Source organism: Roseateles aquatilis (assembly GCF_002205645.1).
Lineage (GTDB): Bacteria > Pseudomonadota > Gammaproteobacteria > Burkholderiales > Burkholderiaceae_C > Roseateles > Roseateles aquatilis.
In genome coordinates this window covers 1-56,827 of the sequence record NZ_NIOF01000006.1, presented here as the reverse complement: position 1 = coordinate 56,827, position 56,827 = coordinate 1, and the positions used below count along the sequence as shown (strand labels likewise).

48 protein-coding genes and 2 tRNA genes (1 of these 50 cut by a window edge) are annotated in these 56,827 nt (G+C 69.6%); 14 read left to right on the top strand and 36 right to left on the bottom strand.

Translation table 11 applies throughout. The features are described 5' to 3' along the window. The 3 genes in view from CDN99_RS14610 to CDN99_RS14600 are tightly spaced (at most 23 nt apart) and all read right to left on the bottom strand, a layout consistent with a single transcriptional unit that may run on beyond the window. Positions 1-597, bottom strand: partial view of a putative 2-aminoethylphosphonate ABC transporter permease subunit gene (locus CDN99_RS14610; protein ID WP_088385846.1) — the 5' portion only. The gene continues 1,086 nt to the left of window position 1, outside the view; only the first 597 of its 1,683 coding nucleotides appear in the window; it begins with the start codon at positions 595-597; the stop codon falls past the left edge of the window. A gap of 23 nt (positions 598-620) precedes the next feature. Next, the gene (locus tag CDN99_RS14605; protein ID WP_088385603.1) at positions 621-1,679 is read right to left on the bottom strand and encodes an ABC transporter ATP-binding protein; all 1,059 of its coding nucleotides are present in this window, start codon (positions 1,677-1,679) and stop codon (positions 621-623) included. A 13-nt stretch (positions 1,680-1,692) separates the two neighbouring features. After that, a complete protein-coding gene (locus CDN99_RS14600) occupies positions 1,693-2,751 on the bottom strand; it encodes a putative 2-aminoethylphosphonate ABC transporter substrate-binding protein (RefSeq protein ID WP_088385602.1) in 1,059 nt (352 codons plus the stop codon). Between the two features lie 219 nt (positions 2,752-2,970). Between CDN99_RS14600 and CDN99_RS14595 the strand changes: the two genes are divergently transcribed. After that, positions 2,971-3,846, top strand: a complete 876-nt coding sequence (locus CDN99_RS14595) for a LysR substrate-binding domain-containing protein (protein ID WP_088385601.1) — start codon at positions 2,971-2,973, stop codon at positions 3,844-3,846. On the opposite strand, the gene CDN99_RS14590 is transcribed toward CDN99_RS14595, so the two are convergent. The 17 genes from CDN99_RS14590 to CDN99_RS14505 all read right to left on the bottom strand — a co-directional run bounded on the left by CDN99_RS14590 (position 3,833) and on the right by CDN99_RS14505 (position 21,605). Then, on the bottom strand, positions 3,833-4,810 hold the full coding sequence (locus CDN99_RS14590) for a tripartite tricarboxylate transporter substrate binding protein (RefSeq protein WP_088385600.1): 978 nt from the start codon (positions 4,808-4,810) through the stop codon (positions 3,833-3,835). The two genes, CDN99_RS14595 and CDN99_RS14590, sit on opposite strands and share 14 nt — an antisense overlap. Positions 4,811-4,855: 45 nt before the next feature. Then, positions 4,856-5,800, bottom strand: a complete 945-nt coding sequence (locus CDN99_RS14585; RefSeq protein WP_141100787.1) for a hypothetical protein — start codon at positions 5,798-5,800, stop codon at positions 4,856-4,858. A gap of 161 nt (positions 5,801-5,961) precedes the next feature. Beyond that, positions 5,962-6,732 carry a class II aldolase/adducin family protein gene (locus CDN99_RS14580; protein ID WP_088385598.1) on the bottom strand — a complete coding sequence of 257 codons (771 nt, stop codon included), beginning with the start codon at positions 6,730-6,732 and terminating at the stop codon, positions 5,962-5,964. Between the two features lie 218 nt (positions 6,733-6,950). Further along, positions 6,951-8,144 (bottom strand): acyl-CoA dehydrogenase, encoded by a 1,194-nt coding sequence (locus CDN99_RS14575; protein WP_088385597.1) that lies wholly within the window; start codon positions 8,142-8,144, stop codon positions 6,951-6,953. 93 nt (positions 8,145-8,237) lie between these two features. After that, positions 8,238-8,699 carry a RidA family protein gene (locus CDN99_RS14570; RefSeq protein ID WP_088385845.1) on the bottom strand — a complete coding sequence of 154 codons (462 nt, stop codon included), beginning with the start codon at positions 8,697-8,699 and terminating at the stop codon, positions 8,238-8,240. A gap of 12 nt (positions 8,700-8,711) precedes the next feature. Continuing rightward, the gene (locus CDN99_RS14565; protein ID WP_088385596.1) at positions 8,712-9,146 is read right to left on the bottom strand and encodes an acyl-CoA thioesterase; all 435 of its coding nucleotides are present in this window, start codon (positions 9,144-9,146) and stop codon (positions 8,712-8,714) included. A gap of 33 nt (positions 9,147-9,179) precedes the next feature. Further along, positions 9,180-9,893, bottom strand: a complete 714-nt coding sequence (locus CDN99_RS14560; protein WP_088385595.1) for an ABC transporter ATP-binding protein — start codon at positions 9,891-9,893, stop codon at positions 9,180-9,182. Then, a complete protein-coding gene (locus tag CDN99_RS14555; RefSeq protein WP_088385844.1) occupies positions 9,890-10,666 on the bottom strand; it encodes an ABC transporter ATP-binding protein in 777 nt (258 codons plus the stop codon). The genes CDN99_RS14560 and CDN99_RS14555 overlap by 4 nt, the downstream gene beginning before the upstream one ends. A gap of 37 nt (positions 10,667-10,703) precedes the next feature. After that, on the bottom strand, positions 10,704-11,762 hold the full coding sequence (locus CDN99_RS14550; protein WP_088385594.1) for a branched-chain amino acid ABC transporter permease: 1,059 nt from the start codon (positions 11,760-11,762) through the stop codon (positions 10,704-10,706). A gap of 7 nt (positions 11,763-11,769) precedes the next feature. Further along, positions 11,770-12,690, bottom strand: a complete 921-nt coding sequence (locus tag CDN99_RS14545; protein WP_088385593.1) for a branched-chain amino acid ABC transporter permease — start codon at positions 12,688-12,690, stop codon at positions 11,770-11,772. A gap of 16 nt (positions 12,691-12,706) precedes the next feature. Beyond that, the gene (locus CDN99_RS14540; protein ID WP_088385843.1) at positions 12,707-13,831 is read right to left on the bottom strand and encodes an ABC transporter substrate-binding protein; all 1,125 of its coding nucleotides are present in this window, start codon (positions 13,829-13,831) and stop codon (positions 12,707-12,709) included. A 211-nt stretch (positions 13,832-14,042) separates the two neighbouring features. Then, a complete protein-coding gene (locus CDN99_RS14535) occupies positions 14,043-15,674 on the bottom strand; it encodes a benzoate-CoA ligase family protein (RefSeq protein ID WP_088385592.1) in 1,632 nt (543 codons plus the stop codon). Between the two features lie 68 nt (positions 15,675-15,742). After that, a complete protein-coding gene (locus tag CDN99_RS14530) occupies positions 15,743-16,894 on the bottom strand; it encodes an acyl-CoA dehydrogenase family protein (protein ID WP_088385591.1) in 1,152 nt (383 codons plus the stop codon). An 8-nt stretch (positions 16,895-16,902) separates the two neighbouring features. After that, positions 16,903-17,742 (bottom strand): enoyl-CoA hydratase family protein, encoded by an 840-nt coding sequence (locus CDN99_RS14525; protein ID WP_088385590.1) that lies wholly within the window; start codon positions 17,740-17,742, stop codon positions 16,903-16,905. A gap of 137 nt (positions 17,743-17,879) precedes the next feature. Then, positions 17,880-18,383, bottom strand: a complete 504-nt coding sequence (locus CDN99_RS14515) for a MarR family winged helix-turn-helix transcriptional regulator (protein WP_088385588.1) — start codon at positions 18,381-18,383, stop codon at positions 17,880-17,882. Then, positions 18,383-19,171 (bottom strand): SDR family NAD(P)-dependent oxidoreductase, encoded by a 789-nt coding sequence (locus CDN99_RS14510; RefSeq protein WP_088385587.1) that lies wholly within the window; start codon positions 19,169-19,171, stop codon positions 18,383-18,385. The genes CDN99_RS14515 and CDN99_RS14510 overlap by 1 nt, the downstream gene beginning before the upstream one ends. 1 nt (position 19,172) lies before the next feature. Beyond that, positions 19,173-21,605 (bottom strand): bifunctional salicylyl-CoA 5-hydroxylase/oxidoreductase, encoded by a 2,433-nt coding sequence (locus tag CDN99_RS14505; RefSeq protein WP_088385586.1) that lies wholly within the window; start codon positions 21,603-21,605, stop codon positions 19,173-19,175. Positions 21,606-21,814: 209 nt separating this feature from the next. On the opposite strand from CDN99_RS14505, the gene kynB reads away from it, so the two are divergent. The 5 genes from kynB (at position 21,815) to CDN99_RS14480 (ending at position 27,415) form a co-directional block, all read left to right on the top strand. Beyond that, a complete protein-coding gene (gene kynB, locus CDN99_RS14500) occupies positions 21,815-22,441 on the top strand; it encodes an arylformamidase (RefSeq protein WP_088385842.1) in 627 nt (208 codons plus the stop codon). 74 nt (positions 22,442-22,515) lie between these two features. Then, positions 22,516-23,820 carry a kynureninase gene (kynU, locus tag CDN99_RS14495; protein WP_088385585.1) on the top strand — a complete coding sequence of 435 codons (1,305 nt, stop codon included), beginning with the start codon at positions 22,516-22,518 and terminating at the stop codon, positions 23,818-23,820. After that, positions 23,817-24,734 carry a tryptophan 2,3-dioxygenase gene (gene kynA, locus CDN99_RS14490; protein WP_193531718.1) on the top strand — a complete coding sequence of 306 codons (918 nt, stop codon included), beginning with the start codon at positions 23,817-23,819 and terminating at the stop codon, positions 24,732-24,734. Before kynU ends, kynA begins: the two co-directional genes overlap by 4 nt. A gap of 292 nt (positions 24,735-25,026) precedes the next feature. Further along, complete coding sequence (locus CDN99_RS14485) at positions 25,027-26,844, top strand: aminopeptidase P family protein (protein ID WP_088385584.1); 1,818 nt, start codon at positions 25,027-25,029, stop codon at positions 26,842-26,844. Between the two features lie 259 nt (positions 26,845-27,103). Beyond that, entirely contained in the window at positions 27,104-27,415 is a 312-nt protein-coding gene (locus tag CDN99_RS14480) for a hypothetical protein (RefSeq protein WP_141100786.1), read from the top strand. A gap of 60 nt (positions 27,416-27,475) precedes the next feature. Here CDN99_RS14480 and CDN99_RS14475 read toward each other — a convergent pair whose 3' ends face one another. From CDN99_RS14475 to CDN99_RS14460, 4 genes are all read right to left on the bottom strand, one after another. Next, the gene (locus CDN99_RS14475; protein WP_088385582.1) at positions 27,476-28,357 is read right to left on the bottom strand and encodes a LytR/AlgR family response regulator transcription factor; all 882 of its coding nucleotides are present in this window, start codon (positions 28,355-28,357) and stop codon (positions 27,476-27,478) included. 13 nt (positions 28,358-28,370) lie between these two features. After that, positions 28,371-29,465 (bottom strand): sensor histidine kinase, encoded by a 1,095-nt coding sequence (locus tag CDN99_RS14470; protein WP_088385581.1) that lies wholly within the window; start codon positions 29,463-29,465, stop codon positions 28,371-28,373. A gap of 82 nt (positions 29,466-29,547) precedes the next feature. Then, the gene (locus tag CDN99_RS14465; RefSeq protein ID WP_088385580.1) at positions 29,548-29,802 is read right to left on the bottom strand and encodes a hypothetical protein; all 255 of its coding nucleotides are present in this window, start codon (positions 29,800-29,802) and stop codon (positions 29,548-29,550) included. Positions 29,803-29,954: 152 nt separating this feature from the next. Continuing rightward, positions 29,955-30,539, bottom strand: coding sequence for a hypothetical protein (locus tag CDN99_RS14460; RefSeq protein ID WP_088385579.1), 585 nt, complete (start codon positions 30,537-30,539; stop codon positions 29,955-29,957). A 259-nt stretch (positions 30,540-30,798) separates the two neighbouring features. On the opposite strand from CDN99_RS14460, the gene CDN99_RS14455 reads away from it, so the two are divergent. Further along, positions 30,799-33,063, top strand: coding sequence for a RelA/SpoT family protein (locus tag CDN99_RS14455; protein WP_088385578.1), 2,265 nt, complete (start codon positions 30,799-30,801; stop codon positions 33,061-33,063). A 33-nt stretch (positions 33,064-33,096) separates the two neighbouring features. Here the strand turns inward: CDN99_RS14455 and greB are convergent, their stop codons facing one another. Then, positions 33,097-33,666 carry a transcription elongation factor GreB gene (gene greB / locus CDN99_RS14450; RefSeq protein WP_088385577.1) on the bottom strand — a complete coding sequence of 190 codons (570 nt, stop codon included), beginning with the start codon at positions 33,664-33,666 and terminating at the stop codon, positions 33,097-33,099. A gap of 66 nt (positions 33,667-33,732) precedes the next feature. Further along, positions 33,733-34,059 carry a hypothetical protein gene (locus tag CDN99_RS28870; protein ID WP_162296489.1) on the bottom strand — a complete coding sequence of 109 codons (327 nt, stop codon included), beginning with the start codon at positions 34,057-34,059 and terminating at the stop codon, positions 33,733-33,735. A 685-nt stretch (positions 34,060-34,744) separates the two neighbouring features. On the opposite strand from CDN99_RS28870, the gene CDN99_RS14440 reads away from it, so the two are divergent. Then, entirely contained in the window at positions 34,745-35,860 is a 1,116-nt protein-coding gene (locus CDN99_RS14440) for a CaiB/BaiF CoA transferase family protein (protein ID WP_088385575.1), read from the top strand. 151 nt (positions 35,861-36,011) lie between these two features. Here CDN99_RS14440 and CDN99_RS14435 read toward each other — a convergent pair. From CDN99_RS14435 to hemC, 6 genes are all read right to left on the bottom strand, one after another. After that, positions 36,012-36,088 (bottom strand) — tRNA-Arg (locus CDN99_RS14435). Between the two features lie 120 nt (positions 36,089-36,208). Next, a tRNA-Arg gene (locus tag CDN99_RS14430) sits at positions 36,209-36,285 on the bottom strand. Positions 36,286-36,347: 62 nt separating this feature from the next. Beyond that, positions 36,348-37,595, bottom strand: coding sequence for a heme biosynthesis HemY N-terminal domain-containing protein (locus CDN99_RS14425; RefSeq protein WP_088385574.1), 1,248 nt, complete (start codon positions 37,593-37,595; stop codon positions 36,348-36,350). Positions 37,596-37,605: 10 nt separating this feature from the next. Next, the gene (locus tag CDN99_RS14420; RefSeq protein ID WP_238139529.1) at positions 37,606-38,760 is read right to left on the bottom strand and encodes a uroporphyrinogen-III C-methyltransferase; all 1,155 of its coding nucleotides are present in this window, start codon (positions 38,758-38,760) and stop codon (positions 37,606-37,608) included. Beyond that, on the bottom strand, positions 38,757-39,623 hold the full coding sequence (locus CDN99_RS14415) for a uroporphyrinogen-III synthase (RefSeq protein ID WP_088385573.1): 867 nt from the start codon (positions 39,621-39,623) through the stop codon (positions 38,757-38,759). Before CDN99_RS14415 ends, CDN99_RS14420 begins: the two co-directional genes overlap by 4 nt. Continuing rightward, entirely contained in the window at positions 39,623-40,555 is a 933-nt protein-coding gene (gene hemC, locus CDN99_RS14410) for a hydroxymethylbilane synthase (RefSeq protein WP_088385572.1), read from the bottom strand. Before hemC ends, CDN99_RS14415 begins: the two co-directional genes overlap by 1 nt. Before the next feature lie 286 nt (positions 40,556-40,841). Between hemC and ppc the strand changes: the two genes are divergently transcribed. Beyond that, entirely contained in the window at positions 40,842-43,736 is a 2,895-nt protein-coding gene (gene ppc, locus CDN99_RS14405; RefSeq protein WP_088385571.1) for a phosphoenolpyruvate carboxylase, read from the top strand. Between the two features lie 139 nt (positions 43,737-43,875). Here ppc and CDN99_RS14400 read toward each other — a convergent pair whose 3' ends face one another. Both CDN99_RS14400 and CDN99_RS14395 read right to left on the bottom strand, forming a co-directional pair. Further along, the gene (locus CDN99_RS14400; protein ID WP_088385570.1) at positions 43,876-44,688 is read right to left on the bottom strand and encodes a LytR/AlgR family response regulator transcription factor; all 813 of its coding nucleotides are present in this window, start codon (positions 44,686-44,688) and stop codon (positions 43,876-43,878) included. 32 nt (positions 44,689-44,720) lie between these two features. Next, entirely contained in the window at positions 44,721-45,836 is a 1,116-nt protein-coding gene (locus CDN99_RS14395) for a sensor histidine kinase (protein WP_238139528.1), read from the bottom strand. A 238-nt stretch (positions 45,837-46,074) separates the two neighbouring features. Here CDN99_RS14395 and argH point away from each other — a divergent pair, with 238 nt between their 5' ends. The 3 genes from argH to dinB all read left to right on the top strand — a co-directional run bounded on the left by argH (position 46,075) and on the right by dinB (position 49,355). After that, the gene (gene argH / locus CDN99_RS14390; protein ID WP_088385569.1) at positions 46,075-47,520 is read left to right on the top strand and encodes an argininosuccinate lyase; all 1,446 of its coding nucleotides are present in this window, start codon (positions 46,075-46,077) and stop codon (positions 47,518-47,520) included. 2 nt (positions 47,521-47,522) lie between these two features. Next, positions 47,523-48,038: a hemerythrin domain-containing protein gene (locus CDN99_RS14385; protein WP_088385568.1), complete on the top strand. Its 516-nt coding sequence runs from the start codon at positions 47,523-47,525 to the stop codon at positions 48,036-48,038. Positions 48,039-48,107: 69 nt separating this feature from the next. After that, entirely contained in the window at positions 48,108-49,355 is a 1,248-nt protein-coding gene (gene dinB / locus CDN99_RS14380; RefSeq protein WP_088385567.1) for a DNA polymerase IV, read from the top strand. 216 nt (positions 49,356-49,571) lie between these two features. Here the strand turns inward: dinB and CDN99_RS14375 are convergent, their stop codons facing one another. Beyond that, complete coding sequence (locus CDN99_RS14375; protein WP_088385566.1) at positions 49,572-50,018, bottom strand: YbaN family protein; 447 nt, start codon at positions 50,016-50,018, stop codon at positions 49,572-49,574. A gap of 98 nt (positions 50,019-50,116) precedes the next feature. On the opposite strand from CDN99_RS14375, the gene CDN99_RS14370 reads away from it, so the two are divergent. Continuing rightward, positions 50,117-51,001: a LysR family transcriptional regulator gene (locus CDN99_RS14370; protein WP_088385565.1), complete on the top strand. Its 885-nt coding sequence runs from the start codon at positions 50,117-50,119 to the stop codon at positions 50,999-51,001. A 147-nt stretch (positions 51,002-51,148) separates the two neighbouring features. After that, on the top strand, positions 51,149-52,303 hold the full coding sequence (locus CDN99_RS14365) for an alpha-hydroxy acid oxidase (RefSeq protein ID WP_088385564.1): 1,155 nt from the start codon (positions 51,149-51,151) through the stop codon (positions 52,301-52,303). A gap of 15 nt (positions 52,304-52,318) precedes the next feature. On the opposite strand, the gene CDN99_RS14360 is transcribed toward CDN99_RS14365, so the two are convergent. After that, complete coding sequence (locus tag CDN99_RS14360) at positions 52,319-56,662, bottom strand: Ig-like domain-containing protein (protein ID WP_238139527.1); 4,344 nt, start codon at positions 56,660-56,662, stop codon at positions 52,319-52,321. Positions 56,663-56,827: the final 165 nt, after the last annotated feature.

Sequence of the window (56,827 nt, the reverse complement as noted above, 5' to 3'; positions counted from 1 at the left end):
GGCCGGCAGCGTCACCGTGCGGAACACCCGTCCGCCGCTGGCGCCCAGGCAGCGGGCAGCCTCGATCAACCGCGCGTCGCTGCTGGACAGCGTGGTGTGCAGGATCAGCATCGCGTGCGGGAAGGTCCACAGCACCGAGCCGGCCACGATGCCGGCCGGCCCGTAGATGCTGTCGATGCCCACGGCCCGCATCGCCGCCGTCAGCAGGCCCTGGTTGCCGAAGGCATAGACCAGCCCGATGGCGGCCAGCAGCGACGGCGCCAGCAGCGGCAGCAGGGCCAGCCCGCGCCACATGCCCTTGGCCGGCAGCGCGGTGTGCGTCAACGCCCAGGCGTAGCCATAGGCCAGCGCCACGCAGATCGCGGCCGACAGCGCCGACAGCGCCACGCTGTTGCCCATCGCGCGCCAGCGGCCGGCGGCGAAGTAGGCGCTGAAGTGCGTGGCGCCGACGAAGCGCCCCTGCCCGTCCAGCACGCTCTGCGCCAGCAGCGACACCAGCGGCAGCAGGATGATGACGGTCAGCGCCAGCAGCCCCGCGGCCAGCAGGCCGCGCAGCACCCAGGCCTCGACATCGCGGCCGCGACGCGGCGGCAGCATCGGCGCCTGATCGAGCACCAGGCTCACGCGGCCCTCCGCATCGACAGCGGCGCGTCGAAGAGCTGCACCGCGGCCGCCGGCAGGCGCAGGCCGCGGACCTCGCCCTCGGTCAGGCCCGCGGCCTCGCCGCTGGGCAGTTCCAGCGACAGCGTCGCGCCCAGCGCGTCGCAGCGCAACTGCACCTGCGTCACGGCGCCGTGGAACTGCAGCGCGTCGACGCGGGCGCGGATCATCGCGCCCTCCCCGTCCAGCAGCCGGATCGCCTCGGGGCGCACGCCCACGCGCACCACGCTGCCGGTCTTGTAGACGCGGGTGTCGGCATCGAGCATCGTGGTGCCCACCCGGACCCGGCCCTCGGCGATCACCTGCCCGTCCATCCAGTTCATGCGGCCGACGAAACCCGCCACCAGCGCATTGGCCGGCTGCTGGTAGAGCTGGCGCGGCGCGCCCTGCTGCGCGATCTGGCCCTTGGCCAGCAGCACGACGCGGTCGGACATCGCCAGCGCCTCGTCCTGGTCATGCGTGACCATCAGCGTGGTGATGCCCAGGCGCTGCTGCAGCGCGCGAATCTCGGCGCGCAGTTCCTGGCGCACCTGCGCGTCGAGCGCCGACAGCGGCTCGTCCAACAGGAGCAGCCTGGGCTTGGGCGCCAGCGCCCGGGCCAGCGCGACGCGCTGCTGCTGGCCGCCCGACAACTGCGCCGGAAACTTGCCGGCCTGGTCGAGCAGGCCGACCAGCGCGAGCATCTCGGCGGCGCGCTCGGCCGCTTCGCGGCGGGGCAGCGCGCTCAGGCCGTAGCAGACGTTCTGCAGCGCCGTCATGTTGGGGAACAACGCATAGGACTGGAACACCACGCCGAAGCGCCGCTGCGACGCGGGCCAGGCCGTGATGTCCTGGCCCTGCATCAGCACCTGCCCCAGGTCGGCCGACTCGATGCCGCAGACGATGCGCAGCAGCGTCGTCTTGCCGCAGCCCGACGGGCCCAGCAGCGACACGAACTCGCCCGGCCCCAGATCGAGGTCGATGCCTTGCAGCACCGTCTGCGGACCGAAGCGCTTGGTGATCTGGCGCAGATGCAGCATGGACGTCCGTCCCTTACTTCTTCTCGGCCTTGGCCTCGTAGCGGCGCGACCATTCGGCGAGGATGCGGTCGCGGTTGGCGGCGGCCCAGGTGAAGTCGTTCTTGGCCAGCAGCTTGTCGAGGTCGGACGGGACGAATTCGAGCTGCTCCTGCACCGACGGCAGCGCCAGCACGGCGAAGTTCTTGGCGTACAGCTCGTTGGCCTTGCGGGTCACGGACCAGTCGGCCAGCGCGCGGGCGGCCTCGGGCTTCTTCGTGTTCTTCATGATGGCGGTGGCCTCGACGTCCCAGCCCAGCCCTTCCTTGGGGAAGACGATGTCGATCGGCGCGCCTTCCTTCTTGGTCTTGTTGGCGCGGTACTCGAAGGACAGGCCGACCGGGAACTCGCCGGCGCCGGCCTGGCGGCAGGGCTTGGAGCCGCTGTGCGTGTAGACGCCCATGTTCTGGTGCAGCGCGTCCATGAAGGCCCAGCCCTTGGCCTCGCCCATCATCTGCAGCCAGGCGGAGACCATCAGGTAGCCGGTGCCGCTGGAGGCCGGATGCGGCATCGTCAGCAGGCCCTTGTAGACCGGCTGGGTGAGGTCGTTCCACGAGGTCGGCTTGGGCAGGCTGCGCTTGGCGGCCTCGGCGGTGTTGAAGCAGACGGCGGAGGACCACAGGTCCATGCCCACCCAGGTCGGCTGCGGCCGCGGATCGCGCATGTTGGCGCGGACCTGGTCGAGGCCCTTGGGCGCGTAGGCGGCCAGCATGCCTTCCTTGTCCAGCAGCATCAGCGAGGTGGCGGCCAAGCCCCAGACGACGTCGGCCTGCGGGTTGGCCTTCTCGGCCAGCAACCGGGCGGTGACGATGCCGGTGGACTCGCGCACGAACTTGAGCTCGATGCCGGGGTGGTCCTGCTCGAAGGCGGTCTTGTACGCCTTGATCTGGTCGGCCTCCAGGGCGCTGTAGACCAGCAGCTCGGTCTTGCCCTGGGCATGCGCCTCGGGGCTGGTCAGCGCCGTGACGACGGCCAGCGTCGCGAAGGCGGCGGTGTGGATCAGGGACTTGAAGGAGAGAAAGGACTTGAGACGCATGCGGCGCTCCATCGAGGGGTCTGCGGGAACGTGACCCGCCAGGCGCGGTCACGAGGAACTGCAATCGATGGGAGACACTGTAGGAATGGCATATGTCATCCACGCGTCAAAGACACAAAGTTCCCGAAAGCCGGTATTGGTGGATTTGGGTCCGCCGCGCCGGCCCGGCGCGCGGCGCGACGAGCGCCCCGACGCGCGCCAGCGGGCGGAGGCGTCGCCGTGCTGGTGAATCAGCTCAAAGCCTTCTTCGCCGTCGCGCGGCTGGGCTCGATCACGCTGGCGGCCAAGCAGCTGGGGCTGTCCCAGCCGACGGTGACGACGCAGATCCGGGCGCTGGAGGAGCAATACGGCGTGGAGCTGTTCCACCGCGGTGGCGGCCGGCTGACGCCGAGCGACGCCGGCCGCCGGCTGCTGCCGCAGGTCGATGCGTTGCTGCAGCAGGAGCTGGACGTCGAATTCGCGCTCAGGAACTCGGCCGAGCTGCAGGGCGGCACGTTGCGGCTGGGCGCGACGGCGCCGTACTACACGCTGACGCTGGTGCAACGTTTCCGGTCCCGGCATCCGCGGGTGGAGTTGAGCATCGCGGCCGGCAATTCGCGGCAGATGGTGGACGCGCTGCTGGCCTACCAGGTCGACCTGGCCACCTCCAGCCATCGCGAGGAGGACCCGCGCCTGCACCGCGTCGAGCTGGGCAGCGATCCGCTCGTGCTGCTGCTGCCGCGCGGGCATGCGCTGGCGCGGCGCCAGGCGGTGCCGCTGGGGACGCTCGCGCAGGAGACGTTGCTGGTGCGGGAGCGCGGCTCGATGACGCGCACGCTGAGCGAGCAGGCGCTGGACGCGGCGGGCGTGCGGCCCCGATCGCAGATGGAGATCGCCAGCCGCGAGGCGCTGCGCGAGGCGGTGGTGCGCGGGCTCGGCGTCAGCGTCTTCGCCGCGCACGAGACCGGCAGGCATCCCGACCTCGTCGCCCTGCCCTTCGAGCAGGACATGCCGCTGGTGCGGGAGTACCTCTATTGCCTGCAGGAGCGCAAGGCGGCGCGGTTGATCGAGGCGATGCTGGGATGCGTGGGGGAGGAGCGCCTCAATCCGCCGTGATCCCGCGCTCCTTCACCAGCCGGGCCCACTGCGGCAACTCCTTCTCCAGACGGGCGCGCGCCTGGGCCGGCGTGGACGGCGTCGCGTCGAAGCCCTCCTTGGCCATGCGCTCCTTCACGGCCTGGGCCGCGAGCGTCGCGTTGAGCGTGGCGTTGAGCTTGTCGATGACGGGCTTGGGCGTCCCCGCCGGCGCGAAGACCATGAACCAGGTCTCGAACGAATAACCCGGCAGCCCCGCCTCGGCGATGGTCGGCACGCTGGGCATCAGCGCCGAGCGCTTCGCTCCGGTCACGCCCAGCGCGCGCAGCTTGCCCGCCTGCACATGCCCTTGCGCCGCCGACAGCACCGGGAAGGCCATCTCGACCTGGCCGCCGATGGTGTCGCTCAGCGCCGGACCGCCGCCGCGATAGGGGATGTGGACGATGCTGATGCCCGCGACCGCCTTGAACAGCTCGGCCGACATGTGGAAGGTGCTGCCGGTGCCCGCCGACGCATAGGACAGCTTGCCGGGCCGGCTCTTCGCCAGCGCGATCAGTTCCTTGACGCTCCTTGCCGGCACCTGCTCGTTGACGACCAGCACGTGCTGCGAGCTCGCGACCATGCCGATCGGCGCCAGGTCCTTCAGCGTGTCGTAGGGCATCCGGGGCGTCAGCGCCGGATTGATCGCCAGGGACACGGTCTGCAGTCCGACCGTGTAGCCGTCGCCAGCGGACTTGGCCACCTCGGCCACGCCGAGATTGCCGCCCGCGCCGGCCTTGTTCTCCACGACCAGCGGCTTGCCCAGCGCCTTGCCCCACTCGTCGGAGATCAGGCGCGCGGCGATGTCCGCGCTGCCGCCCGGCGCATACGGAACGATCAGGCGCACGGGGCGGTCCGGGTAGGACTGCGCGAGGGCTGGCATGGCCGCCGACAGCGTGGTCATCGCCACGGCGGCGCAGGCGCCGAAGAGGGATCTGCGATTCATCTTGTCTCCAGTGAAGCCCCGATCGTTCGCCGGGGTCGCCGGATGCTAGGCGCGAGACCATCGTCCGGAATGTCGGTCCGGATCATTCTTTCGTTCCTGGAGGTTAAGGATCGACGAGGCCGCGTGTTTCGCCCGCTCCTGCGCGAAGAACGCGCGGATCTCGGGCTCCTTCATCGACTCGTAGAACTTGATCGAGTGGACGATCTTCTTGCCACGCGCCAGCAGGTTGCGCGGCGAGTCCGGCAATCCGCGCCACCGCACGCCCATCGGCAGGTCGCCGGTGACGAAGTCCTCCAGCATGTAGCCGTGCCGCACCGTCAGCAGGCTGAAGATGTGGTCCTCGCTGAGGCCGCTGTCATGGAACTCGTCGACGTTCAGATCGCCGGCGGCGTGCATCGCCCGCAGCGCCTCCACCCGCAGATAGATCGCCGCGCCCAGGATGTGCTCGCCGGGCTCGTAGCCGAGCGCGCTCGCGGCGCTCAGCCAGGCCTTCAGCCGACGCCGCCGGGAGAAGCGGCGCAGCCCATGCCAGCCGGTCTCGTGCCGGAGCATGTCGGCCACGACCCCGAAATCCCGCCTGCCGCCGTCGTAGCCCACCCGGTACGGACCGAGCATGCCCGCCTTGGGCTTGCCGGCGAAGAGCGCGAGCGCGTCTTCCTCCGGCGCCGGACCGGTGATCAACGCATCGGTGTCGATGCGCAGCAGCACGTCGAAGTCGTAGTGCGCGAGCGCGTACTGATACGCCCGCGCCAGGCTGCACAGCAACCCGCCGCGGATGCCGGGATACCCCGCCGAGGGCAGCCGGATCACGCGCGGGTCGCAGGTCTCCAGGAAATGCCGGGTCTCGAGCAGCTTGCTGTCGTCCACCGCCAGCACGATCAGCGACGACGTGCAGTAGGTGAAGAGGCTCTGGATCGTTTCCGCCCCGTCGTTGTCGGGGCCCACCGGCAGGACGACCATCAATCGGCAGTGGGGCTTGTCCGCATCCATCGTTCATCTCCCCGGCAGGGCGCCGGAAGCCGCCCGACGCAGATCGGGTCGCCGGATGATGAGGGAGGCATGCCCGCGCATCTACCCCGGGAAAACGGGGCATCGCGCGGCCGTTCCCGCGTGTACCGGGCGCGCCGCTTGCCCGCCGCGCGCCGGCCAGTTCAGGCGTCGAAGCCCGGACACTGCCGCCGCGCCTGCCGCAACAGCGCCGGCCACACGAAGGCGCCTCCCAGCCCCCCGGTCTGCACGCGCATCGATTCCGCGGTGCCCCGGATGATGGCGTCGTCGACGGGCGTCAGCTCGGCCCCGCCCGCCTGCGCGGCGATCTGGATCTGGCAGGCGCTCTCGAAGGTGTACATGGCCAGGAAGGCATCGGCGATGGTCTTGCCGACGGTCAGCAACCCATGGTTGCGCAGGCAATAGAAGACCTTGTCGCCCAGGTCGTTCTGCAGCCGAGGCTGCTCGTCGGGACGGATCGCGACGCCCTCGTAGTCGTGGTACGCCAGCGACGCCAGCACGAAGGTCGACTGCTGCGAGATCGGCAGCACCCCGCCCTTCTGCGCCGACACCGCGACGCCCGCCCGCGTATGCGTGTGCAGCACGCAACCCACGTCCGGCCGCGCCGCGTGGATCGCCGAATGGATGATGAAACCGGCCTGGTTGACCGGGAACGGCGTGTCCTGCAGCTTGTTGCCCTGCGCGTCGACCTTGATCAGGCTGGACGCGGTGATCTCGTCGAACATCAACCCATAGGGATTGATCAGGAACTCGTGGCTGTCGCCGGGCAATCGCGCGCTGATGTGGGTGAAGATCAGGTCGCTCCAGCCGTAACGCGCCACCAGCCGGTAGCAGGCGGCCAGGTCCACGCGGAGTTGCCACTCGGCCTCGCTGACGTGGCCTTTGAGAGAGGGAATCTGAGCGGTGATGTCCATGCGAGCGTCTCCTGTCGCGCCGGGCCGTCGAGCGGCCCGGTCGTCGCGAATCGTGCGCTTGGACCTCGATCCAGGTTGTCGCGTTCAGGACAACGGGGCCATGGCCCCGTTGCATCCCCTCCAACCTCAGGCCGGCCTTTCGACAACGATCGTTCGAGTGCCTCGTTCGCGGCTCTGAAGATGACATCGCGGTTGGGCCCCATGGGCGCCCTCCCCCGTCAAAACGCCGCGATCCCCGTCTGCGCCCGTCCCAGGATCAGCGCATGGATGTCATGCGTGCCCTCGTAGGTGTTGACCACCTCCAGGTTGACCAGATGGCGCGCGATGCCGAACTCGTCGCTGATGCCGTTGCCGCCCAGCATGTCCCGCGCGGTGCGCGCGATGTCCAGCGACTTGCCGCAGCTGTTGCGCTTCATGATCGAGGTGATCTCCACCGCCGCCGTGCCCTCGTCCTTCATGCGGCCCAGGCGCAGGCAGCCTTGCAGGCCCAGCACGATCTCGGTCTGCATGTCGGCCAGCTTCTTCTGTACCAGCTGGTTGGCCGCCAGCGGCTTGCCGAATTGCTTGCGGTCCATCGTGTACTGGCGCGCGGTGTGCCAGCAGAATTCGGCCGCGCCCAGCGCCCCCCAGGCGATGCCGTAGCGGGCGCTGTTCAGGCACGTGAACGGGCCCTTCAGGCCGCGCACGTCGGGGAAGGCGTTCTCCTCGGGGCAGAAGACCTCGTCCATGACGATCTCGCCGGTGATGGACGCGCGCAGCCCCACCTTGCCATGGATCGCCGGCGCGCTCAGGCCCTTCCAGCCCTTCTCCAGCACGAAGCCGCGGATCTGGCCGCCGTCGTCCTTGGCCCAGACGACGAAGACATCGGCAATCGGGCTGTTGGTGATCCACATCTTGCTGCCGGTCAACGCATAGCCGCCGTCGACCTTGCGCGCCCGCGTCACCATCGAGCCGGGGTCGGAGCCGTGGTCGGGCTCGGTCAGGCCGAAGCAGCCGATCCACTCGCCGCTGGCCAGCTTGGGCAGGTACTTGCGCTTGGTCGCCTCGTTGCCGAATTCGTTGATCGGCACCATCACCAGCGAGCTCTGCACGCTCATCATCGAGCGATACCCGCTGTCGACGCGCTCCACCTCGCGGGCGACCAGTCCGTAGCAGACGTAGTTGAGGCCGGCGCCGCCGTATTCCTCCGGGATGGTCGGACCGAGCAGCCCCAGCTCGCCCATCTCGCGGAAGATGGCCACGTCGGTCTGTTCATGCCGGAAGGCCTCCAGCACGCGCGGCGCCAGGCGGTCCTGGCAATAGGCCCGCGCGGCGTCGCGCACGGCCCGTTCGTCGTCGGTCAGCTGTTGGTCCAGCAGCAGCGGATCGTCCCAGTGGAAAGCGGCCTTGGCGGCCTTGGAAGCGTGGCTCATGGTGTCTCTCTCTGTCGTCTCTCTGTGCGTCGGTGGATCGCGCGCCGGGCCCGCGGGGGCGCCGGCACGCGTCGTCATGGGGCCATCCTAGTCTCAGGCAGGCACCACGGCGGTCACCTCGATTTCAAGCTTCGCACGGTCCTCGATCAGACCGGCGACCTGAACGGCGCTCATGGCGATGCCGTACTCGCTGCCCAGCACCTCGCGGTACGCCTGCCCGACCTCGCGGCCGCGGGCGATGTATTCGCGCTTGTCGATCAGGTACCAGGTCATCCGGACAATATGCCCCGGCTCCGCCCCCGCCTCGGCCAGGACGGCCTTGATGTTGATCAATGCCTGGCGAGTTTGCTGGATGAAGTCGTCGCTCTCGAATTCGCATCGACCGTTCCAGCCGATCTGGCCGGCCACGAACACCTGCCGGCCGACGGCGCTCACGCCGTTGGCATAGCCGCGCGGCGCGGTCCAGCCCTCGGGCTGCAGGATGCGCTTGTCGATCGAGGTCGGGGGCGGGGTCGGGGTCGGGGTCGGGGTCGGGGTCTGTTGCTTGTCGTTCATCGTCATACTCCTCTACTGCTCGGACGATCGTTGTTGCTGGACGGCCCGCACCAGCGCGGCGCGGACGTCCTCGGGAAAGGCTTGCGCCAGGTGCGTGTCCAGCGAGGTGCACACCAGCACCTGGCCGAAGCTCACGCGCGTGCCGTCGGGACCGTCGAAGGCGACCCGCAGCGTGACCGAGCTGCGGCCGACGCGCTCGATCCACAACCGCTGCGTCAACCGGTCGCCCAGGCGGCTGATGCGCTCGAAGCTGGTCTGCAGCTGCACCGTCGGCAACCCGACGCGGCGCGGCCCCAGCAACGCCGCGTACGAAACGTCGAGCCCCTCGTTGAACCAGTCCTCGACGAAGGCGTTCAGCAGCTCGTAGTACCGCGGAAAGAAGACGATGCCGGCGGGATCGCAGTGGCCGAAGCGGACCAGCGTCTCGCGTTCGAAGGCAGCGTTCATGTCGTCGCACTCCTGGCAGAAATGTCGCTCATCTCACAGCCCCAGATGGCGGTGCCACACGCCGTGGTCCGCCGCCAGCGCGGCCGAATCGCCGCGCCACACCACCTGCCCGCGCTCGACGATGCTGTGCTGGTCGGCCAGGCGGATCAGGCGCTTCACGTACTTGTCCACGACCAGGAGGGTCTGGCCGGACTGCCGCAGCGTGTCCAGACAGCGCCAGATGTCCTCGCGGATCAGCGGCGCGAGCCCCTCGGTGGCCTCGTCCAGCACCAGCAGCCGCGGGTTGGTGACCAGCGCGCGGCCGATGGCCAGCATCTGCTGCTCGCCGCCCGAGAGCTGCTGGCCCAGGTGACCCGCGCGCTCCTTCAATCGCGGGAACAGCGCGAAGACGCGGTCCGCCGTCCACGGCTCGGCCGCGCCGCAGCGATTGGCGGCGAAGGCCCGCAAGTGCTCCAGCACGCTCAGGTTGGGGAACACCTGCCGCCCCTCCGGCACGATCGCCAGGCCGAGCCGCGCGATCCGGTCGGCGCGCCAGCCGGTGACGTCCTCGCCCGCGAACCGGATGCGGCCACCGCTGGGCGCCATCCAGCCGGTCAGGCAACGCAGCGTCGTGCTCTTGCCCATGCCGTTGCGGCCCAGCAGCGTCGCCACCTCGCCCGGCGCGACGCGCAGGTCCAGCCCGAACAGCACCTGGCTGCCGCCGTAACCAGCACGCAGGCCGTCGATCTCGAGCAGCGCGTCGCTCATGTCCCTGCCTCGTCGCCCAGGTAGGCGCGCCGCACGGCCGCGTCCGCCCGCACCTCGTCCGGGGTGCCGGTCGCAATGACCCGTCCGTTGACCAGCACCGACACCCGGTCCGCCAGTTGGAAGACCGCGTCCATGTCGTGCTCCACCAGCAGCAGGGTCAGGTGTTGCGCCTTCAGCGCCCGCAGCAGCTCGACCATGCGCGCGGATTCGTCCGGCCCCATGCCGGCCATCGGCTCGTCGAGCAACAACAACCTTGGCCGCGCCGCCAGCGCCAGGCCCAGCTCCAGCTGGCGTTGCTCGCCATGCGCCAGGTCACCCGCGACGCGATCCGCCATCGCGCTCATGCCGACCAGCGCCAGCATCGCCTCCGCGTCCGCGTAGGCGGCGGCATCGGCACGCGCCCGGCGCCACCACGACGGCGCGCCCGGCCGTCGCGCCAGCACCGCCAGCACCAGGTTGTCCAGCACGGTGAAGCGGCGGTAGATGCTGGTGATCTGGAACGATCGCACCAGGCCCTCGCGCACGCGCCGCGGCATTGGCAGCGCGGTCACGTCCTCGCCGTCGAAGAACAGGCCGCCCTCGTCCGGCGCCAGCATCCCCGAGATCTGATGGATCAGTGTCGTTTTGCCGGCGCCGTTGGGGCCGATCAGCGCATGCGTCTCGCCGGCGCGCACGTCGAAGCTGGCTTCGTCCGTCGCGGTCAGCGCGCCGAAGCGCTTCACCAGCCGGTGCACCTGCAGCAGCGACAGCCCGGGCAACGACGACGGCGGCATCAGCGGCATCAGTGGCGCCCGCGACGACAGCGACGGCTCAACCATGGCCGCCCTCCCGACCCTCGCGACCCGGACGCATCCGGCCGCCATGGCGGCCACCACGGTCCTCCTGGGCCTGTCGACCACGACGGCCGCCACGCCCGACCGGCGCGAAACGATCGACAAGTCCCACCAGCCCGCGCGGCGCGAACAGCACCACCAGCAGCAGGATCGCGCCGAGCGCGAACTGCCAATGCAGCGTCACGCCCGACAGCACTTCCTCCAGCAGCAGGAACACCAGCGCGCCGATCGGGCCGCCCCACGGCGCGCCCGCGCCGCCGATGATGACCATCACCATCAATTGCCCCGACTGCGACCAGTGCATCAGGTGCGGCGACACCATGCCGTTGAGATTGGCCAGCAGCGCGCCGGCCAGTCCCGCGATCGCGCCGGCGACGATGAAGGCCGACCACTGCACCGCGAAGACGCGGCCGCCGGTGGCGGCGACGCGGGTCTCGTTGTCCTTGGCCGCCTGCAGCAACCAGCCCAGCGGCGAGTTGACCAACACCCGCAGCGCGCCGAAGACGAGCGCGAACAACGCCAGCACCACCCAGTAGAACGAAGCGTCGTCGGCGAGGTTCACCGGCAGCGTCGAGCGCGCCGGCAGCGCCAGGCCGTCGTCCCCGCCATAGGCCTTCAGCGACACGGCGAGGTAATAGAACATCTGCGCGAAGGCCAGCGTGATCATGATGAAGTAGACGCCGCGCGTGCGCAGGCACACGGCGCCGATCGCCGCCGCCGCGAGGCCGGACACCGCCATCGCCGCCGGCCACGCGATCCAGGCGGACGCGACGCCCGCGTCCATCAGCACGCCGACGGTGTACCCGCCCAGTCCGACGTAGGCCGCGTGCCCGAAGCTCACCAGGCCGCCGAAACCCAGGATCAGGTTGAGGCTGGCCGCCGCCATCGCGAAGATCAGCACACGCGTCGCGACGACCGTGTAGAACTCCAGCCCCGACGCCTGCAGCAGCGGCGGCAGCGCCGCGAGCGCCGCCAGCAGCGCCCAGGCCCACGGGCCTCCGGCACGGTGATGCAGCAAGGTGTGATGGGCGGTCATTCGCGTCTCAGCCTCGCGCCGGGAAAAGACCGCGCGGCTTCCAGAACAGCACCGCCGCCATCAGCACGTAGATCAGGATGGACGCCAGCGCCGGCCCCAGGCTGGACGCCACCTCCGGCGACGCCAGCCGGCGCAGCAGCGCCGGCAGCAAGGTCCGCGAGCCGGTGTCCACCAGCCCCACCAGCAGCGCCCCGACCAGCGCGCCGCGGATCGAGCCGATGCCGCCGATGACGATCACGACGAAGGCCAGGATCAGGATGCTCTCCCCCATGCCGACCTGCACCGCCAGCAGCGGCCCCAGCAGCGATCCGGCCAGCGCGCACAAGGCCGCGCCGAAACCGAAGACGGCGGTGAACAGGCGATCCGCCGGCACGCCCATCGCCGAGGCCATCGCGCGGTTGGACGCGCCCGCGCGCACCCACATGCCCCAGCGCGTGCGCGTCACCAGCAGGTACAGCAGCACCGCCACCGCCAGGCCCACGCCGATGATCAGCAGCCGATAGGCCGGATACATCAGCCCCGGCAACAGCTCCACCGGACCGGACAGCGCGGCCGGCGTGCCCAGCATCAAGGGCTGCTCGCCCCAGATCATGCGCACGCTCTCGTTGAGCATCAGGATCAGCGCGAAGGTCGCCAGCACCTGGCTGAGGTGATCGCGCTGGTACAGGCGCCGCAGCAACGTCACCTCCAGCGCCATGCCCAGCAGCGCCGTGCCCGCGACGGCCGCGATCACCGCCACCATGAACGACGCGCCCGCCGCCATCGCCGCCGCCGCGAGGTAGGCGCCGACCATGTACAGCGAGCCGTGCGCGAGGTTGATCATGTCCATGATGCCGAACACCAGCGTCAGGCCGGCCGCCAGCAGGAACAGCATCAGCCCGAACTGCAGGCCGTTGAGGGCCTGCTCGGCGATCAGGATCAGGTCCACGACGGCGCTTCCGGCGTCACTTCATCTTGCACTGCGGCGCATAGGCGTCCGCGTGCTGCGTGAAGATCGTGCCCAGCGTCCGGTTGGTGACGCGACCCTGGCCGTCCTTGGTGATGACGCGCAGGTAGTAGTCCTGGACCGGGTACTGGTTGTTGTTGAAGCGGAACGGGCCGCGCACGGACTCGAACCTGGCCGCCTTCAGCGCCTTCAGCAACGCCGGCTTGTCCTCGACGCGGCCCTTCACGTCGCGCACCGCCGCGCCGATCAGCAGCGCCGCGTCGTAGCCCTGGCTCGCGTACAGCGAGGGCAGCCGGCCGTACTCCTTGACGAAGTCGGCGACGAATCGCTTGTTGGCCGGGTTGTCCAGGTCGTGCGCCCAGTGCGAGCTGTTGAACATGCCCAGCATCGGCTCGCCGACCGCCTTGATCACGTCCTCGTCGGCCGAGAAGCCCGGCCCGAACAGCGTGATGTCCTTGGACAGGCCGGCACCGACGAACTGCTTGATGAAGTTGATGCCCATGCCGCCCGGCAGGAAGATGTACATCGCGTCGGGCTTGGCCGCGCGCGCCTGAGCCAACTCCGCGGCGTAGTCGAGCTGGCCGAGCTTGGTGTAGATCTCGTCGGCGACGACACCCTTGTAATAACGGCGGAAGCCCGCCACCGCGTCCTTGCCGGCCGGGTAGTTGGGCGCCAGCACGACGACCTTCTTGAAGCCCTTGTCCATCACCGTCTTGCCGATCGCCTCGTGCAGGTTGTCGTTCTGCCAGGCGACGTTGAAGAAATACGGATTGCACTGCTCCCCCGCGTACTGCGACGGGCCGGCATTGGCGCTGACGTACGGCACCTGCGCCGCGAAGACACTGGGCCCGACGGCCAGCATCACGTTGGAGAACACGATGCCGGTCATGACGTCGACCTTGTCGCGCTTGAGCAGCCGCTCCGCGGTCTGCCTGGCGACCTCGGGGTTCTGCTGGTCGTCGGCGGTGACGACGTCCACCGGCAAGCCGCCGAGCTTGCCGCCGCCCTGCTTGACCGCGAGCGCGAAGCCGTCGCGGATGTCCACCCCCAGGCCGGCGCCCGCGCCGGACAACGTGCTCAGCATGCCGACCTTGAGCTTGTCGGCGGCCTGCGCGGTAGGCATCGCGCCCACGCCGACGACGGCGAGCAGCCAGGCCAGGGACCGCGACCGCCACCAGGACTTCGATCGCGACTGCGACTGCGACTGCGACTTCTGCGGGGGTCTCGACGTCGGCAGGGCATTCCAGGCGGACATCGGCATCGACTGCGGCGGCATCTTCATCGGCATCTCCTGAGGGAGCGGTTCGGAGGAACGGACGGTCGGAAGACTGCGGTTACTGCTCACGCAGGCGGAAGCGCTGCAACTTGCCGGTTTCGGTCCTGGGCAGGCTGGCGCGGAACTCTATCGCACGGGGGTACTTGTACGGCGCGATCGTCGCCTTGACGAAGTCCTGCAGCGACTTGACCAGCGCGTCGTCGCCGGACCGGCCCGGCCTGAGCACGACGAAGGCCTTGACCAGTTGGCCGCGCTCCTCGTCGGGCACGCCGATGACGGCGCACTCCGCCACCGCCGCGTGCGCCAGCAACGCGGACTCCACCTCGGGGCCGGCGATGTTGTAGCCGCCGGAGATGATCATGTCGTCGGTCCGCGCCTGGTAGACGAAGTAGCCGTCCGCGTCGACGAGGTAGGCGTCGCCGGTCAGGTTCCAGCCGTCCTGCACGTACTTCAGCTGGCGCTCGTCGGCCAGGTAACGGCAGCCGGTCGGCCCCTGCACCGCGAGCTTGCCGACGCTGCCGCGCGGCAACTCGCGCCCCTGGTCGTCGACGACGCGGGCGCGGTAGCCCGGCACCGGCACGCCGGTCGCGCCGGCCTTGGCGGTGGCCTCGGTGTGCGAGATGAAGATGTGCAGCATCTCGGTCGCGCCGATGCCGTCGATCATCTCCAGGCCGGTGGTGTCCTTCCACAGCTGGCGGGTCGCCGCGGGCAGCGCCTCGCCGGCGCTGACGCACTTGCGCAGCGCGCTCAGGTCGTGCGCCTTGGCCTGCGCCGCCATCGCGCGGTAGGACGTCGGCGCGGTGAAGCAGACGGTGGCGCGATGCTTCGCGATCGCCGGCAACAGCGCCTCCGGGGACGCCTTCTCCAGCAACACGGCCGTGGCGCCGACGCTCAGCGGGAACAGCAGCAGCCCGCCCAGCCCGAAGGTGAAGGCCAGCGGCGGGCTGCCGACGAAGACATCGTCGGCGGTGGCCTTCAGGCAATGCCGCGGCCAGCAGCGGCAGATCGCGAGCACGTCGCGGTGGAAGTGCATCGTGCCCTTGGGCTGGCCGGTGGTGCCCGAGGTGAAGGCGATCAGCGCGCAGTCGTCGGACGCGGTGTCGACGTTCTCGAAAACGGCCGGCCGGCGCTCGGCCCGTGCCTCCAGGCCGTCGGCGGCCTGGCTGCGGAACAGGCACACGCGCGTCAGCACCGGGTGGCTGGCCCGCGCACGTTCCAGCTCCTCGGCGAGCGCGGCGTCGCACAGCGCGTGCGTGACCTCGGCCTTGTCGATGACCTGCCCCAGCTCCTTGGCGCGCAGCAGCGGCATCGTCGCCACGGCGATCGCGCCGACCTTCATCACCGCGAACCAGCAGGCCGCCATCTGCGGCGTGTTGGCGCCGCGCAGCAACACGCGGTTGCCGGACACCACGCCCAGGTCCTCGACCAGCACATGGGCGATGCGGTTGGCCTGCGCCTGCAGCTCGGCATAGGTCCAGCGGATCTCGGCGCCCCCGTCGCTCCCGCCGCCGCCGATCACGCAGGGATGCGCGCCGTGCCCCTCCCGCACCCAGCGATCCAGCAGCTCGTCGGCGCAATTCAGGCGCTCCGGGAACTGCAGCTCGGGCAGCTCGAAAAGCAGCGTCGGCCATTGCTCCGGCGGTGGCAGGTGGTCTCGGGCGAAGGTATCCAGATGGGCGGTGCGGTGCATGGGGATCGTCCTTGTCGAGTCTGGGCCCGGCCGCGGCCGGCCGCGCGCCGGCTCGGGACGGGTGTCGTTCAACCGTGCTTCAGGAGGTCGCGGCCGATGATCAGTTGCTGGACCTCGCTGGCGCCTTCGTAGATGCGCAGCGCGCGGATCTCGCGGTAGAGCGATTCGACGATCTCGCCGCGCCGCACGCCGCGCCCGCCGTGCAGTTGCACCGCCGCGTCGATGACGCGCTGCGCGCCCTCGGTGGCCATCAGCTTGGCCATCGCCGCCTCGCGCGTGATCGTGCGGCCCTGATCGCGCTCCCAGGCGGCGCGATAGACCAGCAGCGCGCTGCTGTCCACCGTGCAGGCCATGTCCGCCAGCTTGGCCTGCGTGAGCGGCAGATCCGCCAGCGTGGCGCCGAACATGGCGCGCTCCCTGGCCTGCGCCAGCCCCTCGTGCAGCGCGCGCCGCGCGAAGCCCAGCGCCGCCGCGGCGACCGAGGTGCGGAACACGTCCAGCGTGCGCATCGCCACCTTGAATCCTTCGCCGGGCGCGCCGACCATCGCCGACCTGGGTACGCGGCAGCCGCTGAAACGCAGCCGTGCCAGCGGATGCGGCGCGATCACGTCGATGCGCTCGGCGATCTCGAAACCCGGCAGGTCGGCATCGACGATGAACGCGCTGATGCCGCGCGCGCCGGGGGCCTCGCCGGTGCGGGCGAAGACGACGTAGAAGTCGGCGATGCCGCCGTTGGAGATCCAGGTCTTCTCGCCGTCGAGCACATAGTCGTCGCCGTCTTCACGGGCGGCGCAGCGCATCGCCGCGACATCGGACCCGGCCTCGGGCTCCGACAGCGCGAAGGCGGCCAGCGCCTCGCCGCGCGCCACGCGCGGCAGGTAGGTCTGGCGCTGCGCCGGCGTACCCATCAGCGAGATCGCGCCCGACCCCAGCCCCTGCATCGCGAAGGCGAAGTCGGCCAGGCCGTCGTACCGTGCCAATGTCTCGCGCAGCAGGCAGATCGCGCGGGTGTCGATGGCCTCGCCCGGACCCGCGACCGCGTGGTTCAACCACCCGCCCGCGCCCAGCGCCTTCACCAGCGCCTTGCAGGACGCGTCCACGTCCTCGTGGTCGACGGCGCCGTGCGCCAGATGCCGTGCGCACCAGGCGTCCAGGTCGCGCGCCAGCGCGCGGTGCCGGTCGTCGAAGAACGGCCAGTCCAGATGTTTCAGGTGATCCATGGTCGTCCTCAATCGCCCTTGAATTCGGGACGCTGCTTCGCGACGAACGCGTGATACGCGCGGTGGAAATCCTGCGTCATCATGCAGATCGCCTGCGCCTGCGCCTCGGCCTCGATGGCCTCGTCGACGCCCATGGCCCACTCCTGATGCAGCATCCGCTTGGTCATCGCGTGCGCGAAATTCGGGCCGGCGGCGATCTCCGCGGCCCACGCCACGGCCTGGTCGCTCAACGCGTCGGGCTCGGCCAGGCGGTTCAGGAACCCCCACTGGAGCGCTTCCTCGCCGCCCAGGCTGCGGCCGGTGTAGAGCAGATCCGACGCGCGGCCCTGGCCGACGATGCGCGGCAGCAGCGCGCAGGCGCCCATGTCGCAACCGGCCAGGCCGACGCGGGAGAACAGAAACGCGGTCTTGCTACGCGCGGTGCCCACGCGCAGGTCCGAGGCCATCGCCATGATCGCGCCGGCGCCGGCGCAGACGCCGTCGATCGCCGCCACGACGGGCTGCGGGCAGGCGCGCATCGCTTTGACCAGGTCGCCGGTCATGCGCGTGAACGCCAGCAGGTCCGGCATCGGCATGCGCGTCAGCGGGCCGATGATCTCGTGCACGTCGCCGCCGGAGCAGAAATTGCCGCCGGCGCCCTGCACGACGATCGCGCCGACCTCGTCGACCTGGCTCAGCGTGCGGAACAGGTCGCGCAGCTCGGCGTAAGACTCGAAGGTCAGCGGGTTCTTGCGCTCGGGACGGTTCAGCGTGACCACGCCGACGGCGCCCTCCTGGCGCCAGCTGAAGTGCGTCGGCGCGAAGCCCGCGAGGCTGCGGCGGTTGCCGGTGATGAGGTGACTGTCCATGGGGAATCTCTCGTTGATCGCGTGGATCCGGTTGATCTGGTTGATCTGGTTGATCTGGTTGATCTGGTTGATCTGGTTGATCTGGTTGATCTGGTTGATCTGATCGGTCGGGTTGATCGGTTGGCCGGGTCGACGCCCTACTTGCGCGCGGCGTCGAGTTGCGCGAGGTGGCCCTTCAGGCCGGCGAGCAGGTCGTACACCTGCGTCTTCTGATCGGGCGTCCAGCCGGCCAGCAGCTCGACGATCCAGCCCTCGTGCGTGGCGGCCATGCGCTTGAATTGCCGCCGGCCCGCCGGCGTGAGCCGCACCGTGACGCTGCGCCGGTCCGACGGATGCGGCTCGCGGACCACCAGGCCCTCGGTCTCGAGCTGGTCGGTGATGCCGGTGATGTTGCCGCCGGTGACCATCAACCGCTGCGACAGCTCGCGCATGCTCAGGCCATCGGGGTGGCGCTCCAGTTGCGCGAGCAGGTCGAAGCGCGGCAGCGTGGTGGCGAAGTCCTGGCGCAACCGCTGACGGATCTGGTCCTCGATGCGGGTGGTGCAGGCCAGCAGGCGCAGCCACAGGCGCAGGGCCTGATGGTCGCCGTCGTGCACGCGCGATTCGAGGTCGGGACCGAGGTCCTGGTCGGCGTCGAGCATCACATCACCTCCCCGCCGGCCACCGCGATCGCCTGGCCGGTGATGGCACCGCTGTCACGCCGCGCGAGCCACGCGACCGCCGCGGCCACCTCGGCCGGATCGACGAGTCGGCCCTGCGGATTCACCGACGCCAGCTCGGCGAGCGCCGCCTCGGCGCTGCGGCCGGTCTTGGCGACGATGGTGTCGATGGCGCTGGCGACGATGTCGGTCTCGGTGTAGCCCGGGCAGACCGCGTTGACCGTCACGCCCTTGCGCGCCGTCTCCAGCGCCAGCGCGCGGGTCAGGCCCAGCACGCCGTGCTTGGCCGCGCAGTACGCGGCGACGTAGGCGTAGCCCTTCAGCGCGGCGGTGCTGGCGACGTTGACGATGCGGCCGAAGCGGCGCTCCGTCATGCCCGGCAGCACCTCGCGGCTGCACAGGAAGGTGCCGGTCAGGTTGACGTCGAGCAGGCGGCGCCAGGTCTGCAGCGAGGTCCTGGCCAGCGGCGCGGTCTCGACCTGGCCAGCGTTGTTGACCAGCAGGTCGATCGGGCCGGACGCGGCGACCGCCGCGGCGAAGGCGGCCACCACGCTGGCCTCGTCGCCGACATCGCAGACGCGCAGCGCCACGGCCGGCCCGCCGTCCACGGTCAGGCGGTCGCGCTGCGCCTCCAGGCGCTCGAGCGTGCGGCCCATCAGCGTGACGCGCGCGCCATCGGCGATCAGCGCCTGCGCGATCGCGGCGCCGATGCCGGAGCCGCCGCCGGTCACCACCGCGTGCAGGCCTTCGAGGGGATAGCTGGCGCTCATCTCAGACTCCCAGCGCGCGGTTGGCCTGGTCCTGAGCGGCGGTGCCCTGCCCGCCCATCGCGCGCTGACGCTCGAACTCGCGCTCCATCTGGCTCTTGCCGGACAGGTACTGCTTCGGCCAGTCCAGGCCCGGACCGGCGAGGTAACCGATCCGGGCCGCCTCGGTCAGCGTCCAGGCCGGATTGGCCAGGTGCGGCCGGGCGATCGCGCAGAGGTCGGCGCGGCCGGACGCGATGATGCTGTTGACGTGGTCCGCCTCCGAGATCGCGCCCACGGCGATCGTCGCGATGCCGGCGCGGTTGCGCACGCTTTCGCTGAACGGCGTCTGCCACATGCGGCCGTAGGTGGGCCGCTCCTGCTTGCTGACCTGGCCGGACGACACATCGATCAGGTCGGCGCCGGCCGCCTTGAAGGCCTCCGCCATCGCGACGGCGTCCTCCGGCGTCGTGCCGCCGGGCACCCAGTCGTGCGCGGAGATCCGCACCGACATCGGCCGCTGCGCCGGCCAGACGGCACGCATCGCGGCGAAGACCTCCAGCGGATATCGCAGCCGGTTCTCCAGCGATCCGCCATACGCGTCGGCGCGGCGATTCGTCAGCGGCGACAGGAAGCTGGACAGCAGATACCCGTGCGCGCAATGCAGCTCCAGCCAGTCGAAGCCCGCCTCGGCCGCGCGGCGCGTGGCGGCGACGAAGTCGGCCGTGACGCGCGCCATGTCCGCGCGGGCCATCTCGCGCGACCATTGGCTCACGCCGTCCAGGTACTGCTGCGGCGACGCCGAGATCAGCGGCCAGTTGCCGTCCTCCAGCGGCTGGTCGATGCCGTCCCACGCCACACGCGTGGAGCCCTTCGCGCCGGCATGACCCAGCTGCATCGCGATCTTCGCGCTGGTGTGGCGATGCACGTGATCGACGATGCGCCGCCAGCCCGCGGCCTGCTCGTCGTTCCACAGGCCGGGACATCCCGGCGTGATGCGCGCGTCCGGCGAGACGCAGGTCATCTCGGCGAAGACCAGCCCCGCGCCACCGGCCGCTCGCGCGCCGAGGTGGGTCAGGTGGTAGTCCGCGGGCTGGCCGTCCTCGCACGAGTACTGCGCCATCGGCGACACGACCACGCGGTTCTTCAAGGTCACGCCGCGCAGCGTGAACGGCGTGAACATCGGCGGCGCGGATTGGTCCAGGCCCGAGCGTCGCGCCAGCCAGGCCTCGAAATCCCCGACGTAGCGCGCATCGCGCAGCCGCAGGTTCTCGTGCGAGATGCGCTGCGAGCGCGTCAGCAGCGAGTACGCGAACTGCTCCGGCGCGAGCCGCGCGTGCCGCTCGACGTTCTCGAACCATTCGGTCGAGTTGCGCGCCGCGTTCTGGATGCGCAGCACCTCGATTGACCGCGTCGCTTCGTACTCGTCGAGGGCCGCGGGCAGGCTGTCGACACCGCCGCCGTGGCGCTCGATGTCGCGGGCCAGCGCGATCGCATCCTCCAGCGCGAGCTTGGTACCGGAGCCGATCGAGAAGTGTGCGGTGTGGGCGGCGTCGCCCATCAGCACGACGGGCGCGCGGCCGTTGTGGGAGGCGACGGGCCGCCCCGAGCCTTCCAGCTCCCCCCGGGGGACAGACACCGCGACGCGGTGGTCCAGGGGCTCACGGTAGTGCACCCAGCGCTTGCAGACCACGCGCGGGAATCGGATCCACTGCGCCGACCCGCGCAGGTGCGCCGAGTTGGAGATCAGCGGATGCCCGTCCAGCACCTTGGAGAACAGCCGTTCGCAGAAGGCGATGCCGTCCTCCTTGCTCATGGCCTCGAGGCCGGCATCGCGCCAGACCTGCTCGGGCGCCTCGACGATGAAGGTCGAATGCGTGTCGTCGAAGCGGTAGGCATGCGCCTGGAACCAGCCCCATTCGGTCTTCTGGAAGTCGAAGGTGAAGGCGTCGAAGAGCTTGGTCGTGCCCAGCCACACGAAGCGGCACTGGCGCAGGTCGATGTCGGGCTGGTAGGTCGCGGCGTACTTCTGGCGCAAGCGGCTGTTGAGGCCGTCGGCGGCGATGATCAGGTCGGCGTCGATGTGCGCGTCGTCGGCGACGTCGGTCTCGTAGCGGATCTGCACGCCGAGCGCGGCGCAGCGCTCGCGCAGGATGTCCAGCAGCTTGCGCCGGCCGATGCCGCAGAAGCCATGGCCGCCGGACACCAGGGTGCGGCCGTCGATGTGCACGGCGATGTCGTCCCAATGGTTGAACGACTGCAGGATCTGGTCCGCGGTCTCGGGATCCGCCTCGCGCAGCGCGGCCAGCGTCTGGTCGGAAAAGACCACACCCCAGCCGAAGGTATCGCCGGCGCGATTGCGCTCCAGCACGGTGACCTCGTGCGCCGGGTTCTGCCGCTTCATCAGCAGCGCGAAGTACAGGCCGGCGGGACCGCCGCCGATGCAGGTGATGCGCATGGGAGTACCCGGCGCGAGCCGGACAGGAACTGCTTGACCGAGACACTTTAGGCGGGGATAGTTTAGGTGTCAACTACATGGAATCCCGGCGGCCGGCTTGCGCGATCGGCCGTGTCTTGTTGGAATTAACCGACACCACGACGCAAAGCGCCGCGATAAGGTGCGCGCCGCCGGACCGACCCCGCCGGCAGGAGTAGCAGATGCAATCGATGAACAAGGCCTTGTGGGACATCTCGCCGGTGGTGGCGCCCGACGCGCCCCTCTTTCCCGGCGACGAGCCCTACGCGTTGAAGTGGACGGCGCGCCTGTCGCCGGGCTGCCCGGTGAACCTGAGCGCGATCACGATGTCGCCGCATGTCGGCGCGCATGCCGACGCGCCGCTGCATTACGCGGACGGCGTGGCGAGCGCCGCGGAGGTGAGCCTCGATCCCTACCTCGGCCCCTGCCGCGTGATCCACGCGATCGGCTGCGGTCCGCTGATCCGCGTCGAGCATCTGCGGCATGCCGCCGAGAACCTGCCGCCGCGCGTGCTGGTGCGCTGCAACGAGCGCGCCGACACCGTCTGGAATCCCGACTTCAGCGCCTATGCGCCGGAAACCGTCGAGTGGCTGGCCGCGCGGGGCGTGCGGCTGATCGGCCTGGACACGCCGTCGGTCGATCCCGCGACCAGCAAGACGCTGGACAGCCATCAGCAGTTGCTGCGGCTGGACCTGCGCGTGCTGGAGAACCTCGTGCTCGACGACGTGCCCGAGGGCGACTACGAGCTGATCGCGCTGCCGCTCAAGCTCGCCGGCGCCTGCGCGTCGCCGGTGCGGGCGGTGCTGCGCGCGCTCTGATCCCCGCGCGCTGTTCCGCTCCTTCGTCGCCTTCGTCTTCATACCGTCCCTTCCCGCTTTTGTCCGGAACCCCCATGACCACACGACAAGACTGCCTGGCCCTCGATGCCGCCGATCCGCTGGCGCGATTGAAGGACCAGTTCTCGCTGCCCGCCGGCACGCTGTACCTGGACGGCAACTCGCTCGGCGCGATGCCCAAGGCGACCGCCGCGCGCGTGCAACAGGTGATCGCCCAGGAATGGGGCACCGACCTGATCAAGAGCTGGAACACCGCCGGCTGGATGGACCTGCCGTCCCGCATCGGCGACAAGATCGGCCGCCTGATCGGCGCCGCGCCGGGCGAGACGATCGTCGCGGACTCGACCTCGCTCAACCTTTACAAGGTGCTGAGCGCGGCGCTGCGCATCGTCGCGACCGACGATGCCGGCGGCCGGCGCCGCGTCATCGTGTCCGAGCGCAGCAACTTCCCGACCGACCTCTACATCGCCGAGAGCCTGGCCGAGCAGCACGGCATGACGTTGACGCTGGTCGACGACGTCGCCGAGATCCCCGCGCTGTTGAACGACCGGCTGGCCGTGCTGATGCTGACCGAGGTCAACTACCGCACCGGCCGCAAGCACGACATGAAGGCCGTCACCGCCGCGGCCCATGCGGCGGGCGCGCTGACGGTGTGGGACCTGGCGCATTCGGCCGGCGCGATCCCGGTGGACCTGAACGGCGCGGACGCCGACTTCGCGATCGGCTGCGGCTACAAGTACCTCAACGGCGGCCCGGGCGCGCCGGCCTTCGTCTGGGCGCATCCGCGCCACGCGGACCGTTTCTGGCAGCCGCTGTCCGGCTGGCTGGGCCATGCGGCGCCGTTCCAGTTCACCGCCAACTACCGACCCGCGGCGGGCATCAAGCGCTACATCTGCGGCACCCCCGCGATCCTGTCGACGGCGGCGCTGGAGTGCGGCGTGGACACGCTGCTGGCCGCCGAACCCCTGGGCGGCATGGCCGCGCTGCGCGAGAAGTCGCTGGCGCTGACCGCGCTCTTCGCCCGCCTGGCGGAAGAGCGCTGCGGCGGGTTGGGCGTGCGCGTGGTTTCGCCGCGCGATCCGGCGCAGCGCGGCAGCCAGGTCTGCCTGGCGCTGGCGGCACCGCTGGAGGACGCCAGCTACGCCGTCGTGCAGGCGCTGATCGAGCGCGGCGTGATCGGCGATTTCCGCGCCGGCGACGCGACCCGGCTGGACCAGGTGCCGCACATCCTGCGCTTCGGCTTCACGCCGCTGTACATCGGCTTCGCCGACGCGTGGGACGCGGTCGAGCACCTGCACCAGGTACTGGTCAACGAGGAATGGCGCGAGGCGCGCTTCAACCAGAAGGCGGCCGTGACATGAGCTGCCCGATGGGACACGGCGCCACGCCCGGCGCGGACGACGGGAAGACCTCCGTGGCGGCCGGCGACGGCAACGGCGGAGGCAGCGAGGCCATCGTTCGGGAGGAAGGCGCGCAGCTCGATTTCTCCAAGGACATGAGCTACGGCGACTACCTGCACCTGGACCAGGTGCTGAGCGCGCAGCACCCGCTCTCGCCGGACCACAACGAGATGCTGTTCATCGTCCAGCACCAGACCTCGGAGCTGTGGATGAAGCTGATGCTGCACGAGCTGCGGGGCGCGGTCACGCAGGTCGCGGCGGACCAGTTGCCGGAGGCCTTCAAGATGCTGGCGCGCGTCTCGCGGATCATGGAGCAGCTGGTGCATGCCTGGGACGTGCTGGCGACGATGACACCGCCGGAGTACTCGGCGATCCGGCCCTACCTGTCCAACAGCAGCGGCTTCCAGAGCGCGCAGTACCGGCGCATCGAGTTCATGCTCGGCAACAAGAACGCCGCGATGTTGAAGCCACATTCGCACCGGCCCGATCTCCTGGCCGACGTGCGGGCGGCCTACGAGGCGCCGTCGCTGTACGACGAAGTGCTGCGCCTGATGCGACGTCGCGGCATCGCCGTGCCCACGACGCACCTGGACCGTGACTGGACCCAGCCCTACGCCGCCGACGACGGCGTCAAGGCCGCGTGGCTGCAGGTCTACCGCGACCCCAAGGCGCATTGGGACCTGTACCAGATGGGCGAGGAGCTGGTGGACCTGGAGGATGCCTTCCGGCTGTGGCGCTTCCGCCATGTCACGACGGTCGAGCGCGTGATCGGATTCAAGCGCGGCACCGGCGGCACGGGCGGCGTCAGCTACCTGCGCAAGATGCTGGACGTCGTCCTCTTCCCGGAGCTGTGGGCGTTGCGCACGGAACTCTGAAACGCGCCGCCGGGCGATCTTGCTGGAGCGGCTCTACCGAGGGTCCTTTTGACCTGGCCTGAGCGGAACGACCGGGGGCCCTTTCCCGTAGGTCAAGGAAGGTGAATTCGACTGCCGACAGGCAGTTGAAGAGGAGGGACACGGAGGGAAAGGGCCCCCGGTCGGGCCGCGAGCGCTCGGTCGATCGATGGGCCGCCCCAAGCCCAAGGCACCCTCCTACAATCCTTCGCTTCGACGGAGCCGCCCACCCGGCCGCTCCCAGCAACGCCCGCCAACCCGCCGAGGCTCATCCATGGACACACGCCTTTCCCAGATCAAGCTGCGCCTATCCCACCTGCGCGACGCCCTGCGCGACGCCGGTGCCCATGCCATCCTGGTGCCCTCGGCCGACCCGCATCTGTCGGAGTATTTGCCGCGCCGCTGGCAGGGTCGTGAAGTGCTGTCGGGTTTCACCGGGTCGATGGCGACGCTGGTGGTGACGCTGGACGATGCGCAGCTCTTCGCCGACAGCCGCTACTGGACACAGGCCGAGCGTGAACTGGCGGGCAGCGGGATCTCGCTGTTCAAGATTCCCACCGGCGCGGCCACGCACCACATCGGCTGGATCGCCGACCAGTTGCAGCCGGGCCAGACGCTGGCCGTCGACGGCCAGGTGCTCGGCCTGGGGCTGGCGCAGCAGCTGCGCGCCGCGCTGACCGCCAAGGGCATCCACATCGATACCGGCCTGGACCTGCTGGACCGCGTCTGGAGCGACCGTCCTGGCCTGCCCGACGCCCCCATCTACGAGCACGCCGCGCCGCAGGCGACCGTCTCCCGCGCCGACAAGCTGGCGCAGGTGCGCGACGCGATGGCCAGGCATGGCGCGACGCATCACCTGATCTCCAGCGTCGACGACATCGCCTGGCTGTTCAACCTGCGCGGCTCGGACGTCACCTACAACCCGGTGTTCGTCGCCCACACGCTGCTGGACAAGACCGGCGCGACGCTGTTCGTGCAGCCGGGCAAGATCGACGCGGCGCTGACGCAGCGACTGGCCGCCGACGGTGTCCGCCTCGCCGCCTATGACCAGGCCCGCCCCGCGCTGGGCGCGCTGCCGGCCGACGCCCGCGTGCTGATCGACCCGCGCCGCGTGACGCTGGGCCTGCGCGAGGCCCTGCCCACCGCCGCGACCGTCATCGAGGCCATCAACCCCAGCACCCTCTTCAAGAGCCGCAAGAACGCCGCCGAGGCGCAATTCATCCGCGAGGCGATGGCCCAGGACGGCGCCGCGATGTGCGCGTTCTACGCCTGGTTCGAGGCCGCGCTGGCCCGGGGCGAATCGCTCAGCGAGCTGACCGTCGACGAGCGCCTGAGCGCCGAGCGCGCCCGGCGCCCGGGCTTCGTCGGCCTGTCGTTCTCGACCATCGCCGGCTTCAACGCCAACGGCGCGATGCCGCATTACCGCGCAATGCCGGAGGCCTTCTCCCAGATCCAGGGCGACGGGCTGCTGCTGATCGACTCCGGCGCGCAGTACCTGGGCGGCACGACCGACATCACGCGCGTCTGGCCCATCGGCGCCATCACCGAGGCCCACAAGCGCGATTACACGCTGGTGCTCAAGGGCACGATCGGGCTGTCCCGCGCGGTGTTCCCGCGCGGCACGCTGAGCCCGATGCTCGACGCGATCGCGCGCGCGCCGCTCTGGGCGCACGGCCTGGACTACGGCCACGGCACCGGCCACGGCGTCGGCTACTTCATGAACGTGCACGAAGGTCCGCAAAGCATCTCGAAGGCCGTGCCGGACGCCAACATGGCGATGGAGCCCGGCATGATCACCTCGATCGAGCCCGGCCTGTACCGTCCCGGCCAATGGGGGGTCCGGATCGAGAATCTGGTGCTGAACGTCCAGCGCGACACGCCGGAGCACGGCCAGTTCGGCGACATGCTGGCCTTCGAGACGCTGACGCTGTGCCCGATCGACACGCGCAGCATCGCGCTGAACCTGCTGTCGGACGAAGAGCTGGCGTGGCTCAACGACTATCACGCCGAGGTGCGCCGTCGCCTGGCGCCGCTGGTCGACGGCGACGCGCTTGCCTGGCTGAACACGCGGACCGAGCCGCTGACCCGTTGAGGGTGAGCGGCTGATCGGCGCCTCGCCGCGAGCCGATGGACCGGGCGACGGCGAGGTTTGCGACGAACAACGGAAAAACGCGGCCCAGCCGCGTTTTTTTACGCTTGAGCATTCTGGAAGCGCCGGGAGGCGCGGCCTAGACTTGTCTCAGGCGTGCCGCGTCGTCAGCGGTGATCGACACACGGCGTCATCAGCCTCATCGACGCCCGGCGACCCGGCACGCCCGCAGAGACAGACATCAGGACCAGAGGAGCTCTCCATGGACACCCGACTCTCTCACGCGTTGCACGGCCTGCGAAATCACGCGCGCGCCGGGCCCCATCGGTCACCCTCGCGCGACCACCCCGAACTGCACGGCTTCTCCGACAGCGCGCTGCACACGGTGCTGTTGGCCGCGGTCATCATCGTCGCCGTGACGGCGGTGGTGCAGATGGTCAAGGTCGGCACGCTGATGTGGCAGCTCGACCCCGTCGTCGTCGAAGGCAAGGCTCAGAGCGTGCCGCTGCCCGCGGCGCCGCAACCGCTGGTGCCGGCCGAGCCGCAGACACGGGCGCAGGCCCGGACGCGCTGAGCGCGCGGGCGGCCGCTGCGCGGCGAGACGGGACATCCCGCCTCGCCGCACGCGCCGCGTTCACATCTGCCGGAACAGGTGCAGGTAGCTGCGGCTGACCGGCAGCACCTCGGGGCGGGCCTTGAGGTGCAGATCGGCGGTCTCGTTGGGGCCGCGGGTCACGTGGCTGATCGCATGCAGGTTCACCACCACCGAGCGGTGCACCTGCACGAAACGCTGGGGATCGAGTCGCTCGATCAGCTCCCGGATCGGCGTGCGGATCAGCGCCTCCCCCTCCCCCGTCACGACCAGGGTGTACTTCTCGTCGGAGCGCAGGAACAGGATCTCGTCGACCGGGATGAGCTTCAGCGTCGACCCCACCGACGCGCGGATCCACTGCAGCGGACCGGTGTCGGCGCCCAGGCCGCCGCCCGCGGCCACGCCCGGCGCGGCCGGGGACGCTCCGGGCGGCCGGGCCATGCGGCGCGAGAGCTCGTCGATCACGGCCTCCAGCGCCGCCTGATGGCCAGGGCGCCCCTGCGCCGGGGGCTGCTGGACCAGACGATCCTTCAGGCGCTCGACGGTGTCGGCCAGCCGGGCGTCCTCGACCGGCTTGACCAGGTAGTCGATCGCGCCGCGCTCGAAGGCCTGCAGCGCGTATTCCTCATAGGCGGTCACGAAGACCACGTGAGCCTGCCGCGCGATCCGCCGTGCGGCCTCCATGCCGTTCAGGCCCGGCATGTGCACGTCGAGGAACACGACGTCGGGGCGATGGATCTCGAACAGCTCGACCGCCTCACGGCCGTTGCGCGCCTGCGCCACGACCTGCAAGCCCGGCCAGGCTTGCGCGAGGCCGCGCTGCAGGCTATCGCGCAGCAGCGGTTCGTCGTCGGCGATAAGGGCCGTGGGGGCCGTGGAGGCGGTGGAAGCGGCGGCGTTGGCGGCGTCGGGAAATGAAGTCATGGGGAAGACATGGTCAATGCGGCGTGAAACGCACTTCGGCCCGCAGGCCGTGCGGCAGATTTTCGGTCAGCTCCAGCTCCGCGCCGATGCCGTAGAACAGCGTCAGGCGCTCGCGCAGGTTGCGCAGGCCGGTGCCGCTGCCCATGCTCTGCGTCATGCCGACGCCGGTGTCGCTGACCCACAGGCGCACCTGGCCGTCACGCAGCGATCCGCCGACCTCGATGCGGCCGCCCTCCTCGCTCGGGTCGATGCCATGGCGCACCGCGTTCTCGACCAGTGTCAGCAGCGCCATCGGCGGAAAGCGCAGCCCGCTGAGCTCCGGCGGCAGATCGACGGCGTGGCTCAGCCGGTCCGGCATCCGCAGATGCATCAGTTCCAGGTAGGCGCGCACCAGCGCGACCTCGTCGATGAGGCTGGTGCTCTCCCCCTGCAGCCGCGGCATCGCGGCGCGCAGGTAGGCGATCAGGCTGCGCAGCACCGGCGCGGCCTGGGGCGATCCGGTCTCCACCAGCGCGCGCACGTTGGCCAGCGTGTTGAACAGGAAATGCGGCTCCACCTGGGCCTGCAGCAGGCGCAGGCGGGCGTCCAGCGCCTGCCGTTCGAGCTCGCTGCGCTCCAGCTCGAAGCTGAGGGCCTGGTTGCGGGCCTCCGCGTCACGCTGCCGATACAGCGCGCCCATCGCCAGCAGCGGTCCGACGACCAGGCCGGACCCGGCGATCCACATGAAGCCCATCATGCGGGCCTCGGATTCGACGAGGCTGGCGAAGTCCCCGCCGACGGCGACCAGGTAGACCGCCAGCGTCGCCAGCGGCACCGCCGCGGCCACGACGACCACCTGGAACAACCAGCGCGCCCACCAGCTCGGCAGCCGCCGGGGCCAATGGCCGGCGGCCGAAAACGCCAGCAGCGCCAGCATGCCAACGAACATGGTCCGTCCCAGCAGCACCGGGAACGGCGTGATGAAGATGGGATCGAGCACCAGCGCGGCGACGGTCGCCAGCGCGAGCGCCAGCAGCACGCGCTGCGGCGTCAGGTACGAAACGAAGCCGTGCCAGGCCTGGGGAGGGGGACCCGAGCCGGGACCGGCGGCGGAAGCGGGAGTCGACATGCCCGCACGATAACGAACGCGTCGCGGCAATCCAAGCGGGAGCGCCCCCCGAGGCGACGAAGCACGGAATGAGCCGCTTGGGTCACGAATACATGCCGATGCGGCACATCACCGCTTCCTTGCCGGCGCTGATGGCGAAGCGCAGCGCCTCGGCGGGCGTGGCCCAGCCGTAGCCGCCGGCCAGGTTCTCGTCTCGGAAGGCCTCGCGCTTGTGCACCGCCATCTCGGCATTCATCCGCACCACCACGACGGCGGCCACGTAGCCGAACTGCCGCGGGCGCTCGATGGCGCCCGCGTAGATGCGGTAGTCCCCGGTGTCGACTTCGGCGAAATGCATGGCTGGCTCCTGTGGCGGCGCCGCGATGGCGTCGGAACGGCCTGCGAGGCCGTGAGGGAGCCGACTGTGCGCGCTTGGGCGCGCGCTGCATACCCGACTGAGGAGGGCCCTCGGAAGGGGGAGAAGTTCGTTAAAAGAAACGCTATGGCCGATCAGCCGCGGGTGTTGGCGATCGCCGTGTACTCGCGCAGTTCCGCGTCGACGACGCGCCGCGGCGGGTGGTCCGTGGCGCTGGCGGGCCGGGGCACGGCGTCGTGGACCACGTCGTAGGAACGGCGCTCCGTGGGCGAGACCACCCCGTTCTGGTCCGTGTCCGCCGGGTCGTAGACCAAGTTGGGCACCAGGGTGACAGGCTTGCCGCTGCTGGCGGACGATGCGGTCGCGGGTGCGGTCGTGGATGTCGCGGCGGGTGACGAAGCGGTCGAGGCCGTGGAGGCCTTCGCGGTCGGCGCGGGTGTCGAAGCGGTCGGGGCGCTGGTTGAAGCAGCGGTCGCGGCGCCGGACGTCACGCCGGACGTCGCGGGGGCACTGGCAGCGGCGGCCGTCGACGGCGCGGCCGACTCCGATGCCGCCAGCCGGGTCGCCTGCGCGGAGAGGCTGACCACGGCGGAGGCTTCCGCCTGGGCGCTGGTGCCGGAGGCGGTGCCGTCGAGCTCGAACGTGCGGATGCGCGCCGACTGCCCGGTGGTCGCACCGGGACCTGTCAGGGTCGATGTGTTGTCAAGGGCAGTAATCATGGCGAGCCTCCCACGAGGTATCCGCAGATTCCGGCCAGCGGAAGCCGGGTCCGGACGGGCATCCGGACCAGAACCCTTTCAGGGCATGTCTGCTTTTTCGGCCGAGGGTCTCCGGACTTTAGGCCGACTTGAGAAGTCTTTGCCGCATTCATCTAGGTAAAAACCCTTGGATCATTCCTCCAGGGCGGCCGGTGAACGTCCTCGGCACCGCAGAGGCCCCGCCCCGGAAAGCCCTGGCGCCATCGGTTAAATTCGAGCGATGGGTCTCCGCTCCTTCGCCACCGCACACATTCCTGGCCTGACCGGCCTGGCCGGCCCCAAGGCCGTGCCGGACACGGCCAATGAAGCCTCTTCGTTCGACGCGCTGGTCTCCCGCCTGCATTACATGCCCAAGGCCGACGTCAAGCGCATCCGGGAGGCTTACAAGTTCGCGGACGAAGCGCATCTGGGTCAGTTCCGGGCCAGCGGGGAGCCCTACATCACCCATCCGTTGGCCGTCGCGGGCCTGTGCGCCGACTGGCGCCTGGACGCGCAGGCCATCATGGCGGCGCTGATGCACGACGCGATGGAGGATTGCGGCGTCACCAAGACCGAGCTGATCGAGCGGTTCGAGGCGCCGACCGCCGAGCTGGTCGACGGCCTGACCAAGCTGGACAAGCTGCAGTTCTCCACCCGCGAGGAGTCCCAGGCCGAGAGCTTCCGCAAGATGCTGCTGGCGATGGCGCGCGACGTGCGCGTCATCCTGATCAAGCTGGCCGACCGTCTGCACAACATGCGCACGATGCAGCACATGGCCTTCGACAAGCGCCGCCGCATCGCCCGGGAAACCCTGGACATCTACGCGCCGATCGCGCACCGGCTCGGCCTGAACGAGATCTACCGCGAGCTGCAGGAACTGTCCTTCCAGTACATCCATCCGTGGCGCCACGGCGCGCTGGCCAAGGCGGTGTCCAAGGCCCGCGGCCACCGGCGCGACCTGGTCGCCCGGATCGAGCGGGACGTGCTGAAGGCGTTCGCCGAATCCAACCTGCGCGCCGAGATCCAGGGCCGCGAGAAAACGCTGTTCTCCATCTACAAGAAGATGCGCGAGAAACACCTGAGCTTCGCCCAGGTCAGCGACATCTTCGGCTTCCGCGTCATCGTGCAGGACCTGCCGCAGTGCTACTGGTCGCTGGGCGTGCTGCACCAGCTGTACAAGCCGCAGCCGGGCCGATTCAAGGACTACATCGCCATCCCGAAGCCGAACGGCTATCAGTCCCTGCACACGACGCTGGTGAGCCCGCTGGGCACGCCGGTGGAATTCCAGATGCGGACCGAGGCGATGCACATGGTCGCGGAGAAAGGCGTCGCCGCGCACTGGCTCTACAAGAGCAAGGTCGACGCCAAGGGCGCGCAGCAACTGGGATCGCGCTGGCTGCAGTCGCTGCTGGACATCCAGGACGAGACCCGCGACGCCACCGAGTTCCTGGAGCACGTCAAGATCGACCTGTTCCCGGACGCGGTCTACGTCTTCACGCCGAAGTCCAAGATCATGGCGCTGCCCAAGGGCGCGACCCCGGTGGACTTCGCCTACGCGATCCACTCCGACGTCGGCGATCACTGCGTGGCGGCGAAGGTCAACGGCGAGCCGGTCCCGCTGCGGACCGAGCTGCGCAGCGGCGACGTCATCGAGGTGGTCACCGCCGCGGGCGCCCGGCCCAACCCGGCCTGGCTGAGCTTCGTGCGCACCGGCCGGGCCCGTTCCAAGATCCGGCACTTCCTGAAGAACCTGGAGCAGGAAGAGTCCCAGGAGCTCGGCCACAAGATGCTGGCGCAGGCGCTGCGGGCCGAGGGGCTGGCGCTGCCCAGCCTGCGTCCCGAGGACGCGACGGCCGCGGCGCTGTGGCAGGACCTGGCGCGCTGGGCGGGCAATCGCACCGTGGACGAGTTGCTGGTCGAGATCGGCCTGGGCCGCAAGATCGCCAGCATCGTGGCCAAGAAGCTCGCGCGGACCCTGTCCGAGCAGGGGCAGCGCCCCGACGCGGTGCTGCTGACGATGGGGCGTTACTCGACCGACGAGACGCCGGCCCAGGGTCAGGTCTTGCTGGACGGCAGCGAAGGCGCGTCGGTCCGGCTGGCCACCTGCTGCCGGCCCATCCCCGGCGACGACATCAAGGGCTACCTGGGCCGCGGCGAGGGGCTGGTGGTGCACACGGCGGAATGCTCGGTGGGCCGCCGGCTGTTCCAGCGCGACAGCGAGCACTGGATCGCGGTCGGCTGGGGCGAGGAACTGACGCGCAGCTTCGAGGCCGAGGTCGGCGTGCTGCTGCGCAACGGCAAGGGCGTGCTGGCGCAGATCGCCACGGCCGTCAGCAGCGCCGAGGCCGACATCACCCACATCGCCATGAGCGACGACTCGCAGCAACGCGAGACCGCCGAGATGACGCTGCTGCTGGCGGTGCGGGATCGCCTGCATCTGGCGGACACGCTGCGGACGCTGAAACGCTCCAGCACCGTGATGCGCGTGTGGCGCGTCAAGCCCTGACCAGGGCTTGACCGGTCCCTGCCCCGACCCGGATCAGGCCGGCCCGGGCTCCGGGTAGCGGACCTCGATCACCTCGATCACCTCCACGCCAACCGGCGTGATCAGTTGCAGCTCGTCGCCCTCCCGAGCCTTGAGCAACGTCCGCGCGATCGGTGACACCCAACTCACCTCGCCCGACAGGCTGTCTGACTCGTCGATGCCCTTGATGGTGATGGTGCGCTCCTCCCCCTTGGCATTGGCGTAGGTCACCGTCGCGCCGAAGAAGATCTGATCGCTGCCGTGATGGGCGCTGGGGTCTACCACCTCGGCGATGTCCAGCCGCTTGGTCAGGAAACGGAGGCGGCGGTCGATCTCCCGCAGGCGCTTCTTGCCGTAGAGGTAGTCGCCGTTCTCCGACCGGTCGCCGTTCTTCGCGGCCCAGGAGACGATCTCCACGATCTTGGGGCGCTCCACGTCCAGCAACTGCATGAACTCGGTGCGCAGCCGCGCGTAGCCGGCAGGCGTCATGTAGTTGCGCGAGCCTTTGGGCAATGCGGGCAACGAAGGGCTGTCGTCGTCATCATCGCCGGCGGCGTCGGATTCTTTCGTGAAGGCCTTGCTCATCCAGGCATTGTGACCAAAACGACAAGGGCCGGCGCCTCTCGGTGCCGGCCCTCTTGAAGTGCTTGCTCAGCCCTTGGCGTTGGGATCCGACAGGAACAGCTTGAAGCCAAGCGCGCCGATCATCGTGCCGTCGCTGGACGGCCAGGAGTGGAGCGGGGTCTTGCCGGACGTCATGGACAAGTAGTCCATTTTGTCGGGGTTCAGCACCCGAAACTCGACCTTGTCGCCCGGCCTCGCCTTGACCATGACGGAGCCCTTTCGTTGAAGGTCGGCGCCGGTGCCGAGGGTCGTCCATGTGCCGTCCGTGGCCCGATATTGAACCGGGTAGTTGCTGGCACCACAACTGTCGAAGTCCGTGCCCCGGACCTGGAGTTCGCCCGTCTGGCCCACCATGAAGCCATTCGCGGCGTTGCTCCAGCTGCCCTCCTTCGGCGCGGTACTCGCCGGGGCGGGTGGCACGACCGGAGTGGGCGCGGGCGCGGGCGCGGGCGCGGGCGCAGGCGCAGGCGCAGGCGCAGGCGCAGGCGCAGGCGCAGGTGTGGGTGTGGGTGTGGGTGTGGGTGTGGGTGTGGGTGTGGGTGTGGGTGTGGGCGTGGGCGTGGGCGTGGGCCGCTCCGCCGAGTGTCCGCAGCCATGGCGGTGCCCATGCCCGCGATTGCCTCCCCAGCAGTCCAACAGACTCTGGCAGGCCTGGCCCATCATCCATCCGCCCAACCAGCTGCAAAGGCCACCGAAGCCGCCGTAGCCACCATATGGCGAGGCCTGGAAGGAAGACCCCACGGCAGCAAAGCTATCGCCGAAGGGGTTGAACGACGCCCACGGGCTGGCGTACGGGGAATTGAAGTTCATAGGGGATCCTCTGAAGAAGTCGCTGTTCGGGGTGCGAGCGCAGCGATGAAGGGGCGAGGAGCCCAGCTGCGAGTTCGCACACCGGGGCAAGTGCGGCGTTCGCCTCCAGCGGTTCATCAAGCGGCACTAGCCGACCGCATGGGGAGGATCACCCTGTGATGCAGCCGACGCGGCTCGCGCTATCGTGACCCGATCGCGCCGTGGGCGCGCCTTCTCGAGGGACGCGGGCATGGATGCAAGCAGGGAGACCCACGGCAGCGGACCGCTGGCCGGACTGCGGATCGTCGAGTTCGCCGGCATCGGCCCGGCGCCCTTCGCGAGCATGGTGCTGTCCGACTTCGGCGCCGAGGTGACCGTGATCGAGCGCCCCGGCGGGGAGACAAGGCTCGGCGGGGGATCGGCGCTCAACCGGGGCAAGCGCATCGTCGAGGCGGATCTCAAATCGCCGGCGGGACTGGCGCGGGTCCGTGAACTTCTCGCCAGCGCCGATGCGCTGATCGAGGGCTTCCGCCCCGGCGTGATGGAGCGACTGGGGCTGGGCCCAGACACGCTCTGCGCGGCGCATCCGCGACTGGTCTATGCCCGGCTCACCGGTTGGGGCCAGACCGGCCCCCTCGCCCGCACCGCCGGTCACGACATCAACTACGTTGCCCTCACCGGCCTGATGCCCGCCGCAGCCCGCGCGGGCGCCGGCCCCGCCCTGCCCGCCACCCTGCTCGGCGACATCGGTGGCGGCGCGCTCACGATGCTGTTCGGGCTGATGGCCGCCCTGTGGGAGTCGCAGCGATCCGGTCGCGGCCAGGTGATCGACGCCGCGGTGGTGGACGGTGTCAGCTACATGGGAACGCTGGTGCAGGCGCTGCGCGTCGGCGGCCACTGGGAGGACGACCCCGTGCGCAACTTCTTCCTGCACCGCTCGCATTTCTACGACTGCTTCGAGTGCGCGGACGGTCGCTGGTTGTCGCTCGGCGCGATCGAGGCGCCGTTCTACGAGGAACTGATGGCGAGGCTGGGGTTCTCGCCCGTGCCGGCTCAGGACGATCCGGCGCAATGGCCCACGCTGCGGGCTGCGGTCGAGGCGAGGATCCACAGCCAGCCGTTGGCGCATTGGGTCACGGTGTTCGACGGCAGCGACGCATGTGTCGCGCCGGTGTTGACCGCCGCCGAGGCGCCGCATCACCCGCATCAACAGGCGCGCCGCAACTTCTTCATGCAGGATGGTGGGACGTGGCCACAACCAGCGCCGAAACTGTCGCGAACGCCAGCCTCGCCCGGGCGATCGTCAATGACTCACAGTGGTGCGATTGGCGTCACGCCAGAGAGTATTCCGGACAAGGCCGACTAGTATCTGTCGGCCTCGCCCACGAGTATGTGGACTGCCCCCACATCGCCACGCATTCGAGTATTTATCGAACACCACCAGGGATCGCCTTGGCGCTCGATTTCTCTCAGGCAAAGAAAAAGGCCAGCGTCTTGAAACGCTGGCCTTTCGATTTTGGTGCGGCTGGCAGGATTCGAACCCACGACCCCTTGGTTCGTAGCCAAGTACTCTATCCAACTGAGCTACAGCCGCACGACTTTTACTGATCAGGATCGCCGTCGTGGGAGCGATGCCTGCTTTTTATTGTTACTTCTTCTTGTTGATTTCCTGAATTTCAAACATCCGGAGATATTCGAACTTCAAGAGTTTTTCTGGTGCGGCTGGCAGGATTCGAACCCACGACCCCTTGGTTCGTAGCCAAGTACTCTATCCAACTGAGCTACAGCCGCTGAAAGACTGCGACTATAGCATGAGTTTTTAGGGGTCTGCAAGAATCTCCCCGAAAAATCTCTCAACCCAGCGTTGCGGCGGCCTCGAAGTAGCGGGCTCGGCGCTCCGTGTCGCCGTCCTGCTCCGCCATCTCGGCCAGACGCAGCCAACTGCGACGACGCGACGCGACCGCCAGTTCGCGGTCCTCCGCCGCCTGCTCCAGCATGAGCCGCGCCTTGCCCCACAACTGGCGCTCGGCCAGCGCATGCCCCAGCGCGTAGGCCATCGTGCCGTCGCGCGGGAAGCGTTGCACCGCCGTCTCCAGCCGCTGCAGCCATTCGGGGCCCAGGCCGGGCATGCACGGCACCAACGCTTCGGCCAGCGCCTGGCGCTCATCGGCGCCCTGCTCGACGATGGACTCCCAGAACGGGCGCAGCCAGCCGCGCCCGTCTTCCGGCGCGCCGAGCGACGCCGCGCAATGCGCCGCCCGTGACGCGACGAACACGTCGCGTCGGTCGGAGGCATCCAGCTGCTGCCAGGTGATGCGCAGTTGGTCGACGTCGCGGGCCGTTTCCAGCGCTTCGCACGCCAACGACCGCAGCAAGCCCTGCGCCGCCGATTTCGAGAACCCCTGATGCTTGGCCAGCAAGCGCGCGGTGCGCAGCGCCTCCAGCGGCTGATGCGCCAGGCGGCTGGCCTGCAGCTTCAGCCGCAAGGCCTGCGTGCGGCGCGCGACGCCTGGCGTCAGTTCGCCAAGCAGCCCCAAGGCCCGCTGCGCGTCACGCTCGTCCAACGCCCATTCCGCGGCCAGCAGGCGTGCGCCCTCTTCCTGCGCACGCGCGCCGGCGGACTGCGACGCGACCTGCAGCGCCTGCCGCAGGTGGTCGTCCCGATTGCGGCGGTCCTGCAGCCGGTGCGCGCTCTGCGCGGCGACCAGATGCGCCAGCGCCATGAACGAGCCGTCCTGCGCCAGGTCCGGCGTCTGCGACTGGATGTTCAGCGCCCGCTGGGCGGCCTTCTGGGCGCGGCTGTAGCGCGCGCCGAAATAGTCCGCCCAGGCCTCGCGCAGCGCGACCTGCGCGCTGCGCTCGCGCTGGGCCATGCGCCACAGCCGCGCCCGCTTGGGCAACGTCAGCAGCGCGTCCAGCGTCTGCATCAGCGTCATCAGCGCGAAGCACCCCGCCACCAGCAGCAGCAGGAACAGGTTGAGCGAAACATCCATCCGCCAGCCGCGCCAGTAGAAACTGGCCAGACCGTCGTTGTTGCCCAGCGTCAGCGCCGCGACCACCGCCGCGACGAACAGCAGCACCAGCCAGATCACCATGCGCATGGCGATCTCCTCAACGCGCGACCGCGCTGAGCGCGGCCAGCGTGTCGTCGGGGCGCGGCACGCTCACCTGCCGGGACTGGCCCTGCACCTGACGCAGCAGCTCCACCGTCACCGACAGCTTGCGCGACCGCCCGTCGAAGTAACGATCCAGCATGCCTTGAGCCTCCCGCAGGTCGGTCTGGGCGGTGTCGAACTGGCGGCTCAGCAACGCCAGCCGCGCGTTCAGGAGGCGCAGCTTGAGGTTCTCGCGCAGGAAGAAGGCCTGCTCGGGCGCGATCAGCGCGGCCTCGGGATGATCGATGCGGGTCACGCGCAGCAGCCCGCGGGCCTCGCGCCAGACTTCGCCGGAAAGGGAAGTCCAGCGGTCCCCGGCCTGGTCCCACAGATGCGACCACCAGCCGGACCCGGCCTCGGACGCGGCGCCGGCGGGCGGCGGCCCGGCCTTGCGCGCGTGCGCGGCACGGGCCTCGTCCGTCTTGTTGGAAGCCTGGCCGGCGGCGCCCGGCGCCTCGCGGCCCGGCTGGGCCACCGCCAGCAGCGGCAGGTCGTCCACTTGGCGCACCACCTCGTCCAGCTTGACCGTCAGCGTCGACACGTCGACGACGCTGACCGCCTTGACGCGCTCCAGGTCGCGCGTCACCGCGCGGCGCACGCCCTCCAGGCGGGGCTGCTTGTAGCGCGCCAGCCGCTCGTCGGCCTGCTTGAGGGCCGCCACCAGCGGCTCGGCGCTGCCGGTGATCGTGCCCTGCTGCATCGCGACGCGCAGCGAGGCCTCGATGTCGCCGACGACGTTCTCGTCGCGCGACCGGTTCATCGACTGCATCAGCGATTCGAGCTGCTCGCGCTGCACCGCGACCTCGGACAGCCGCGCGTCCAGCAGCGCGACCTTGGCGGCCGTGTCGCGGCTCAGGTCCTGCGCCTGGCGCGCCTGGTCGCGGGCAATGTTGGCCTCGCTCTGGCTGCTGTCCTGGCGCCGGACGAGTTCCTGCTCGACCTGCTTGAGCCGTTGCTGGCTCTGCCAGGCCAGCCCGAGGGCCAGCAGGGCCACCAGACCGACGGCGACGACGACGGCCTGCGTCAACGTCGCGCCGGAACGGGCGGCAGAGGGGGCGGCGGGTTTGGTGGACGACGAAACGTCGGCCGCTGGGGTGTTGGTCTCGCTCACGTCGGCGATTCTAGGGTGGGCCCCGACAGCATCCGGAACGCGCCCGCGACAGCGGGGGCATCAGGTCGCACCAAAACCACATGCCCCACCCCGAGGGCTTGCGCCCGCGCGGCGATCCGCTCATGGGTGGCCACCGCCCGTACCCGCGCCCAGTCGGGGGGAGGATCACCGGCGCGTGTCCCCCGTTCGAGCGTTTCCAGGTGGCCGATCGCCTCGGAGCTGCTGAACAGCCACACATGCCGTTCGGGGGCGGCCAGCGCCTGCCGCAGCAGGGTCCGCGTGGCCGCGTCCGCGGACGGACAGGTCCGGCGATAGACGCTGACCGCGTCCACGACGGCACCGGCCTCGCGCAGCCGGTCGGCCAGCCATTCGCGACCGCCGTCGCCGCGCACCAGCAGCACGCGGCGTCCAGACCAGTCGGCGCCGGCGACGCGCCGCAACTCCGGCCACAGGTGCTCGGAATCGAGGCTCTCCGCGCCCTCCGGCGGCTGCACGATGCGCTCGGCCGGCACGCCGTGGGCGATCAACGCCTGCGCGCTGCCCGGACCGACGGTGGCCGCCCAGGTCTTCGCGGGCCATTCGGAGCGGGTGGACAACGCAGCGGCGTCGGGAGGACCGCCCGGCGTGTCGCCACCCGGACGGTGCTCGAAGAAATGCCGGACCGCGTTCGGACTCACGAACATCGCCAGATCGATCGCGGGCAGCGCCGCCCAGGCCAGTCGGGCCGGCTCGGGGTCGTCGGCCGACTCGATATCGATCAACGGCAACGAGACCGTCGGCACGCCCAGCGCCGCCATCCGCCGCGTCCAGTCGTCGGCTTGCGCCTGGGGACGGGTCAGCAGCAGGCGGACCACGTCCGTCATCAGACGTCCTTCAGGTACTCATCGGCGCCCTGCGCGCTCAGCACCGCGGCGGCCCGGCGGCCGAGCGCCTCGGCCGCGGCCGTGTCGGCCACGGCGGCCCGCTCGCTCGCCGTCAGCAGCGCCCGCTCCGGATGGATGGGGTGCCCCAGGGCGGTGGACAGGGTCAGTTCCCCGTCAGCGCCCCATCGCGCATGGGCGGCCAGCGGCATCGAGCAACTGCCGCCCAGCGCACGCGACACCGCCCGCTCGGCCGCCGTCGCCAGCCAGGTCGGGCGATGCGCGAGGGCGTCCAGGTGCGGACGCAGCATCGCCGCGTCGGCGCGGATCTCGATGCCCAGCGCGCCCTGCCCCGCGCACGGGATCATCTCGTCGACGCCGAAGTACTGGCGGATGCGCCCGTCCAGCCCCAGCCGCTTCAGCCCCGCCGCCGCCAGCACGATCGCGTCGTGCTGGCCTTCGTCCAACTTGCGCAGCCGCGTGTCGAGGTTGCCGCGCAGCGGCTCGATGACCAGGTCGGGCCGCCGGCTCTTGAGCTGCGTCACCCGGCGCAGGCTGGAGGTGCCGACGCGCGCGCCCCGCGGCAAGGCGTCCAGGCTGTCGAAACGCGTCGACACCAGCGCGTCGCGCGGGTCCTCGCGCTCCAGCACCGCGGCGAGCACGAAGCCCTCCGGCAGCTCCATCGGCACGTCCTTGAGCGAATGCACCGCGAGCTGGGCGCGTCCGTCCTCGATCGCCGTCTCCAGCTCCTTGACGAACAGCCCCTTGCCGCCGACCTTGGACAGCGTCTTGTCCAGGATCTGGTCGCCACGCGTCGTCATGCCCAGCAAACGCACCGCCAGCCCGCGCGCGCGCAGCAGCGCCTGCACGTGTTCCGCCTGCCAGAGCGCGAGGCGGCTCTCCCGGGTGGCGATCACGAATTCTTGTGTTGTCATGGGCCGGCATGCTAGCCGAGGGCGAGAACAACGGTTACCGCGGCGAGAACGCCTGTCGCCATGCCCATGACATCCGTCGTCGCCGGCCCCGCCTCCAGGCCCGTCGGTTGCCGCGAAGCGACGCTTGCGCGATCCCGGAGCCTGCCGAGGGCGGGCCGCGCCAGGAGAAACTGCTAAAGTCAATCGAACGTAACTCGGTTACATCCGAATCCGTCGAGCCCGTAGCGCGCGGCCGCCGCGCCCTGCGGCGCCTCCCGCCTTCTGCCCTCCTCACGAAGACGACGCCATGCCCGCCAGTTCCGCCTCCCGCCCCTCGCGCAGCACCGCCCAGCCCGCGCGGAAGCCCCCCGGCAAGAGCGCCAGCAAGACCGCCGGCAAGGCCGCGCGATCGGCGCCCGCCCTGCCCCGCTCGGTCAAGGACAAGAACCAGCCGCTGATGGACGACATCCGCCTGCTGGGCCGCATCCTGGGCGAGGTGATCCGCGAGCAGGAGGGCCGCGAGGCCTACGAGCTGGTCGAGCGCGTGCGGCAACTGTCGGTGGCTTTCCGCCTCAAGCGCGACGCACAGGCCGGCAAGCAGATGGACAAGCTGCTCAAGGGGCTGTCCGGCGAGCAGACCGTCAGCGTGATCCGCGCCTTTAGCTATTTCTCGCACCTGGCCAACATCGCCGAGGACCGCCACCACGTGCGCCGCCGCGAGGTTCACGACCGCGAGGGCAACCTGCAGCCGGGCTCGCTGGCCTATGCGCTGGAGCGGCTGTTCGATGCCGGCGTTCGACCGGCCGAGGTGGCCAACACGCTGCGCCACGGCTTCGTGTCGCCGGTGCTGACCGCCCATCCGACCGAGGTGCAGCGCAAGAGCATCCTGGACGCCGAGCGCGCCATCGCCGAGCTGGTCACCGCGCGCGACCGCCTGCACACCGAGCGCGAGAAGGCCGCCAACGAAAGCCTGATCCGTGCCCGCGTCACGCAGCTGTGGCAGACGCGGATGCTGCGGTACTCGAAGCTGACCGTGTCCGACGAGATCGAGAACTCGCTGAGCTACTACCACGCGACCTTCCTGCGCGAGATCCCCAAGCTCTACACGGAGCTGGAGGAAGCGCTGCCGGGCGAGGACGTGGCGCCCTTCCTGCGCATGGGCCAGTGGATCGGCGGCGACCGCGACGGCAACCCCAACGTGACCGCGGACACGATGCGCCAGGCGCTGACGCGGCAGAGCGAGCTCGCGCTGCGCCACTACCTGACCGAGCTGCACGAGCTGGGGGCGGAGCTGTCGATCTCGCTGCGGCTGGCCGGCGTCACGCCGGACATGCAGGCGCTGGCCGAGCGCAGCCCGGACGTCAACGAGCACCGCATGGACGAGCCCTACCGGCGCGCGCTCACCGGCATGTACGCCCGCCTGGCGGCGACGCTGCACGCGCTGACCGGCACCGAGGCGCTGCGCCACGCGGTCGCGCCGCAGGACCCCTACGTCACGCCGGAGGAACTGCTGGCGGACCTGCGCGTCATCCAGGCCTCGCTGGAGAGCCACCATGCCCACGCGCTGATCGCGCCGCGCCTGAAGCCGCTGATCCGCGCGGTGCAGGTGTTCGGCTTCCACCTCGCGACGCTGGACCTGCGCCAGAGCTCCGACCAGCACGAGCTGGTCGTCGTGGAGCTGCTGAAGACGGCGCGCGTGTGCGACGACTACGCGGCGCTGGACGAGACCGAACGCCGCGCGCTGCTGGTCGACCTGCTCAACCAGACCCGGCCGCTGCGCGTGCTGGGCGTCGAATACAGCGAGAAGACACGCGGCGAGCTGGCGATCTTCGAGACCGCGCGCGAATCGCTGGCGCGGTACGGCCGCGAGGCGCTGCGCCACTACATCATTTCCCACACCGAGGACGTCAGCGACCTGCTCGAGGTGCAATTGCTGCTGAAGGAAGTGGGCCTGCTGCGCGGCACGCTCGACGGCGAGGCGGTGAGCGACCTGATCGTGGTGCCGCTGTTCGAGACGATCGCCGACCTGCGCAACGCGCCGGGCATCATGCGCGGCTTCTACGACCTGCCCGGCATGGCCGCGCTGGTGCGCCGCTCCGGCGGCGAGCAGGACATCATGCTGGGCTACTCCGACTCCAACAAGGACGGCGGCGTCTTCACCAGCAGCTGGGAGCTCTATCGCGCCGAGATCGCGCTGGTGCGGCTGTTCGACGAGCTGCGGCAGCAAGGGCCGCTGACGCTGCGGCTGTTCCACGGCCGCGGCGGCACGGTCGGCCGCGGCGGCGGTCCGAGCTACCAGGCCATCCTGGCGCAGCCCCCGGGCACGGTGAACGGCCAGATCCGCCTGACCGAGCAGGGCGAGGTCATCAACTCCAAGTACGCCAATCCGGAGATCGGCCGGCGCAACCTGGAGACGCTGGTCGCCGCCACGCTGGAAGCCACGCTGCTGCACCCGACCAAGCCCGCGCCCAAGGCCTTCATGGAGGCGGCGCAGGCGCTGTCCGACACCAGCTTCGCCGCCTATCGCGGGCTGGTGTACGACACGCCGGGTTTCGCCGACTTCTTCTTCGCCGCCACGCCGATCCGCGAGATCGCGGAGCTCAACATCGGCTCCCGCCCCGCCTCGCGCAAGGCCACGCGGGCGATCGAGGACCTGCGCGCGATCCCGTGGGGCTTCAGCTGGGGGCAGTCGCGCATCACGCTGCCGGGCTGGTGCGGCTTCGGCTCGGGCATCGACAGCTTCCTCGGGCAGGACAAGGCCGGGCGCGAGGAGAAGCTGACGCTGCTCAAGCGCATGTACAAGCAGTGGCCGTTCTTCCGCACGCTGCTGTCCAACCTGGACATGGTGCTGGCCAAGGCCGATCTGGACATCGCGCGGCGCTACCTGGAACTGGTCGAGGACAAGCGCCTGGGCAAGCGGATCTTCGGCGCCATCGAGGCCGAGTTCTCGCGCACCGAGGCCGCGCTCGCGCTGATCACCGGCGAGGCCGACCGCCTGGCGGCGAATCCGGCGCTGGCGCGCTCGATCGAGCACCGCTTCCCCTACATCGATCCGCTCAACCACCTGCAAGTCGAGCTGATGCGCCGCTACCGCGCCATCCCGGCGGAGAAACGCGCCGAGGACCCGCGCCTGGAGCGCGTGCAGCGCGGCATCCACCTGTCCATCAACGGCATCGCGGCGGGGTTGCGCAACACGGGCTGAGATCCCGCGCGGCGGAGCGGCGCTCTCGGGCGACGCCCCCCGCCGCGCCGAGCGCCAGGGCGGCTCCTGCGCCCTTCATGGAGCGACGGACCGTGGTTCGGGGTGTGCGCGGCCACCCGACCGCGGCCGGTCCGTGCGATCAGCGCTGGCCCGCCAGCGCCTCCCGCACCGCCGCGACCTGGCGGCGCGACACCGCCAGCCATTCGTTGACATGGGCGATGCGCACCGCCCAGCCCAGCTCGCCGGCGGTATCGCCGTCGGCGTCCGCCGGGCCTTCGGTCGGGACATGGCGCTCCAGCTCCCGCACCGCCGACTTCGCCACCAGCGCGTTGCGATGCACGCGCAGGAAGCGGTCACCCAAGCGCTGTTCCAGATCGCTGAGCGAGCCGTCCATCACGTGGCTCTGCGTCGCCGTGCGCAGCGTCAGGTACTTGAGCTCGGCCTTGAAGTACAGCACCTCGCTCAGCGGCACGCGCAGCAGCCGGCCGCGCTCGGTGATGTTGATGACCGGGGTGTCCGCGCCGGAGGGCCGCTCCTGATCGTCCCGCGCCTGTGCGGCGGCGCGCTCGCCCAGGCGCTGCGCCGCGCGGGCCAGGCTGCCCTGCAGGCGCTCGCGGCGGACCGGCTTGGTCAGGTAGTCCAGCGCCTCCAGCTCGAAGGCCTGCAGCGCGTGCTGTGCATGCGCCGTGACAAAGACGATCGCCGGCGCGAACGGCCGGCCGCGCAGCGCCTCGGCCAGCCCCAGGCCGTCCAGTCCGGGCATCTGCACGTCCAGCAGGATCAGGTCGCAGGCATGGTCGCGCAACCAGACCAGCGCCTGATCGCCGCTGCCGGCCTCGGCGACGACCTCGGCGCGCGGCTCCTCGTTCGCCTCCACGAGACCGCGCAGGCGCAGGCGCGCGAGCGGCTCGTCGTCGACGATCAATACCTTCAGCGGCGGATGAGTCAGCATGTCGTTCGTTCCCCTGTCCATGCCGGCCGCGGTCAACGCGGCAGCACGATGCGCACGATGAAGCGCCCGTCGCCGGGCCCGGCCTCCAGCCGCGCCGCCACGTCGTGCATCAGGCGCAGGCGCTGCCGCACGTTGCGCAGCGCCAGCCCATGCCCTTGCCCGCGCGACGGCAGCCCGACCGTGTTGACGACGCGGATCTCGACCTCGCCGCCATGGGCGCGCGTCACGATGTCGACATCGCCGCCGCCGTCGTTGGGCTCGACGCCATGCCGCACCGCGTTCTCCACCAGCGGCTGCAGCAGCAGCGGCGGCACGCGCGCGTCGGCGGCATGCGGATCGAGCTGCCAGCGCACGCGCAGCCGGTCGCCGAAGCGCAGTTGCTCGATGGCCAGATAACGACGCGCGAGCTCCACCTCCTGCGCCAGCCGCACGCCTTCCGCGTGCGGACCGGCATCCTCCAGCGCGACGCGGAACAGCTCGGCCAGGTCCTCCAGCACCTCCTCGGCGCGGTTGGGATCGACCCGCACCAGCGCGATCGCGGTGTTGAGCGTGTTGAACAGGAAGTGGGGGCGGATGCGGGATTGCAGCTCCACCAGCCGCGCCATCGCGTCGGCCGGCGCCTGGGCGCGCTCGCGCAGCTTGAGCCAGCTCAGCAGCACCGCCGCGGCCAGCGCGCCGGCCAGCACCGCCGCCACCCGCTGCAGCACGCCGAGCCGGCCGAGCTCGACCGCCTCCAGCAGCAACGCGCCGCCATGGGCGCAAATCGCCCCGAGCGCGATGGGCAGCGCCCACTGCGCCCATTCCGGCAGCCGGGACAACACGCGCTTGGCGGCGCAGACGATCAGCAGCCAGGCCAGCACGGCGCTCAGCGAGGCGACCGACGCGCCCCCCATCGCCCAGGCCCATTGCGCGGGGGTCTCGCAGGCCATCGCCAGGCCCAGCGACAGCGACAGCTGCACGCCGAGCACCGCGCGCAGCACCAGCCCGACATGGCAGACGTCGAAGCGTCGGCGGGCGTCGATCAGCGGCGCGGGCGTGGAGGGACGGGCGTCCAGCCGGGTCTCTTCCCAGGCGGGCTGGGTGCTCGGCGCACCGGACGGATCGACGGCATCCGTCGCTGTCCGGCTGTGAGCTGCCCTGATGGCCATCGGATCCTCCGCTCCCCGCACTGTCCTGCCCTTTAGAATCTGCGGCTCATTCTCGCCCAGGCGCAAGACCGCTCTCAATGCGGGCGCGCCCGGGGCCGCGCGAAGTTGGTAACGCCTTGCAAGCGCGCCGACTCCCGGTGATCCGCCGTTCTTCGCCCTTCCCGTCGTCCCCCGGCGTCGACGTCGTCCTGACGCCGCCCGACGCCCTTACTGATCGAGCCCGCCTCGAGCCGCCGCGATGTCCTCTCAAGCTGGTAACCCCGCCGACAACCAACTGGCCAACAAGTCCCAGGCCTGGTCCGCCCTCTTCTCCGAGCCGATGAGCGAGCTGGTGAAGCGATACACGGCCAGCGTGGACTTCGACAAGCGGCTCTGGGCCGCCGACATCGAGGGCTCGCTGGCGCACGCGGACATGCTGGCGGCCCAGGGCATCATCGGCGCCGACGATCTGGCGGCGATCCAGCGCGGCATGGCGCAGATCCGCGAGGAAATCGCCTCCGGCCGTTTCGAATGGAAGCTGGACCTGGAGGACGTGCACCTGAACATCGAGGCCCGGCTGACCGAGCTGGCCGGCCTGGCCGGCAAGCGCCTGCACACCGGCCGCAGCCGCAACGACCAGGTCGCGACCGACGTGCGCCTGTGGCTGCGCGGCGAGATCGACACGCTGGTCGGCCTGCTGAGCGAGCTGCAGCGCGTGCTGGTCGGCCAGGCCGAGCGCCACGCCGATGTGATCCTGCCCGGCTTCACCCACCTGCAGGTCGCGCAGCCGGTGGCCTTCGGCCATCACATGCTCGCCTACGTGGAGATGTTCGCGCGTGATGTCGAGCGGCTGCTCGACGCCCGCAAGCGCGTCAACCGTCTGCCGCTGGGCGCCGCCGCGCTGGCCGGCACCAGCTATCCGCTGGACCGCGAGCGCGTCGCGCGCACGCTGGGCATGGAGGGCGTGGCGCAGAACTCGCTGGACGCCGTCAGCGACCGCGACTTCGCGATCGAGTTCAGCGCCGCCGCCGCGCTGATCATGGTCCACATCTCGCGCCTGTCGGAAGAACTGATCCTGTGGATGAGCCAGGCCTTCGGCTTCATCGCGCTGCCGGACCGCTTCTGCACCGGGTCGAGCATCATGCCGCAGAAGAAGAATCCGGACGTGCCGGAACTGGCGCGCGGCAAGAGCGGCCGCGTGGTCGGCCACCTGATGGGGCTGATCACGCTGATGAAGGGCCAGCCGCTGGCCTACAACAAGGACAACCAGGAAGACAAGGAGCCGCTGTTCGACACCGTCGACACGTTGAGCGACACGCTGCGCATCTTCGCGGAGATGATGGACGGCCTGACCGTGAAGGCCGAGGCGATGGAACGCGCCGCGCTCAAGGGCTACGCGACGGCGACCGACCTGGCGGACTACCTGGTCAAGAAGGGCCTGGCCTTCCGCGACGCGCACGAGATCGTCGCGCACGCGGTGAAGACGGCGCAGGCGCAGGGCGTGGACCTGTCGGCGCTGTCGCTGGAGGCGCTGCGCGCCTTCGACGCGCGCATCGGCGAGGACGTCTACGAGGTGCTGTCGCTGGCCGGATCCCTGAACGCACGCAACATCCTGGGCGGCACCGCGCCGGCGCAGGTGCGCGCGCAGGTGGCGCGCCATCGCGCCCGCCTGGGCGCGGGCGTCGGCGCCGACGCGAAGGCCTGAGCATGAGCACCCTGGCCTGGACCGACGAGCTGGTGCTGAATCAGCCGGAGCTCGATCACACGCACGAGGAGTTCGTCGCGCTGCTGAACCGCTATGGCGACGCACTCGATCGCGGCGAGGATGCGCTGCCCGCGTTCCGCGAGCTGCTCGCCCACACGGAGGAGCACTTCGCGATGGAAGAGCGCTGGATGGCGGCCACCGGCTTCGAGCCGGAGAACTGCCACAGCAGCCAGCACGCGATGGTGCTCAACGTGATGCGCGAGGTGGTGCGCTACGCCGATGATCTGGGCGACCGCGAGCCGCTGACGATCGTGCGCACCGAGCTGTCGCAGTGGTTCCCGGGACATGCGGAGATGATGGACGCGGCGCTGGTCTACACGATGCAGCAGCGCGGCTTCGACCCGAAGACCGGCGAATGCCGCGATCCGGCCGCGTCGGCATTGACGGCATCGGACGCGGGCACCGGGGCGCCTCGCGAGGCGGTCTCCGCCTGCGGCTCCACGACTTGCGGTCACTGACCTGTCGGCGGGCCTTCTCCTCCCGGCCCTGCTGACAGCGACTGTCAGCGGACACGCCCACAATGCCGCATGGCCGAGCCGACGCCAGCGCTGCCCGATCGCCTGATCGCCCATCTGGACATGGACGCGTTCTACGCGTCCGTGGAGCTGCTGCGTTATCCGGAGCTCAAGGGATTGCCGGTGGTGGTCGGCGGGCGGCGCGCCCACACACCGCAGGAGCGGCCCGACGGCACGCGCCACTTCTTCAAGCTGGCGGACTACACCGGTCGCGGCGTCGTGACGACCTCGACCTACGCGGCGCGCACGCTGGGCGTGTTCTCCGCGATGGGGCTCATGAAGGCGGCACTGCTGGCGCCGCAGGCGGTGCTGCTGCCGGCGGACTTCGACTCCTACCGTCATTACTCGCGCCTGTTCAAGGCGGCGGTGCGCGAGATCGCGCCGGTGATCGAGGACCGCGGCATCGACGAGATCTACATCGACCTGACCGACGTGCCGGGCGCGCGCGATCCTGTCGGCCATGACCCGCTGGGCGGGGTGCGGGCAGTGGCGCGAGAGATCAAGAACTCGGTGCTGCGCGCCACGGGCCTGACGTGCTCGGTCGGCGTGACGCCGAACAAGCTGCTGTCCAAGCTGGCCTCGGAGCTCGACAAGCCCGATGGGCTGACGGTGGTCACGATGGCGGACCTGCCCACGCGCATCTGGCCCTTGCCGGTGCGCCGCATCAACGGCATCGGGCCGAAGGCGGGCGCCAAGTTGAACACGCTCGAGATCGAGACCATCGCCGATCTGGCGGCGGCGGCGCCGGAGCTGCTCGCGCAGCATTTCGGCGCCGGGTACAGCGGCTGGCTCCATCAGGCGGCGTGGGGACTGGACGACCGCCCGGTGGTCACGCACAGCGAGCCGGTGTCGATCAGCCGCGAGACCACCTTCGAGCGCGACCTGCACGCGCAGCGCGACCGGCCCGAGCTGTCTCGCATCTTCACGGCGCTGTGCGAGCAACTGGCCTCGGACCTGCAGCGCAAGGGCTACCTGGGCCGCACGATCGGCATCAAGCTGCGCTTCGAGGGCTTCCGCACGGTGACGCGCGACCTGACGCTGGACGAGCCGGTGCAGGACGCGGCCGCCATCCGCCGCGCCGCCGGGCTGTGCCTGAAGCGGGTGGATCTGAGCCAGCGCCTGCGGCTGCTGGGCGTGCGCGTCGGCAAGCTGAGCCGGCCCGGCGAGATCGAGCCGGGACGTCGCGGTCGCGGCGCGGGCCACACCACCAAGGCGGAGCCGTCGCAGCCGACGCCGGAGAACCTGCGGCTGTTCACCTGAGGTCAATAGCCGAGCGCGCAGCCGGAAATGTTCGTTCGATACGTCAGCTCGGATTGCCAGCGAAAACCAGGCGCAAGGGGGAACGGGGTCAGGTGTTGATATTGCGCAAGGAGAGCGCGTCGAACGAAGGACTCGCACCTCGATCGCTTCATTGTTTCGGGACCGACGCGCACAGTGGACGCTTTGTTCACTCGCCAGACCTCCCGGCTGCAAACCTCAACGAGCGGTAGGCAGCCGCCACAGCCAGAGTCCCACCGCCAGGCAACACACGGCCGGCAGCCACGGCAGGACCGGCATGAACCAGGCGGAGACGACCGAGCTGATCGTCATCATGATCCAGGCGGCCTGCTTGGCGCGAAGTGGCACGGCCCGGGTGGCGCGCCACTGGACGATCATGGGCCCGAAGCGCGGGTGGCCGACCAGCCAGGCCTCGCAGCGCGCCGAGCCCCGCGCAAAGCAGAACGCGGCCAGCAGCACGAACGGCGTCGTCGGCAGTAGCGGCAGGAAGATGCCGATCACGCCCAGCAACAAGGCCAGCGCCCCGCCGACCAACCACGGCAGCCGCCGCCACAACGAGGCCTGCGCGAGCACTCGCACGGTGGCGTCGTCGGTCGCCGCCGCCAGTTCGGCGGGCGTTGGGACGGGATCGCGGGGATCGGACATCGCGCCACTGTAGCGGCGCTTCGCCAGCGCCCGTGCGTGCCTCGGAGATGCCCTCGCGGGCACGGAGGTGTCGCCCCACAGCCGCTACAGTCGTCCGCATGAGCGACGACGACTTGCGCCTGCCCTCCATCGACGGCCTGCTGGCCTTCGAGGCCGCGGCCCGCCTCGGCAGCCTGGAACGCGCGGCCGCCGCTCTGCACGTCAGCGCCAGTGCGGTGGGCAAGCGCATCGCCACGCTGGAGGAGCGGCTCGGCCAGCCGCTGTTGACGCGCAACCCGCTGCGGCTCACCGCCGCCGGCAAGGAGTACCTTGGACAGGTGAGGGCCGCGCTGTCGCTGCTGGCCGCGGTGCCCTTGCATCGTCGCGAACAGCAACGCCTGACGCGCTTGAGCATCAGCAGCCCGCCGACCTTCGCGCGTCAGGTGCTCGTGCCCGCCCTGCCCGGCTTCCAGGAGGCGCATCCGGACATCGAGCTGGAGCTGCTGCTGTCGACGCCCTACCTGGACCAGCCGGCGCCGGCCGCCGAGGTGGAGATCTTCGCGGGCGCCATTCCCAAGGGCGGGGAGGTGTTGCTCGACGATGTGGTCACGCCGATGGCGGCTCCCTCGCTGCTCGCGCGCCTGCCGGCGATGCGTCGCCCCGCCGACCTGATCCAGGCTCCGCTGCTGCGCACGCCGCTGCAGCCCTGGGAGCCCTGGTTGCGGGCGAGCGGTCTCGACTGGCCAGAACCGGCTCAAGGCACGCGTTTCGTCGACCTGGGGCTGACCCTGGAGGCGGCCGCCTGCGGCCAGGGCGTCGCGCTGGCGCGGCCGAGCCTGGCCGCCACCTATCTGCGCGGCGGCGCGCTCAAGCGGCTCTTCGACCTGGCCGTTCCCGCCGCATGGCCCTACGCGCTGGTGCGACACGTCGACAGCGACGCGGCGCGCGCGTTCTCGCGGTGGTTGATCCGGCATTGCCAGGCATCGAACGGCGGCGCGGCGTAACGGCAACCCCGTATCGCCCTGGAGCGCAGGGGCCGGCCCGGTGACGCATCGACCTCGGGAAGTCCCTGAGCCGGCTGGAGGGTTCTTCCGGTCGACCCCGCCAAACTTTCCTGTCAAGGCGCGCGCGGCTGGCCTAGCATCCGCCTCATGAGCGTCATCACCTGCATCGAAGACCTGCGCGTGCTCGCGCAGAAGCGCGTCCCGCGCATGTTCTACGACTACGCGGACTCCGGGTCATGGACCGAGAGCACCTACCGCGCCAACGAAGCGGACTTCCAGTCCATCAAGCTGCGCCAGCGGGTGGCCGTCAACATGGACGGCCGCAGCACCGCCACCACGATGATCGGCCGGCCGGTGAGCATGCCGGTGGCGATCGCGCCGACCGGCATGACGGGAATGCAGCACGCGGACGGCGAGATCCTCGCCGCGCAGGCCGCCGAAGCCTTCGGCGTGCCGTTCACCCTGTCGACGATGAGCATCTGCTCGATCGAGGACGTCGCGGCGCGCACGACGGCGCCGTTCTGGTTCCAGCTCTACGTCATGAAGGACAAGGGCTTCATCCACAGCCTGATCGACCGCGCCAAGGCCGCCAAGTGCGATGCACTGGTGCTGACGCTGGACCTGCAGATCCTGGGCCAGCGGCACAAGGACCTGAAGAACGGCCTGTCCGCGCCGCCCAAGCTGACGCTGCCCAACCTCATCAACATGGCGACCAAGCCGCGCTGGTGCCTGGGCATGCTCGGCACGCCGAGGCGGCAGTTCGGCAACATCGTCGGGCACGTGAAGGGCGTGGGGGACATGAGCTCGCTGTCCGAATGGACGGCCAAGCAATTCGACCCGCAGCTCAGTTGGAACGACGTGCAGTGGATCCGCGAGCGCTGGGGCGGCAAGCTGATCATCAAGGGGATCATCGATGAGGAGGACGCGAAGCTCGCCGCGGCGTCCGGAGCGGATGCGCTGATCGTCAGCAATCACGGCGGCCGTCAGCTGGATGGCGCGGAGTCGAGCATCCGCGCGCTGCCGCGCATCGTCGAGGCGGTCGGTGATCGCATCGAGGTGCACATGGACGGGGGGATCCGATCAGGACAGGACGTGCTGAAGGCGTGGGCGCTGGGAGCCCGCGGCACGTACATCGGCCGCGCGTTTCTTTATGGTCTCGGCGCAATGGGAAAGCCCGGCGTGAGCCGGGCTTTGGAGATCATCCATCGGGAGCTGGATCTGACGATGGCATTTTGCGGGCATCGGGAGCTGCGCGGGGTCGACCGCCAGGTCCTCCTGCCCGGGACCTGGCCCTCGGCGTGAGCGTTGCTGGCGAGCTCAGAGCGAGCTGATCCCCACGCCGTTCACGACGGTCAAAGGATCGGTGGCCGTGATGTTGAGCAGCGTGATCGTCAATTCCGGGCTCACGAAGTCGCCCTTCCCGTGCACGTCGATCTGCAGGCTGACCTGTCCACTGACGTCCGTCACCTTGTGGATGAACAAGCTCTCGCTACCCGCGGTGAAACCTTGCAGCAGCTTGCTCAGGTCCAGCTTGTCACCCTGCGCCGCGCTGTAGTCCTGCACCGTATCGTGTCCGGTCTGCCCAGCCAGCCACGTGAAGGTATCCGCGCCCGCGCCGCCCAGCATCACGTCGTTGCGACCGGTGCTGGTGATCACGTCGCCGGCGGAACTACCAATGATCAGCGTCTGCTGGTCGGCGCCGTAGCTGTAGCTCTGGCCGTTGAAGACCACTTTGTCCCCGGCATCCATGGTCACCGTCAGACTGGACGCGCCATTGGCGGCGATGCTGGCGTCATTGAGGGTCAGGACGTTGGTCTGGCCGTTGGCCATCCAGACCTGATCGATGTTGCGCATGCCCTGGGCCAATGCCGTGACGTCAAGATTGACGGCGCCTGAGAGATACAACATGTCGTTGCCGCTGACTCCGTCGATGACGCTCAGGCCAGTTTCCCCCGAGTAGGTCAACACATCATTGCCTGCGGTCCCCCGCAGATTCCGGATAGTCGGCGTGCTGTTGTCCTTGGCCAGATAGACCAGGAATTCGTTGAACATCACCTGCTGGTAGTACCCTCCGTCCGATCCGCTATCCGTCTTCCCATGCGAGGCAAGCGTCCAGGTCGATTGGGTACCGAAGGAGGGGGCCAACGTCGCATCGGAGGCCACCCGCACACCGTTCTCGTAGATCACCTGAGCGCCGTCGGTGTAGTTGTTGGCGGCAGTCCCGGCCGTGGAGTTGCCACTGTGTGCTTCGAAAACGACGTCGTTGGCACGGCCACTCAGACTCGGACCAGACGGCGAAACCAGGCGGCCATTAGCTCCAGTGTCGTTGACGTCGAAACCGTAGACGCCATCGTATAGCGGGTAGTTGCCGTTCAGCCGGCCAAGGTTGTTGGCGCCCAGATTGAACAGCGAACCGGCGGCCGCCCCTTCCGATTGCACCTTGGCGTAGATCATGGCGCTCTTCCAGTCCGTGGCGGCCTCGCCCTGCGCGGTCATGTTGTCGTCGTTGGCGCCGTTGCGTCCATTGTTGAAACTGATGGCCACCGACCCGTCGGCCCGTTTGACGAGTTGACCGGCATCGACGATGACGCCCTGTTTGGCTGCATCTGGCTGCGTCATGTTGCGACCATGGCCCGATTGGTCGTACCAGGTCGTCACATAGCCCTTGCTGGTCGCCTGCCGGCCGACAAAGTCCAGCAGCGCCTGGGTATCGAGATTGCCATTGGCATCGAAGCCAACGTCCATTTCCTTGTTGTCGCTGGAGCGACGAACACGAATCCCATAGTCATTGCTGTTGGGATTGAGATCACGCAGACCGTAGGCGGCGTTCAGTCGGGCGACGTCGATCTCTCCGATCACGCCAATGCCCAGTCCATCGGCAATGCTGCCGTTGGTCGGAGCGCTCAGGTTGACCACCACCTTGTCGTTGACCTCGCGCCAGTTGTCTCCGTTGACCGTGAACTTGACGAGCTTGCTGGTCTCGCCGGCGGCGAAATCCACGGTGCCGGACACGGTGCCCGAGTAGTCGTTGTCGGCCCCGGAGCCGGTACTCTTGGCCGAGCTCGCGATGTTGTCCACCGCGTAGTTCACCGAGCCCGACTGAGTCAGATCGCCGTTGCGGGTCACGAGGAAAACCATCTCGCGCGTGCCAGTGGTGCCCTCGATCACCTGAGCATCGGAGATCGAATACAGCGAAGACTGCGCGGTACTGCTGGCTGTTCTCGTCGTCTCGTTGCCGGCCAGATCCACGGTGGTGACCTGCGCATTCACGGCCGCGCCCGCAGTGAAGGTTGGCGCGCTGCCTTGGGTGGGCACAGCCGTGGCCGTATCCAGCGTCCAGCGTCCGGTGCTGTCGCTCTGCGTGGTGTACTGGACCTCATAGCCGTTGGTCAGGTTGCCATCGGTATCCAGCCCGACCGTTACGCGGGCGTTGGGATCGGTCGTTCCAGCCAGCAAAGGGTGCAGTTGCACCGCGTCGCCCATCGAGAAGGTACTGGCCGGCGCCTGGGTATCCACGGTGACGTTGACGGCAGCCGCGGCTGATGTGCCGGTCTTGGCGGCAATACGGTAGTTGCCGTCGACCAGCGTCGTCGTCGTTGAATTGAGCGTGAGGCTCCAGTTGCCGCTAGCGTTCGCGGTTGCCGAGCCAAGAGACTCCCCGCTGTCCACCACGCCATTGCCATTGGCGTCGTTGAAGACCGTCACGGAAGCGCCAGCGGCAGCGGTGCCGTTGAAGGTCAGCGCCTTGGCGACGCTGCCATTGCGCGAGGTGACCCCGTCGCTGCTGTACAGCCCTGTGTCGCTTGACGCATCGAGCGAGATGGTCGGCGTACCGGCCACATTGACCGTCAGTGTCGAGACCGCAGACGCGCTGGTGTTTCCGGCCAGATCGGTGGCGGTGATGAACAACGAACGCTGACCGGCCACCACGCTGCCATCCGCCGTGTAGCGGAGCGCTTGCAGCACCTGCGAAGCCTGCTCTTGCGTCAAACCGTCCTGTGCCGAAATCGTCAAGGTGCCATCGGCAGCCATGCTCAAGGTCAGGGTCTTGCCAGGGATGAGCAGGGAATTGGTCAGCGAGGCGGCCGCACCGATCCGCAGCGATGCGCTCATGCCGTCCGCATCCGTCCCGTCGCTCAGGCCAAGCCATTCGCCCTGGTTTGCACCGGTAGCCGACAAGGCGCCCGTGACGCCGGACTGGGCCTTGACATTCAGACGGGCAATCATCGAGCTTTCCTGAACCGTGGCCTGCGATTGGCTCGCGATGGCGACGGCGTTGCTCAGGCCCGGAGTTGTGGCAAAGGCATAGCCGACGCCCGCTGCCCGCCCGTTCAAGTCAACCACAGGCGCCCCATTGTCCAACGATAGCGTGGCGTAAGCCGAGGTGTTCCGATCCTGGTTGTCCGTCACGGTGACGTCGAAGCGCCGCTCGCCTTGCAGTGGAATGACGCTGTCGTTGCGGGTCCACAGACTCTTGAGCAAGGTCTCGACTTGGGCCGCGGTGGCGTTGCCAACACTGCCGAGTGGCGTGAAGACATAGGACGTGCCGTCGCGTGTCACTGTCCAGGTGGTTCCGCCAACTGTCAGCGAGGCCCCTGTCAGTCCGGCGGCAGATTGGCTATCGGCCCCGCCGAGAAGTTGATCCGCGTTGCTGGCCGCTGCGCCGGACAGCTTGACCTCGACGCGCTTGAAGCTGGCGGAGACGTCGGCATGAGCGAGATCCAGGTTCTGATCGAACAGCCGCGTGGCCGTGCTCAGGCTGACACTGCCGGCCTGGAAGGTCGTGCCACTCGCCGCACCATTGAGGTCGAGCAATCGTTCCACGTCATAGCGCTTGTTGGCGATGACACTCGTACCCTCATTGCCTGCGGCATCCTTGCTCTTCACCGATGCATTGACCGAGACGTCTTTGGCCAGATCCGATCCGTCGACCTCGATGCTGTACCCCAGTCCGTTGCCCTTGGTGATCACTTGGCCGGTGTAGCTCTTGCCGCCAACCGTCAGCGTCACCTCATCGTTGAGCTTGGCGTCACCGGCGACGCCGCCGGTAATGGTCACTTTTTGGGCTGCCTCGCTCACGCTGACCGTGTTGTCGGTGGTTACGTCATCGACCGTGATGGTCGGGGCGGGTGCAGTGCTGTCCAGCGTGAAGGTAAAGGTGGAGGCACCACTTGTGTTGCCCGCGGCATCGGTCTGCCGGACCTGGATGCTCTTGATGCCATCACCGCTGAAGGCGCTAGCAGGGATGCTGCTGCCGGAACCAGTCGTCCAGCGGCTACCGTCTGAGCTGTACTCCCAGGTCGCACCCGTCTCCAGACCGGAGATGCCCAGCGTGGCGTCGTTGGTGACCTTGTCGGAGTTACTGGAGCCAGAATCGTTGGTCAAGGACACCGAAGGTGCCGCTGGCGCCGCAGTGTCCAGCGTGAAGTTAAAGGTGGAGGCACCACTTGTGTTGCCCGCGGCATCGGTCTGCCGAACCTGGATGCTCTTGATGCCATCACCGCTGAAGGCGCCAGCAGGGATGCTGCTGCCGGAACCAGTCGTCCAGCGGCTACCGTCTGAGCTGTACTCCCAGGTCGCGCCCGTCTCCAGACCGGAGACGCTCAGCGCGGCGTCGTTGGTGACCTTGTCGGAGTTACTGGAGCCAGAATCGTTGGTCAAGGACACCGAAGGTGCGGCAGGAGCCGCGGTGTCCAGCGTGAAGGTGAACAAGACTGCGGCGCTGGCGTTGCCCGCCACGTCGGTCTGCCGGACCTGGACGCTCTTGTCGCCGTCGCCACCGAGGGCGCTGGCGGGGATGGAGGACCCCGAGCCGTTGAGCCAGGT

What these genes read in the sequence shown, in the direction of transcription:
- CDN99_RS14605 (WP_088385603.1), bottom strand. Translation starts at nt 1,679, where the DNA reads ATGCTGCATCTGCGCCAGATCACCAAGCGCTTCGGTCCGCAGACGGTG.
- CDN99_RS14600 (WP_088385602.1), bottom strand. Translation starts at nt 2,751, where the DNA reads ATGCGTCTCAAGTCCTTTCTCTCCTTCAAGTCCCTGATCCACACCGCC.
- CDN99_RS14590 (WP_088385600.1), bottom strand. Translation starts at nt 4,810, where the DNA reads ATGAATCGCAGATCCCTCTTCGGCGCCTGCGCCGCCGTGGCGATGACC.
- CDN99_RS14585 (WP_141100787.1), bottom strand. Translation starts at nt 5,800, where the DNA reads ATGGATGCGGACAAGCCCCACTGCCGATTGATGGTCGTCCTGCCGGTG.
- CDN99_RS14580 (WP_088385598.1), bottom strand. Translation starts at nt 6,732, where the DNA reads ATGGACATCACCGCTCAGATTCCCTCTCTCAAAGGCCACGTCAGCGAG.
- CDN99_RS14575 (WP_088385597.1), bottom strand. Translation starts at nt 8,144, where the DNA reads ATGAGCCACGCTTCCAAGGCCGCCAAGGCCGCTTTCCACTGGGACGAT.
- CDN99_RS14570 (WP_088385845.1), bottom strand. Translation starts at nt 8,699, where the DNA reads ATGAACGACAAGCAACAGACCCCGACCCCGACCCCGACCCCGACCCCG.
- CDN99_RS14565 (WP_088385596.1), bottom strand. Translation starts at nt 9,146, where the DNA reads ATGAACGCTGCCTTCGAACGCGAGACGCTGGTCCGCTTCGGCCACTGC.
- CDN99_RS14560 (WP_088385595.1), bottom strand. Translation starts at nt 9,893, where the DNA reads ATGAGCGACGCGCTGCTCGAGATCGACGGCCTGCGTGCTGGTTACGGC.
- CDN99_RS14555 (WP_088385844.1), bottom strand. Translation starts at nt 10,666, where the DNA reads ATGCCGCCGTCGTCGTTGCCCGGGCTGTCGCTGCTGCAGGTGCACCGG.
- CDN99_RS14550 (WP_088385594.1), bottom strand. Translation starts at nt 11,762, where the DNA reads ATGACCGCCCATCACACCTTGCTGCATCACCGTGCCGGAGGCCCGTGG.
- CDN99_RS14540 (WP_088385843.1), bottom strand. Translation starts at nt 13,831, where the DNA reads ATGCCTACCGCGCAGGCCGCCGACAAGCTCAAGGTCGGCATGCTGAGC.
- CDN99_RS14535 (WP_088385592.1), bottom strand. Translation starts at nt 15,674, where the DNA reads ATGCACCGCACCGCCCATCTGGATACCTTCGCCCGAGACCACCTGCCA.
- CDN99_RS14530 (WP_088385591.1), bottom strand. Translation starts at nt 16,894, where the DNA reads ATGGATCACCTGAAACATCTGGACTGGCCGTTCTTCGACGACCGGCAC.
- CDN99_RS14525 (WP_088385590.1), bottom strand. Translation starts at nt 17,742, where the DNA reads ATGGACAGTCACCTCATCACCGGCAACCGCCGCAGCCTCGCGGGCTTC.
- CDN99_RS14515 (WP_088385588.1), bottom strand. Translation starts at nt 18,383, where the DNA reads ATGCTCGACGCCGACCAGGACCTCGGTCCCGACCTCGAATCGCGCGTG.
- CDN99_RS14510 (WP_088385587.1), bottom strand. Translation starts at nt 19,171, where the DNA reads ATGAGCGCCAGCTATCCCCTCGAAGGCCTGCACGCGGTGGTGACCGGC.
- CDN99_RS14505 (WP_088385586.1), bottom strand. Translation starts at nt 21,605, where the DNA reads ATGCGCATCACCTGCATCGGCGGCGGTCCCGCCGGCCTGTACTTCGCG.
- kynB (WP_088385842.1), top strand. Translation starts at nt 21,815, where the DNA reads ATGAACAAGGCCTTGTGGGACATCTCGCCGGTGGTGGCGCCCGACGCG.
- kynU (WP_088385585.1), top strand. Translation starts at nt 22,516, where the DNA reads ATGACCACACGACAAGACTGCCTGGCCCTCGATGCCGCCGATCCGCTG.
- kynA (WP_193531718.1), top strand. Translation starts at nt 23,817, where the DNA reads ATGAGCTGCCCGATGGGACACGGCGCCACGCCCGGCGCGGACGACGGG.
- CDN99_RS14485 (WP_088385584.1), top strand. Translation starts at nt 25,027, where the DNA reads ATGGACACACGCCTTTCCCAGATCAAGCTGCGCCTATCCCACCTGCGC.
- CDN99_RS14480 (WP_141100786.1), top strand. Translation starts at nt 27,104, where the DNA reads ATGGACACCCGACTCTCTCACGCGTTGCACGGCCTGCGAAATCACGCG.
- CDN99_RS14475 (WP_088385582.1), bottom strand. Translation starts at nt 28,357, where the DNA reads ATGACTTCATTTCCCGACGCCGCCAACGCCGCCGCTTCCACCGCCTCC.
- CDN99_RS14470 (WP_088385581.1), bottom strand. Translation starts at nt 29,465, where the DNA reads ATGTCGACTCCCGCTTCCGCCGCCGGTCCCGGCTCGGGTCCCCCTCCC.
- CDN99_RS14465 (WP_088385580.1), bottom strand. Translation starts at nt 29,802, where the DNA reads ATGCATTTCGCCGAAGTCGACACCGGGGACTACCGCATCTACGCGGGC.
- CDN99_RS14460 (WP_088385579.1), bottom strand. Translation starts at nt 30,539, where the DNA reads ATGATTACTGCCCTTGACAACACATCGACCCTGACAGGTCCCGGTGCG.
- CDN99_RS14455 (WP_088385578.1), top strand. Translation starts at nt 30,799, where the DNA reads ATGGGTCTCCGCTCCTTCGCCACCGCACACATTCCTGGCCTGACCGGC.
- greB (WP_088385577.1), bottom strand. Translation starts at nt 33,666, where the DNA reads ATGAGCAAGGCCTTCACGAAAGAATCCGACGCCGCCGGCGATGATGAC.
- CDN99_RS28870 (WP_162296489.1), bottom strand. Translation starts at nt 34,059, where the DNA reads ATGGTGGGCCAGACGGGCGAACTCCAGGTCCGGGGCACGGACTTCGAC.
- CDN99_RS14440 (WP_088385575.1), top strand. Translation starts at nt 34,745, where the DNA reads ATGGATGCAAGCAGGGAGACCCACGGCAGCGGACCGCTGGCCGGACTG.
- CDN99_RS14425 (WP_088385574.1), bottom strand. Translation starts at nt 37,595, where the DNA reads ATGCGCATGGTGATCTGGCTGGTGCTGCTGTTCGTCGCGGCGGTGGTC.
- CDN99_RS14415 (WP_088385573.1), bottom strand. Translation starts at nt 39,623, where the DNA reads ATGACGGACGTGGTCCGCCTGCTGCTGACCCGTCCCCAGGCGCAAGCC.
- hemC (WP_088385572.1), bottom strand. Translation starts at nt 40,555, where the DNA reads ATGACAACACAAGAATTCGTGATCGCCACCCGGGAGAGCCGCCTCGCG.
- ppc (WP_088385571.1), top strand. Translation starts at nt 40,842, where the DNA reads ATGCCCGCCAGTTCCGCCTCCCGCCCCTCGCGCAGCACCGCCCAGCCC.
- CDN99_RS14400 (WP_088385570.1), bottom strand. Translation starts at nt 44,688, where the DNA reads ATGCTGACTCATCCGCCGCTGAAGGTATTGATCGTCGACGACGAGCCG.
- CDN99_RS14395 (WP_238139528.1), bottom strand. Translation starts at nt 45,836, where the DNA reads ATGGCCATCAGGGCAGCTCACAGCCGGACAGCGACGGATGCCGTCGAT.
- argH (WP_088385569.1), top strand. Translation starts at nt 46,075, where the DNA reads ATGTCCTCTCAAGCTGGTAACCCCGCCGACAACCAACTGGCCAACAAG.
- CDN99_RS14385 (WP_088385568.1), top strand. Translation starts at nt 47,523, where the DNA reads ATGAGCACCCTGGCCTGGACCGACGAGCTGGTGCTGAATCAGCCGGAG.
- dinB (WP_088385567.1), top strand. Translation starts at nt 48,108, where the DNA reads ATGGCCGAGCCGACGCCAGCGCTGCCCGATCGCCTGATCGCCCATCTG.
- CDN99_RS14375 (WP_088385566.1), bottom strand. Translation starts at nt 50,018, where the DNA reads ATGTCCGATCCCCGCGATCCCGTCCCAACGCCCGCCGAACTGGCGGCG.
- CDN99_RS14370 (WP_088385565.1), top strand. Translation starts at nt 50,117, where the DNA reads ATGAGCGACGACGACTTGCGCCTGCCCTCCATCGACGGCCTGCTGGCC.
- CDN99_RS14365 (WP_088385564.1), top strand. Translation starts at nt 51,149, where the DNA reads ATGAGCGTCATCACCTGCATCGAAGACCTGCGCGTGCTCGCGCAGAAG.